At 38.0% G+C, this 57,671-nt stretch carries 49 protein-coding genes and 10 tRNA genes (2 of these 59 only partly in view); 13 read left to right on the top strand and 46 right to left on the bottom strand.

What is annotated here, in order from left to right:
• The 3 genes from M2919_RS08590 to M2919_RS08580 all read right to left on the bottom strand — a co-directional run.
• Nucleotides 1-110, bottom strand: the 5' end (the start) of a protein-coding gene (locus tag M2919_RS08590) for a class-II fumarase/aspartase family protein (RefSeq protein WP_023606835.1). The gene continues 1,267 nt to the left of window position 1, outside the view; 110 of the gene's 1,377 nt are visible here — the first part of the coding sequence; its start codon is at nucleotides 108-110; the stop codon falls past the left edge of the window.
• A gap of 27 nt (nucleotides 111-137) precedes the next feature.
• The gene (locus M2919_RS08585; RefSeq protein WP_248848650.1) at nucleotides 138-1,697 is read right to left on the bottom strand and encodes a PTS transporter subunit EIIC; all 1,560 of its coding nucleotides are present in this window, start codon (nucleotides 1,695-1,697) and stop codon (nucleotides 138-140) included.
• Between the two features lie 174 nt (nucleotides 1,698-1,871).
• Nucleotides 1,872-2,699 carry an aldo/keto reductase gene (locus tag M2919_RS08580; RefSeq protein ID WP_248848649.1) on the bottom strand — a complete coding sequence of 276 codons (828 nt, stop codon included), beginning with the start codon at nucleotides 2,697-2,699 and terminating at the stop codon, nucleotides 1,872-1,874.
• Nucleotides 2,700-2,879: 180 nt separating this feature from the next.
• Between M2919_RS08580 and add the strand changes: the two genes are divergently transcribed.
• The gene (gene add, locus M2919_RS08575) at nucleotides 2,880-3,908 is read left to right on the top strand and encodes an adenosine deaminase (protein ID WP_248848648.1); all 1,029 of its coding nucleotides are present in this window, start codon (nucleotides 2,880-2,882) and stop codon (nucleotides 3,906-3,908) included.
• Between the two features lie 27 nt (nucleotides 3,909-3,935).
• On the opposite strand, the gene M2919_RS08570 is transcribed toward add, so the two are convergent.
• The 8 genes from M2919_RS08570 to M2919_RS08535 form a co-directional block, all read right to left on the bottom strand.
• Nucleotides 3,936-5,600, bottom strand: coding sequence for an ABC transporter permease (locus M2919_RS08570; RefSeq protein WP_202585124.1), 1,665 nt, complete (start codon nucleotides 5,598-5,600; stop codon nucleotides 3,936-3,938).
• Nucleotide 5,601: 1 nt separating this feature from the next.
• Nucleotides 5,602-6,681 carry an ABC transporter ATP-binding protein gene (locus M2919_RS08565; protein ID WP_248848647.1) on the bottom strand — a complete coding sequence of 360 codons (1,080 nt, stop codon included), beginning with the start codon at nucleotides 6,679-6,681 and terminating at the stop codon, nucleotides 5,602-5,604.
• Between the two features lie 20 nt (nucleotides 6,682-6,701).
• A complete protein-coding gene (locus M2919_RS08560; RefSeq protein ID WP_168413649.1) occupies nucleotides 6,702-7,736 on the bottom strand; it encodes an extracellular solute-binding protein in 1,035 nt (344 codons plus the stop codon).
• Nucleotides 7,737-7,840: 104 nt separating this feature from the next.
• Nucleotides 7,841-8,599, bottom strand: a complete 759-nt coding sequence (locus M2919_RS08555) for a response regulator transcription factor (RefSeq protein WP_248848646.1) — start codon at nucleotides 8,597-8,599, stop codon at nucleotides 7,841-7,843.
• A complete protein-coding gene (locus M2919_RS08550) occupies nucleotides 8,592-10,238 on the bottom strand; it encodes a sensor histidine kinase (protein WP_222316821.1) in 1,647 nt (548 codons plus the stop codon). Before M2919_RS08550 ends, M2919_RS08555 begins: the two co-directional genes overlap by 8 nt.
• A gap of 204 nt (nucleotides 10,239-10,442) precedes the next feature.
• Nucleotides 10,443-12,071: a chaperonin GroEL gene (groL, locus tag M2919_RS08545; protein WP_248848645.1), complete on the bottom strand. Its 1,629-nt coding sequence runs from the start codon at nucleotides 12,069-12,071 to the stop codon at nucleotides 10,443-10,445.
• A gap of 20 nt (nucleotides 12,072-12,091) precedes the next feature.
• Nucleotides 12,092-12,376 carry a co-chaperone GroES gene (groES, locus tag M2919_RS08540; protein ID WP_126760895.1) on the bottom strand — a complete coding sequence of 95 codons (285 nt, stop codon included), beginning with the start codon at nucleotides 12,374-12,376 and terminating at the stop codon, nucleotides 12,092-12,094.
• A gap of 159 nt (nucleotides 12,377-12,535) precedes the next feature.
• Nucleotides 12,536-13,186 (bottom strand): redox-sensing transcriptional repressor Rex, encoded by a 651-nt coding sequence (locus M2919_RS08535; RefSeq protein ID WP_023606824.1) that lies wholly within the window; start codon nucleotides 13,184-13,186, stop codon nucleotides 12,536-12,538.
• A gap of 189 nt (nucleotides 13,187-13,375) precedes the next feature.
• Here M2919_RS08535 and M2919_RS08530 point away from each other — a divergent pair, with 189 nt between their 5' ends.
• Entirely contained in the window at nucleotides 13,376-15,322 is a 1,947-nt protein-coding gene (locus M2919_RS08530; RefSeq protein WP_168413646.1) for an ABC-F family ATP-binding cassette domain-containing protein, read from the top strand.
• Between the two features lie 41 nt (nucleotides 15,323-15,363).
• Here M2919_RS08530 and M2919_RS08525 read toward each other — a convergent pair whose 3' ends face one another.
• The 9 genes from M2919_RS08525 to M2919_RS08485 form a co-directional block, all read right to left on the bottom strand.
• Entirely contained in the window at nucleotides 15,364-16,332 is a 969-nt protein-coding gene (locus tag M2919_RS08525; RefSeq protein ID WP_248848644.1) for a LacI family DNA-binding transcriptional regulator, read from the bottom strand.
• 3 nt (nucleotides 16,333-16,335) lie between these two features.
• A complete protein-coding gene (locus M2919_RS08520; protein WP_248848643.1) occupies nucleotides 16,336-16,668 on the bottom strand; it encodes a hypothetical protein in 333 nt (110 codons plus the stop codon).
• A gap of 74 nt (nucleotides 16,669-16,742) precedes the next feature.
• Nucleotides 16,743-17,690 (bottom strand): DHH family phosphoesterase, encoded by a 948-nt coding sequence (locus M2919_RS08515; protein WP_248848642.1) that lies wholly within the window; start codon nucleotides 17,688-17,690, stop codon nucleotides 16,743-16,745.
• 15 nt (nucleotides 17,691-17,705) lie between these two features.
• Nucleotides 17,706-19,028 carry a DRTGG domain-containing protein gene (locus M2919_RS08510; protein WP_023606819.1) on the bottom strand — a complete coding sequence of 441 codons (1,323 nt, stop codon included), beginning with the start codon at nucleotides 19,026-19,028 and terminating at the stop codon, nucleotides 17,706-17,708.
• Nucleotides 19,029-19,145: 117 nt separating this feature from the next.
• Nucleotides 19,146-20,567 (bottom strand): MFS transporter, encoded by a 1,422-nt coding sequence (locus M2919_RS08505; RefSeq protein WP_248848641.1) that lies wholly within the window; start codon nucleotides 20,565-20,567, stop codon nucleotides 19,146-19,148.
• Nucleotides 20,568-20,653: 86 nt separating this feature from the next.
• A complete protein-coding gene (locus M2919_RS08500) occupies nucleotides 20,654-22,327 on the bottom strand; it encodes a ribonuclease J (protein WP_248848640.1) in 1,674 nt (557 codons plus the stop codon).
• A 306-nt stretch (nucleotides 22,328-22,633) separates the two neighbouring features.
• Nucleotides 22,634-24,355, bottom strand: coding sequence for an ABC transporter ATP-binding protein (locus M2919_RS08495; RefSeq protein ID WP_222316828.1), 1,722 nt, complete (start codon nucleotides 24,353-24,355; stop codon nucleotides 22,634-22,636).
• Nucleotides 24,356-24,440: 85 nt separating this feature from the next.
• Nucleotides 24,441-27,608: a DEAD/DEAH box helicase gene (locus tag M2919_RS08490; RefSeq protein WP_248848639.1), complete on the bottom strand. Its 3,168-nt coding sequence runs from the start codon at nucleotides 27,606-27,608 to the stop codon at nucleotides 24,441-24,443.
• Between the two features lie 76 nt (nucleotides 27,609-27,684).
• The gene (locus tag M2919_RS08485) at nucleotides 27,685-28,323 is read right to left on the bottom strand and encodes a lysophospholipid acyltransferase family protein (protein WP_248848638.1); all 639 of its coding nucleotides are present in this window, start codon (nucleotides 28,321-28,323) and stop codon (nucleotides 27,685-27,687) included.
• Between the two features lie 142 nt (nucleotides 28,324-28,465).
• On the opposite strand from M2919_RS08485, the gene M2919_RS08480 reads away from it, so the two are divergent.
• Genes M2919_RS08480 through M2919_RS08470 form a run of 3 tightly spaced genes read left to right on the top strand, consistent with a single transcriptional unit; the run spans nucleotide 28,466 to nucleotide 29,992 of the window.
• Nucleotides 28,466-29,212 (top strand): tRNA1(Val) (adenine(37)-N6)-methyltransferase, encoded by a 747-nt coding sequence (locus tag M2919_RS08480; protein WP_248848637.1) that lies wholly within the window; start codon nucleotides 28,466-28,468, stop codon nucleotides 29,210-29,212.
• Nucleotides 29,202-29,471, top strand: a complete 270-nt coding sequence (locus M2919_RS08475) for a GIY-YIG nuclease family protein (protein WP_023606812.1) — start codon at nucleotides 29,202-29,204, stop codon at nucleotides 29,469-29,471. Before M2919_RS08480 ends, M2919_RS08475 begins: the two co-directional genes overlap by 11 nt.
• A 14-nt stretch (nucleotides 29,472-29,485) precedes the next feature.
• Nucleotides 29,486-29,992 (top strand): hypothetical protein, encoded by a 507-nt coding sequence (locus tag M2919_RS08470; protein ID WP_248848636.1) that lies wholly within the window; start codon nucleotides 29,486-29,488, stop codon nucleotides 29,990-29,992.
• A gap of 36 nt (nucleotides 29,993-30,028) precedes the next feature.
• On the opposite strand, the gene yfcC is transcribed toward M2919_RS08470, so the two are convergent.
• The gene (gene yfcC / locus M2919_RS08465) at nucleotides 30,029-31,723 is read right to left on the bottom strand and encodes a putative basic amino acid antiporter YfcC (RefSeq protein ID WP_420857196.1); all 1,695 of its coding nucleotides are present in this window, start codon (nucleotides 31,721-31,723) and stop codon (nucleotides 30,029-30,031) included.
• Nucleotides 31,724-31,955: 232 nt separating this feature from the next.
• Between yfcC and dhaK the strand changes: the two genes are divergently transcribed.
• From dhaK to dhaQ, 5 genes are all read left to right on the top strand, one after another.
• The gene (gene dhaK / locus M2919_RS08460) at nucleotides 31,956-32,948 is read left to right on the top strand and encodes a dihydroxyacetone kinase subunit DhaK (RefSeq protein WP_202585139.1); all 993 of its coding nucleotides are present in this window, start codon (nucleotides 31,956-31,958) and stop codon (nucleotides 32,946-32,948) included.
• A gap of 19 nt (nucleotides 32,949-32,967) precedes the next feature.
• A complete protein-coding gene (dhaL, locus tag M2919_RS08455; RefSeq protein ID WP_248848634.1) occupies nucleotides 32,968-33,546 on the top strand; it encodes a dihydroxyacetone kinase subunit DhaL in 579 nt (192 codons plus the stop codon).
• Nucleotides 33,547-33,918 (top strand): dihydroxyacetone kinase phosphoryl donor subunit DhaM, encoded by a 372-nt coding sequence (gene dhaM, locus M2919_RS08450; RefSeq protein WP_248848633.1) that lies wholly within the window; start codon nucleotides 33,547-33,549, stop codon nucleotides 33,916-33,918.
• Between the two features lie 39 nt (nucleotides 33,919-33,957).
• Nucleotides 33,958-35,097: a glycerol dehydrogenase gene (locus M2919_RS08445; protein ID WP_126760930.1), complete on the top strand. Its 1,140-nt coding sequence runs from the start codon at nucleotides 33,958-33,960 to the stop codon at nucleotides 35,095-35,097.
• A gap of 139 nt (nucleotides 35,098-35,236) precedes the next feature.
• Nucleotides 35,237-36,226: a DhaKLM operon coactivator DhaQ gene (gene dhaQ / locus M2919_RS08440; RefSeq protein ID WP_248848632.1), complete on the top strand. Its 990-nt coding sequence runs from the start codon at nucleotides 35,237-35,239 to the stop codon at nucleotides 36,224-36,226.
• A 36-nt stretch (nucleotides 36,227-36,262) separates the two neighbouring features.
• On the opposite strand, the gene dhaS is transcribed toward dhaQ, so the two are convergent.
• The 12 genes from dhaS to M2919_RS08380 all read right to left on the bottom strand — a co-directional run bounded on the left by dhaS (nucleotide 36,263) and on the right by M2919_RS08380 (nucleotide 50,929).
• Entirely contained in the window at nucleotides 36,263-36,826 is a 564-nt protein-coding gene (gene dhaS / locus M2919_RS08435) for a dihydroxyacetone kinase transcriptional activator DhaS (RefSeq protein WP_023606800.1), read from the bottom strand.
• Between the two features lie 70 nt (nucleotides 36,827-36,896).
• Nucleotides 36,897-39,785 (bottom strand): DEAD/DEAH box helicase, encoded by a 2,889-nt coding sequence (locus M2919_RS08430; protein WP_248848631.1) that lies wholly within the window; start codon nucleotides 39,783-39,785, stop codon nucleotides 36,897-36,899.
• Nucleotides 39,769-40,182, bottom strand: a complete 414-nt coding sequence (locus M2919_RS08425) for a (deoxy)nucleoside triphosphate pyrophosphohydrolase (protein WP_126760936.1) — start codon at nucleotides 40,180-40,182, stop codon at nucleotides 39,769-39,771. The genes M2919_RS08430 and M2919_RS08425 overlap by 17 nt, the downstream gene beginning before the upstream one ends.
• Before the next feature lie 122 nt (nucleotides 40,183-40,304).
• Entirely contained in the window at nucleotides 40,305-41,072 is a 768-nt protein-coding gene (locus M2919_RS08420) for a TraX family protein (RefSeq protein WP_248848630.1), read from the bottom strand.
• 137 nt (nucleotides 41,073-41,209) lie between these two features.
• A complete protein-coding gene (gene deoC, locus M2919_RS08415) occupies nucleotides 41,210-41,878 on the bottom strand; it encodes a deoxyribose-phosphate aldolase (RefSeq protein WP_126760940.1) in 669 nt (222 codons plus the stop codon).
• 86 nt (nucleotides 41,879-41,964) lie between these two features.
• Nucleotides 41,965-42,897: a sugar-binding transcriptional regulator gene (locus M2919_RS08410; RefSeq protein WP_248848629.1), complete on the bottom strand. Its 933-nt coding sequence runs from the start codon at nucleotides 42,895-42,897 to the stop codon at nucleotides 41,965-41,967.
• A 100-nt stretch (nucleotides 42,898-42,997) separates the two neighbouring features.
• Nucleotides 42,998-44,533: an alkyl hydroperoxide reductase subunit F gene (gene ahpF / locus M2919_RS08405; RefSeq protein ID WP_202585146.1), complete on the bottom strand. Its 1,536-nt coding sequence runs from the start codon at nucleotides 44,531-44,533 to the stop codon at nucleotides 42,998-43,000.
• 12 nt (nucleotides 44,534-44,545) lie between these two features.
• Nucleotides 44,546-45,109 (bottom strand): alkyl hydroperoxide reductase subunit C, encoded by a 564-nt coding sequence (gene ahpC / locus M2919_RS08400; RefSeq protein WP_023606792.1) that lies wholly within the window; start codon nucleotides 45,107-45,109, stop codon nucleotides 44,546-44,548.
• A gap of 238 nt (nucleotides 45,110-45,347) precedes the next feature.
• Nucleotides 45,348-46,847 carry a glycerol kinase GlpK gene (gene glpK, locus M2919_RS08395; protein ID WP_248848628.1) on the bottom strand — a complete coding sequence of 500 codons (1,500 nt, stop codon included), beginning with the start codon at nucleotides 46,845-46,847 and terminating at the stop codon, nucleotides 45,348-45,350.
• Between the two features lie 44 nt (nucleotides 46,848-46,891).
• Nucleotides 46,892-47,683: an MIP/aquaporin family protein gene (locus M2919_RS08390; RefSeq protein WP_126760956.1), complete on the bottom strand. Its 792-nt coding sequence runs from the start codon at nucleotides 47,681-47,683 to the stop codon at nucleotides 46,892-46,894.
• 17 nt (nucleotides 47,684-47,700) lie between these two features.
• Nucleotides 47,701-49,341, bottom strand: a complete 1,641-nt coding sequence (locus tag M2919_RS08385) for a glycerol-3-phosphate dehydrogenase/oxidase (RefSeq protein ID WP_248849497.1) — start codon at nucleotides 49,339-49,341, stop codon at nucleotides 47,701-47,703.
• 373 nt (nucleotides 49,342-49,714) lie between these two features.
• Nucleotides 49,715-50,929, bottom strand: a complete 1,215-nt coding sequence (locus tag M2919_RS08380; protein WP_248848627.1) for an acetyl-CoA C-acetyltransferase — start codon at nucleotides 50,927-50,929, stop codon at nucleotides 49,715-49,717.
• Nucleotides 50,930-51,133: 204 nt separating this feature from the next.
• Here M2919_RS08380 and M2919_RS08375 point away from each other — a divergent pair, with 204 nt between their 5' ends.
• Nucleotides 51,134-51,907 (top strand): ABC transporter ATP-binding protein, encoded by a 774-nt coding sequence (locus M2919_RS08375; protein WP_126761001.1) that lies wholly within the window; start codon nucleotides 51,134-51,136, stop codon nucleotides 51,905-51,907.
• Nucleotides 51,879-53,993, top strand: a complete 2,115-nt coding sequence (locus tag M2919_RS08370) for an FtsX-like permease family protein (RefSeq protein WP_248848626.1) — start codon at nucleotides 51,879-51,881, stop codon at nucleotides 53,991-53,993. The genes M2919_RS08375 and M2919_RS08370 overlap by 29 nt, the downstream gene beginning before the upstream one ends.
• Nucleotides 53,994-54,026: 33 nt before the next feature.
• Here M2919_RS08370 and M2919_RS08365 read toward each other — a convergent pair whose 3' ends face one another.
• The gene (locus tag M2919_RS08365; protein WP_023606785.1) at nucleotides 54,027-54,347 is read right to left on the bottom strand and encodes a putative heavy metal-binding protein; all 321 of its coding nucleotides are present in this window, start codon (nucleotides 54,345-54,347) and stop codon (nucleotides 54,027-54,029) included.
• A 79-nt stretch (nucleotides 54,348-54,426) separates the two neighbouring features.
• Nucleotides 54,427-55,056 (bottom strand): MBL fold metallo-hydrolase, encoded by a 630-nt coding sequence (locus M2919_RS08360; protein WP_126760967.1) that lies wholly within the window; start codon nucleotides 55,054-55,056, stop codon nucleotides 54,427-54,429.
• A gap of 124 nt (nucleotides 55,057-55,180) precedes the next feature.
• Here M2919_RS08360 and M2919_RS08355 point away from each other — a divergent pair, with 124 nt between their 5' ends.
• The gene (locus tag M2919_RS08355) at nucleotides 55,181-55,630 is read left to right on the top strand and encodes a YueI family protein (protein WP_248848625.1); all 450 of its coding nucleotides are present in this window, start codon (nucleotides 55,181-55,183) and stop codon (nucleotides 55,628-55,630) included.
• An 18-nt stretch (nucleotides 55,631-55,648) separates the two neighbouring features.
• Here M2919_RS08355 and dinB read toward each other — a convergent pair whose 3' ends face one another.
• The 11 genes from dinB to M2919_RS08300 all read right to left on the bottom strand — a co-directional run.
• Nucleotides 55,649-56,770: a DNA polymerase IV gene (dinB, locus tag M2919_RS08350; RefSeq protein WP_126760971.1), complete on the bottom strand. Its 1,122-nt coding sequence runs from the start codon at nucleotides 56,768-56,770 to the stop codon at nucleotides 55,649-55,651.
• 111 nt (nucleotides 56,771-56,881) lie between these two features.
• Nucleotides 56,882-56,953: transfer RNA gene (locus M2919_RS08345), tRNA-Glu, on the bottom strand.
• A gap of 9 nt (nucleotides 56,954-56,962) precedes the next feature.
• Nucleotides 56,963-57,050: transfer RNA gene (locus M2919_RS08340), tRNA-Ser, on the bottom strand.
• 3 nt (nucleotides 57,051-57,053) lie between these two features.
• Nucleotides 57,054-57,127, bottom strand: a tRNA-Ile gene (locus M2919_RS08335).
• 27 nt (nucleotides 57,128-57,154) lie between these two features.
• A tRNA-Gly gene (locus M2919_RS08330) sits at nucleotides 57,155-57,225 on the bottom strand.
• Nucleotides 57,226-57,236: 11 nt separating this feature from the next.
• Nucleotides 57,237-57,309: transfer RNA gene (locus M2919_RS08325), tRNA-Phe, on the bottom strand.
• A gap of 4 nt (nucleotides 57,310-57,313) precedes the next feature.
• Nucleotides 57,314-57,386, bottom strand: a tRNA-Asp gene (locus M2919_RS08320).
• Nucleotides 57,387-57,388: 2 nt separating this feature from the next.
• Nucleotides 57,389-57,461 (bottom strand) — tRNA-Met (locus tag M2919_RS08315).
• An 11-nt stretch (nucleotides 57,462-57,472) separates the two neighbouring features.
• A tRNA-Ser gene (locus M2919_RS08310) sits at nucleotides 57,473-57,562 on the bottom strand.
• Between the two features lie 16 nt (nucleotides 57,563-57,578).
• Nucleotides 57,579-57,650 (bottom strand) — tRNA-Glu (locus tag M2919_RS08305).
• A gap of 10 nt (nucleotides 57,651-57,660) precedes the next feature.
• Nucleotides 57,661-57,671, bottom strand: a tRNA-Ile gene (locus tag M2919_RS08300); it runs 63 nt beyond the window's last position.

Below are 57,671 nucleotides of genomic sequence, written 5' to 3'. Positions count from 1 at the left end.
AAAGCTGCTTCAAACATTAACCACGTTTGATATTTGGCTTTGTCTGAAAACAGTTCTTTAATTCCTCTGTCATCCATCGTTTTACTTTTTGAATCATATAATGCTCTCATTAGAAAAAACCTCCTACTTCCTGCCTGTTATTTCCCTAGTTCTTCATCTACAGCATTTCGTACAAATTCTACTTGTGGGCCATATACAATATGTATATGTTTAGCTGCTGGGAAAAAGAATCCTGTACATCCCGATTGTTCTAATAATTTCTTATCTATCATACTTACATCATTAACATCTATTCTTAAACGTGTAATACAGTTCTCTACTGAAGCAATATTTTGTTTTCCTCCCAAAGCGTTTACCACAATTTTAGCGATTTCGTCATACCTTTTTTCTTTTAATAAGGTACTGTCTAGATTCTGTGATTCTTCACGTCCAGGTGTTTTAATGTCAAACTTAATAATTGCCCAATAAAAGATAAAGTAAGTAACAACAGCTAATAATAATCCTATCAATACTAAGAAAATCCAGTTAGTCTTTTCATACAAAAGTCCAAAAATTGCAAAGTCAAAAATTGTTCCTCTTATATAACCAATTGCTACATTCGCAAGCGATAACAAGACCGCTCCAATACCTACAATAGCGGCATATACAACAAAGAGTAAAGGTGCGATGAAAACAAATGTAAATTCTAATGGCTCAGTCACATTCCCTAGCATTGCTGTTAATACCATCGTAATTAACATAGATTTAACTTCGGGTTTATTCTCTGCTCTGGCTGTTTTATACATCGCAAAAGCAATTGCTGGAAAAAGGAAAAGAGTTACTAACATTTGCTGTTGCGCCATAAAACGTGTTAAATCTGGCATCATTGCCCAATATTCACTATTAGGACCTTGATTAAATAGAACTTCGTTCATCGCCGGTACTACCCCTACATAGGTCGTTCCGTCTATTACATAGGATCCCCCTGCTTCTGTAAATCTAAACAACGCATTCCATACATGATGCAGTCCAAACGGTATAAATAAGCGTTCCCCTGCGGCTGTAAAGAATGGTCCCATTACACTTAAAAACACTACTGATAATTTCATTAACACACCAACAAATAATTCCCAAATAAATGGTAATACTGCTCCAATCGCAATCATACATCCCATAGTGATAATAGGAACAGACTTCTTACCCGAAAAGAACGCAAACGCTGTGGGTAATTCCAAATTATAATACTTGTCCGTCGCCCAGGCTGCAATCAATCCCGTAATAATTCCGCCAGCAGCACTAATATTCATCGTTTGAATACCTAGAACTGTTATCTGACCTACTTGGGTCATGACATCTGGCTCTGCCATCTTGCCAGTCAAAGTTAACCAAACATTCATAGTAATAATTAAAGTTAAATAGCCTGTTACAGCAGCAAAAACAGAAATCCCTTTATCTTTTTTACTCATACCATATGCGACACCCATAGCAAATAATAAAGGTATATTATCAAAAACCACACTAGCAATAGATCGAATACTAATTAAAAGCGCATTTACATTCTCATTCCCTAAAAAACTAAATCTTTCTATCATATAAGGTTGAACAAATGCGCCACTAATACCTAATATCATTCCCACTGGTGCTAAAACACCAATTGGCAACAACAAGGTGCGTCCAAACTTTTGAATCGAATCACTGAATCTCCCTTTTTTTCCCATTTAGATATCTCCTTTTCATCTGATAACTGTATCATAACACCCGTATAACTAGACTAAAAGCGCTATCAATGTATATTAGATGACCTAAGTCACGAAAAATGATTTAGGTCATTTATAATGCTATCTATAAATAAAAAAGAGCCGCTAAACTAGCAGGCTCTTTGTATACTCATATTACTTTTCATCAAACTCATCCGGGTTCGTACCAAAACGTTCCCCAGTGTGCATATTATCAATAGCTTGTCTGTCTTCATCTGTCAGTTCAAAATCAAAAATATCCGCATTTTGAGCAATACGTTCTTGATTGACTGATTTTGGAATCGTCACAATATCATTTTCTAAATCCCAACGTAAAATAACTTGCGCTGGTGTTTTATGATATTTTTCGCCAATAGCTGCTAAACGCTCATCTTCTAACAGATGTCCTTGCCCTAGCGGTGACCATGCTTCAATCGCAATCTCATGTTTTGCACAATAATCACGTAACTCTTTCTGATTTAAAAGAGGGTGGAGTTCCACTTGATTGACCATCGGTTTAATTTCTGCATCCGTCATTAAATCATCTAAATGATGGGGATGAAAATTACACACGCCAATGGCTCTCACGCGTCCGTCTTTATATAATTTTTCTAACGCTCTCCAAGTATCTTTGTATTTACCCGCTACCGGCCAATGAATCAAATATAAATCTAAATAATCTAACTGTAATTTTTCTAAACTCTCTTCAAACGCTGCCAAGGTACTCTCATAGCCTTGTTCATCGTTCCATACTTTACTTGTTACAAAAAGTTCCTCGCGTTTAATACCAGACTCACGAATACCTTGCCCTACCCCGCGTTCATTTTTGTAAATTGCAGCTGTGTCAATAGAACGGTAACCTGTTTCAATTGCCCATTTGACGGCGTTAATAACTTCTTCATCATCTGCAGCTTTCCATACACCTAAACCTAATCGTGGCATTGTCACATCGTTTGCTAATATTTTTGTGCTAGAGATATCCATTTTGTTCCGTCCTTTCTATATAACCTATCTTAATTTTATACTTTATCTCATTATCTTGTAAAGTAAACGGACTTCTATGAACAAAATAACAAAATGAGAAGATTTTTACTGGTAATCTTCATTTATACACGGTACATTATAAGATAACTATTTCAAGACTGACAACTAGGAGGATATTATATGCAACGTGAGATTGTTCAAAATTTACCAAAAATCGAACTTCATTGTCATTTAGATGGTTCTGTTAGACCTGCTGTCCTAGAAAAAATCGCCCGAAAACAAAAACGCCCGTTACCTGCCACAGGTGACGCCTTAGCTGAGTTAATGAAAGTCCCAGACGAGGCTGAAAGCTTACTAGATTACTTAAAGTGTTTTGATGTCGTGCTTCCTTACTTACAACAAAAGGAAGCTCTAGAATTAATTGCTTATGATTTAGTTGCTCAAGTAGCAGAGGAAAATGTGACCTATTTAGAAGTACGATTTGCGCCCATGCTATTTACACACGAAGGTCTTAGCATTGAAACGATACTTGATGTTGTACTAAATGGATTAAAAAAAGGCGAGCAAGATTTTGGTGTTAAAACAAATGCACTACTTTGCGGTATGCGTCATCACACGCTTGAACAAAATCAACAAATTGTAACAGCAACGAAAAAATATCTTGGTAAGGGAGTTGCTGGTTTTGATTTAGCCGGCGATGAGGCGAACTATCCAATGTCTTTATTTGAAGAAGTCGTTTCCGAAGCACATACACAACAAATCCCTATTACGCTTCACGCAGGTGAATGTGGCTGCGCGCAAAATGTCGCTACTGCTGTAAAGTTGGGAGCAACACGTATCGGTCATGGGATTGCTTTGAAAGACGATTCGGCTATCTTAGAATCATGCATTCGTCACAACACTCTCATCGAAATGTGCCCTACTAGCAACTTCCAAACAAAAGCCGTATCATCTTTATCAGAGTATCCTTTCCAAATCTTCTTAGATGCTGGATTAAATATATGTATTAATACGGATAATCGTACGGTATCTAACACCACATTAACGGATGAGTTCTTAAAACTGCACGAATGGTATCAAATCGACTATGCCTTAATGAAAAAGTTAAATCAGAATGCCATTGAAGGAGCATTTATCTCCGATTCAGATAAACAACACTTGTCAGAGCAGCTAGATACAGCTTATTTACCTGTTCTTCACAGCCAATAAAAAAACCGAGCAATCAGCTCGGTTTTTTTACATTGTAATACTATCACTCTTAGTCACTTTCATAAATAACAATAGTGATGCGACGGTAATCGCAGTTAATATCGTCGACAAGGCTGCCGCAATCCCGTAATTTCCTCGAATAACTTCGGTATAAATCGCAACTGGCATCGTTTTAGTATTCACATTGTATAACAATATCGATGTAGATAATTCTGAAATCATGGTAATCCAACTTAGGATCGCACCTGACACAATACCTGATACCATCATCGGTACAGTAATACGAGCAAATGTGTTGAGCTTACTGCTTCCTAAACTAGAAGCTGCTTCTTCAATAGAGTCAGGAATCTGTCCTAAAGTAGCAACTGAAGAACGGATTGTATAAGGTAAACGTCTCACTGTCAATGAAATCACAATAATCAACGCCGTACCAGTAATAGCTAGAATACCACTATTGGCAATTCCTGTATTAAAGGCTGCTAAATATGAAATCCCTAAAACTGTCCCTGGAACAATATAAGGTATCATACTTAAAATATCAATAGTCGCAGTTAATGTGTTCTTCTTTTTCACTGTTAAATAGGAAATGAAAATAGAAAAAATCACTACAATAACGAGGGCCATTAATGGAATACGTATCGTATTAAAAATGGCTGACCCCATTCGATTAAATGCTTCACGATAACTATTTAATGAGTAACCAGGAACAAACACCATTCCTTGAGTATTCAAAAATGACGTGTAAATCAAATATAATTGCGGCAAGATTGCTAAAAATACAATTCCATAAGAGACGATATAAACGACCGCTTTTTTGACGCCTTTAATGGAACGCTGAGAGATAGGGTGCAAAGAGCTCATTGTAAATGTATTCTTATTCGCAATATACTTTTGAATAAGAAAAATGGTCAGCGCAATAATAATAGCTATTACGGCTAGTGAAGAAGCAAACGACGCATCTCCTCCTACTTCACTCATGAATTCTGTATAAATTAAAACAGGAAAAGTTCGATACCCTTCTCCGATTAACATAGGTGTCCCAAAATCAGAAAAAGCACGCATAAATACTAGTAAAGCTCCTGCTAAAATCGTGGGTAATAACAATGGCAAGATTACTTTGAAAAACCGTGAAATACCGCTACTTCCCATGCTTTCCGCTGCTTCTAATAACGAATTATCGATGCTCTTAAAAGCGCCACTCACATATAAAAATATTAAAGGAAACAGTTGTAACGTAAACACCAATGTAATGCCAGTAAATCCATAGATGTCAGGCATGGTAATATGAAAAACATTCGCTAAAAATGTCGTGATAATACCATTTCTTCCTAACAATAAAATCCATGAATAAGCGCCAATAAATGGTGCAGACATCGATGCGATGACAATAAGGATTTGTAAAACTTTCTTCCCTTTAAATTCATACATCGCAAATAAATAAGCTAACAGTATTCCAACGATTAAAGCACAGATTGTAGCCGTGATAGATACTTTAAAACTGTTGATTAGCGTTTCAGAATAATACGTCTTTGAAAAAAATGTAACGAAATTTTCTAAGGAAAGACTTCCTGATACCACAACCGCTTGTTTTAACAAACTACCTAGTGGGTAGACTAAAAACAACAAATAGGTGATTAGTATAAACAAACCCGATCCATTCCATATATCAAGTTTAAAGGATTTCTGTTTCATCTTACTCACCACCTAGCAAGTTTTGAGACCCATCATGGGTAAATACATTTATTTTTTGACGATTAATCTCTAAATAAATAGTGTCGCCTGGCATTAAATCCTCTTCAAACGTGGATTCTTCGGTCACTTGGACTTTTTGTCCATTTCCTAAACTAACATAATATTCTGTGTTCAGCCCTAGATAGACGCTATCTATCACGGTAGCTAGGATGCCGTGATCTCCCGTTCTAATAAACTCTTCTGGACGTATACTAATTTTGACCGATTGACTTTCCACATGATTTAATTCAGGAAAAGCTAAATGATAGCCCCCTTCAAACTCTAAGTAAGCTTCGCCTGCTTCATGTATCAACGTACCTTCTAAAATATTCGTTCTTCCGATAAAAGTCGAAACAAACACATTACTTGGACGATGATATAACTCTTTTGGACGTCCTACTTGTTGGATAATTCCATCTTTCATAACGGCAATCTGATCACTTATTGCCATTGCTTCCTCCTGGTCATGCGTTACATAGACAGTCGTAATTCCTACTTCTTTTTGAATTTCACGAATAGCTTGACGCATGTCTAATCGCAATTTCGCATCCAAGTTACTCAACGGTTCATCCATTAGTAAGACATCTGGACTGATTGCAATAGCACGTGCTAAAGCAACACGTTGTTGCTGCCCACCACTCAGTTGATCTGGCTTTCTATCTTGGTATTCAGCGATTTGCATTAATTCTAAATATTTATCTGTTTCTTTTTTAATTTTCTCTTTTGAAAGTTTTCGTTGTTTCAAGCCGAATTCAACATTTTGTCTAACTGTTAGGTTAGGGAAAATAGCGTAGTTTTGAAAGACCATTCCAATGTTTCGTTTGCTTGGCTCTTTATCGTTAATCCGTTCTTGATTAAAGTAAAAATCGCCCCCTTCAATTGAGTTAAATCCTGCAATCATTCTTAAAAGGGTTGTTTTACCACAACCAGAAGGTCCCAAAAGTGTAAAGAGGGACCCGTCTGGAATATCTACAGACAAGTTAGGAATAACTTCCACATCATGATAGATTTTTTTTGCATTTTTTATCGTAATTTTACTCATGTTTCACTACTCCCAACGACTTATTTCGATTGAATGTCTACATAAATATCGCTATAGCGTTTCACGATATCTTGTTTATGTTTAATAACATATTCTTGATCTTCTTCAATCGTTTTAATTTCTGATAAATCTTTCATATTTTCACTAGTCTTAGCATCTTTTCTAACTGGACGGTTAGTTGTTGTAGTTCCTAAAATATCTTGGACTTCTTGAGAAATAACATAGTCAACAAATTTCTTAGCATTTTCTTGATGTTTAGCATCTTTGATAATAGCAACACTTGCAGGTAAGAAGACAGTTCCTTCTTCTGGATAAATAATTTCAACATCCGCACCATCATTTAAAAGTTTCACACTTGGGTCTTCATACGTTAAACCAATAGTCATCTCACCATCGGCAACTGTTTTATACACATTACTTGAGCTTGATGATATTTTTCCATCCACTAATGAAAACACATCGTATACGTAGTCCCAAGCTGCATCCTTATCATAGCCGCCTTTTGCCAATAACATATTTGTTAATTGTGCGAAGGCACTTGAAGAGTTAGCTGGATCTGCTGTCGCAATTTTACCTTTAAAATCTTCGTCTAACAAATCAGCATAACCGTTTATTTTTTTATCTCCCAATAGTTTTTTATTCGCTAAAATAACACTTCCGTCAATGGTATACGGTGTGTAGAATCCTGTTTTATTTTGATATTCTTCTACCAATTGGTCATTTTCTTTTGGTACGTACTCTTCAAATAAATCTGTACTCTCAGCATATTGAGAATAAGCGCCACCCCATATAATATCTGCTACAGGTGCTTGCTTTTCTGTTTCTAACTTTTTAAACAACTCGCCTGTGCCTGCTTGAACTAATTCCACTTTAATACCGTATTTTTCTTCAAATCCTGGAATCACCGCGTCACTCAATCCTTCTGAGTTTGGTGAATAAATGACTACTTTCTTTTCATCTGAAGCGCCAGCCTCGTCTTTCTTATTACCTGTTGAACAACCTGCTAATAAAGCCATTGATGCTAATAAGCCTAATCCAACATACCATTTCTTCATTGTTCATTCTCCTCTACATATTTAATATACATAAATTGTAACCGTTACCAAACAAGAAAAACATCCAACTTTTATCGCGTTTAAGGAAAAAAAATCGCAATCGATTATAAAATCGCTGCGATTTCTTTTGGCGAAGACCCTATATACTTTTTAAAGACTTTACTATAGTATTTGTATTCACTGTACCCGCACATTACTGCTACTTCGTATACTTTATACCCTTGCTTGATAAATTCTAATGATTGTTGGATACGATACCGATTTAAATAATCATTAAACGTCATATTCATTGCTTTTTTAAATCGCTGCTGAATCACGGATTTACTATAATTGAGCTCTGTTTCTAAACGATCCAACGTGACTTTTTCATGATAGTTCTTTTCAATAAATAGTAAAATAGCGGAGACTAACTCATCTTTTTTTTGTAAAGGAGGCACGATATTTTTTTCTAACCATTTATCTTGCTGCTCATTTTGCTGCTCATATAGTTTTCTCATCGCAACGTCTTCGATTGCTTTATCTAAAGCAGCGTCTAGTTTATTCATGTCTAAAGGTTTTACTAAGAAATCTGTCACATCATATTGAATGGCTTGTTTAGCCGTCTCAAATTCATTAATACCTGAAATAATGATGGTGCTGTACATATAATCCCTTGTTTGTTCAAGCATGTAAAACGCATCTTGAATGGGCATATTTACATCTGTGATTACAATATCTGGCTCATGTTCTTTAATCTTTTGAACGCCTTCTAATCCATTAGCTGCTTCTGCAATAATGACGCAATTTTTTTGTTGATAATCAAATCCATAGCAAATACCCTTGCGTATAATTTTCTCATCTTCTACTACTATTATTTTATACAACCTCACTCACCTCTTTAACTGCGAAAACAATTTCAATAACTAACTCTTCTTTATTTTTATAAATGGTAAACGAAGAATTCGGATACATAAGCTCTACACGTCTTTTACAATTAATTAAACCATGATGATTCCCATATATACCCGGTTGATAAATATTCACTAATAACTCTTCAATATCCCGATCACTTAAAACATTCCCATTATCTGAATAAATCACACTATAAATTCCAGGTTCAAGCTCCCGTCCTTCAATCGCTATATGAAGCTCCGATTGATACTTAAAGCCATATTTCAAACTGTTCTCTATTAAAGGCAATAAGAAAAGTTTCGGAACACGCTCTTTTAAAAGATCGTTAGACATTTCAATTTCATAAGTTAAATCATCAAACCGTATGGTAGCAATTTCCAAATACTTTTCAATATACATAATATCTTGCGACATAGAGGTCACTGTTTGCGTGTTGTCGATGCTATAACGTAAAATATCATTCAGTAATAAAATAAGCTTATTAGCTAACTGTACGTCATAAAAACAACTACTTCTAATCACTTCAAGAGTATTATATAAAAAGTGAGGATTGAACTGCGCCTCTAATTTCTTACGTTCAAAGACGATATTTTCTTGTATCAAATATAAATTACGTTGATGCGAGTCATTTAACTGTTCTAACATACGATTTATTTCTCTAGCAATCAAAACAAATTCTTCTTCTCCTTTGGGCTCTAAACGATGCAAAGGATTGTACATGACCTGATTCATCTCATCCTTTAACCATTCGACTGAGCGTGCCGTATTCATCGATATTTTTTTACCTAGATAAAAAACCAAGCACACCATCCCGACAACAAACGGAAATATGTAGACTAGTGTACGAGAAAGAATTTGATAAAACGGCTCTTTTTCTGTGTAGGTTACTAAGCTTAATTGTTGATTTAGGTCTTGAGAGCGAGAAACAAAACTTTTTCGATTATAATTAAACGATGACTCGATAATATCTGTTTTCACTTTTAATAAACGCGGTTCTACAAATTGATCAGAAGAAGCACTAAGCACGTTATCAAACTGGTCATAGATTAAATAATTGGCATCCGTTCGATTCAGGTAATTCTCAATATCTTTGCGCTCAAAAACCTGAATGACGCTCCCGAAATTACCGATTTCTTTAATAACTAACAGATAACGATCACGATTCGCATCGGAAAACACTTTATAATTCAATGTTCCTTTTGACACACTAGAATCTAATACTAAAGATAAATAATAGCCAAACCGAGAATCTTCTTTGAATTTATTTGAGGTCGTTAAGATAATTTGTTTCTCTTTATCTACAATGATAAGATGTCTTTTAATTGGTTCCTGACTTTGAAATAAAGAGAATTGATAGTAAATAGCATTGGCGTCTATTTTACCATCTAAATAATCACGATAGCTTGCATACCCTTGATTATTTTCTTTGACAATATTATCAGATACTGTTTTAAAAGTCGTAACGATATCTGCTTCTTGTCTTTTTAAAATATTATCTGAGCTAGAACTACGGTAATAATAAAGACCTAACGTCAGAGCGATGGTGGCTAAAAAAATTAAAATAGCTCCATATAAAAACAGCTCTCTTTTCAATTGCTTTTCAAACGACATTCTATCACCTTCACCCTCATTTAAACCGTTTTCAATTACAAACACGCTAAGCTTATCAAATACACAGATTAGCTGTCAATATCTCTGTTGCTACTTATTCACTTCTTATCACACATAAAAATGCTCTTCATAAATAACACAACAAAAAAACCACATGAGAGAAAAACTCATGTGGTTTTGAATAGGGGACGATTAAGCTTTAGCTTACATCATACCGCCCATCATGCCTGGATCCATTCCTGGAGCTCCCATTTGCGCTTCTGGTTCTGGCTTGTCAGCAATAACTGCTTCTGTTGTTAAAATAAGTGAAGCTACACTTGCAGCATTTTGCAAAGCAGAGCGTGTGACTTTTGTAGGGTCTACAATACCTGCTTCAATCATATTAACCCATTCGTCAGTTGCTGCATTGTAACCAACACCCACTTCGGCACTCTTCAAGTGGTCAACTACTACAGAGCCTTCCATACCAGCGTTATCAGCAATTTGACGAACTGGTTCTTCTAAAGCACGTAATACAATGTTAATTCCTGTTAAGACATCGCCTGTTTCGTCCAATTCTGCTACTTTCCCGGCAACATTAACAAGGGCTGTACCACCACCTGAAACAATACCTTCTTCGACTGCTGCACGAGTTGCATTTAAGGCATCTTCAATTCTTAATTTTAATTCTTTTAATTCTGTTTCTGTTGCTGCACCAACTTTAACCACCGCAACACCACCAGAAAGTTTTGCTAAACGTTCTTGTAGTTTTTCACGGTCAAAATCAGAAGTTGTATCTGCTATTTGAGAGCGAATTAAGCTAACACGTTCTTGAATGGCATCTGTTGCTCCTGCCCCTTCAACGATAGTGGTATTATCTTTATCCACTACTACTTTTTTCGCACGACCAAGCGCTTCGATTGTCGTGTCTTTTAAATCCAATCCTAAATCTTCTGTAATAACAGTACCACCTGTTAAGATAGCAATATCTTCTAACATCGCTTTACGACGGTCACCAAATCCTGGTGCTTTAACTGCCGCTACGTTAAATGTTCCACGAATTTTATTTAACACTAGCGTTGGTAATGCTTCTCCATCAACGTCATCAGCGATGATTAATAATGGTTTACCTTGTTGTAAGATTTGTTCCAATAATGGTAAGATATCTTGAATATTTGAGATTTTCTTATCTGTAATTAAAATATATGGATCTTCTAAAACAGCTTCCATTTTATCGTTATCTGTCACCATATATTGTGATAGATAACCGCGGTCAAATTGCATTCCTTCTACCACATCTAATTCAGTTTCAATCCCTTTTGATTCTTCAATCGTGATAACGCCGTCGTTACCTACTTTTTCCATGGCTGCTGAAACTAAATCTCCCACTTTTTGTGAACCAGAAGATACTGCGGCAACTTGAGCAATCGCTTCTTTTGTTTCAACTGGACGAGAAATATCGTGAAGTCCTTCAACGGCTGCTTTCGTTGCTAGCTCGATACCACGACGAATACCTACTGGGTTAGCACCAGCTGTAACGTTTTTCAATCCTTCACGAACAATAGCACGTGTTAAAACTGTTGCTGTTGTTGTACCATCTCCAGCAATATCATTCGTTTTAGACGCTACTTCAGAAACTAATTGTGCTCCCATATTTTCAAAATGGTCTTCCAATTCGATTTCTTTTGCAATCGTTACCCCATCATTAGTAATAAGTGGCGAACCGTAACCTCTTTCTAAAACCACATTACGTCCTTTTGGTCCTAATGTTACTTTTACTACATCTGCTAATGTATCAACTCCGCGCACCATTGCTTCGCGTGCGTCACCTGAAAATTTAATATCTTTTGCCATTTCTATCACCTCTCGAATTTTTATTCTACTATTGCGATAATGTCTTTTTCATGTAAGATTAAATAATCTTTTCCTTCATGTGTCACTTCAGATCCCGCATATTTTTCAAATAAAACGCGGTCTTCTTTTTTAACTGATAATGGAAGTTTGTCTCCATTTTCTAAAGTGCGACCTTCACCAACAGCGATAACTGTTCCAATTTGAGGTCTTTCTTTGGAAGCAGATGTCAGGACTAATCCTCCTGCTGTTACTTCTTCTTGTTCTGCCACTTCCAGAATGACACGATCTCCTAATGGTTTTAACAATGTAAATCCCTCCATTTAGTTTTATCTTTTAGCACTTAATGATTAAGAGTGCTAATCCACTTATTATAATACCTATTCTTTTTCTTTTTGGCAAGTCTTTTGCTATGATCGATTTAACAAACAAAAAAAGTTACTACAAAATGTGTAGTAACTTTTAATTTAGTTAGTAGTGGACTGATCTTCGCCATAATGATTTAAGAAGTAAATTAAGGTTTGCAATTCATGTGTCAAGTTAACACTTTGCACTTGCACATGTTTTGGCGTTGTTAAACGAACTGGCGTAAAGTTCATAATCCCACGAACCCCTGCTTCGATTAATTGATTTGCCACATCTTGCGCTGCAGAAGAAGGAACCGTCATAATTGCAATTTCAATTTGTTGTTGTTTAATTTGCTCGACCATGTCTGACATTGGATAGACAGGAATTCCTTCGACAATACGGCCAACTAGATCTTCTTTCACATCGAACGCCGCACTAATACGGATATTATTCCCTTGGTGGAACCCGTAGTTTAATAACGCATTACCTAAGTTACCAACCCCGATAAGCGCCACATTTGTTAAGCGGTCTTCTGTTAAAATCTTACCAAAAAATTCTAATAAACTTTCTACGTCATAACCGTAGCCACGTTTACCAAGTTCTCCAAAGTAAGAAAAGTCACGACGAATTGTCGCACTGTCAACTTTCACTGCTTCACTTAATTCTGTAGAGGAAACTTTTGTTTTCCCTGAATCTAATAATACGCGTAAATAGCGATAATACAACGGCAACCTTTTGGCAGTTGCACGAGGAATTGTTTGTGTTTTCATAATGATTTTCTCCCTTTCCAGTATTGTTGTTTACCCATCGTTCTGGAATTCACATTACTATAATACCAGTAATTATACACATAATGCAATTTTGTTGTCTCAATTGTGAAAAAGTTCTTGCAGTCAACACTTTTTAGTTTTTTATCTTTTTCAATATGATATTATAAATAAAGGAAACGAGGTTATAAAATGATTCTATTACAAGCAAATCAAGTGGCGCGCCATTTTGGTGCAGATGTCCTTTTTGAACAACTTTATTTAGAAATACAAGATACGAGTCGCATTGCTTTAGTTGGACGAAATGGAGCAGGAAAGTCGACATTATTAAAAATAATCGCAGGTATCGAAACACCCGATCAAGGAAATATTTCCAAAATAAAAGACTTGACTATCGGCTATTTAGCACAGGATACTGGTTTTCAATCTGAAAAAACTGTCTGGGAAGAAATGTTAAGTGTTTTTGAATCCGTTATTCAAACAGAACAACAACTACGTACATTAGAACAAAAAATGGCCGATCCTACAATTTATGAAGATGAAGAAAACTATCGCCATCTTTTAAAAACGTACGATACCATTCAAGTAAAATTTCATGATATGAACGGATTTGGCTATGAAGCGGAAATTAAATCAGTGTTAAATGGTTTTCAGTTCGATGCTTCTTTTTATGACCGTCCAGTCAACGCTCTCTCTGGCGGACAAAAAACACGACTGGCTTTAGCTAAGTTACTTTTAGAACGGCCACAACTGTTAATCTTAGACGAGCCGACAAACCACTTGGATATTCAAACTCTGTCATGGTTAGAAGGCTATTTGCAAAACTATCGTGGCGCGTTACTTATGGTTTCACATGACCGTTACTTTTTAGACCAACTTGTCAATGAAGTTTATGAACTTAGTCGTCATAAGATGACACATTACAAAGGAAACTATACACGCTATTTGATATTAAAAGAAGAAAAAATGCGGTTAGAATGGCGTGCCTTTGAAAAACAACAAGACTCGATTAAAAAGATGGAAGAGTTTGTAGCAAAAAACATTGCGCGAGCAAGTACGACGAAACGTGCACAGAGTCGAAGAAAACAGTTGGAAAAGTTAGAGCGTATTGAACAGCCTCTAGGGGATGAGAAGTCTGCGAGTTTTCGTTTTCCAATTGAAAAAGCTTCAGGTAATATCGTCCTACAAGTCGAGGACGCGAGTATTGGGTTTGACGACCACGTATTAGCTGCTCCGATTAAATTAGACATTCGCAAGCAAGAAGCTGTCGCGTTGGTCGGTCCAAATGGGATTGGTAAATCGACGCTATTAAAAGCCATTATTGAAAAACAGCCCTTTCTAACCGGAGAAAAACGTACGGGTTCAAATGTTTCAATTGGTTATTATGATCAGGAACATCAACAACTGTCGTCAAATAAAACCGTACTTAAAGAGTTATGGGACGAACATCCTACTACGCCTGAAAAAGAAATTCGAACGATGTTAGGCAGTTTTCTATTTTCTGGAGAAGATGTTGAAAAAACGATTGGCCTTCTGAGTGGTGGAGAAAAAGCACGCGTGGCTTTGGCAAAACTAGCTATGCAAAAAAACAATTTTTTAGTACTCGATGAGCCGACCAACCATTTAGATATCGATAGTAAAGAAGTTTTAGAAGAAGCATTGATTCACTATGAAGGCACGATTTTATTTGTTTCTCATGACCGTTACTTTATCAATCGTATTGCCACAAAAGTAATCGAACTAGAAGCCGATGGTACTACGGAGTATCTAGGTGACTACGATTACTTTGTCGATAAAAAGGCTGAATTAGCCGAGCTGGCCGCACTTCAAGCCGAAGAAACATCGCCAGAAGTACCTAGCACGACGGCCTCTTCTAATAAGCAAGACTATCAAGCTTCAAAAGAATTACAACGGGAACAACGTCGCTTGGAACGCTTAATCGCTGAGAGTGAGCAAGCTATTGAACGCTTAGACCAAGAAATGCAACAACTCCAAGAAGAAATGGCACTTCCTGATAATTTACAAGACCATACTAAGCTCTTGTCTTTACAACAAACACTTGAAGAAAAAGAAATGGCACAGCTTGACTTATGGGAAACATGGGAAACAGCTTCTCATGAATTAGAAACGTTAACTTAAAAAAAGAGTGCGAGAAAAATTCTCGCACTCTTTTTTAATTTTCATTCTCGATAAATAAACTGAGAAGGAATTTCAAGTTGTTCGGGTTGGTTGTCACTGGTCACAATCCGAAAAGCTTCTTGGCCAATTCGATACGCATGATGATCGACTGTCGAAAATTTTAACAAGCGACTGCTCAATTGGTTTTCTTGTCCAACGATAAGTGGCGGTGTCTGTTTTTGTTCATCATAGTAACGCAAAACGCCACTGGCAATATCATCGCCGTTAGCAAAAACTGCTTGGATTTCATTTTGCTTAGCTAGCACATCTTTTGCTACTTGATATCCGTCCGTTTCATCCATCATTCCTGTGATGATTTGATGTGGCTTCGGTGGGCAACCATAAACATGCTCATACGCCTCTACTATTAACGCACTTGTCGCACTTCCATCGCTCTCCCTACTCATCAGTAACCCAATAGATTGACCGAAATGCTGTTTTAAATAATGAAAAACTTCCAAATAAGCTGGCAATCGGTCGCAATAAACAGCTGATAATAATGACGTATCGGGATTTTCACAACACACAACCGGTGCATACTGCGTATACCGGGTCAACTTCTCCAACGAGCTAGCACGCGAAATAAAAATAAGTCCATCAAATGCTTTGCGTTGAAGCTGATTCAAATATGTATCTTCCAACTGTTCGTCGTAAGATGACGGTAAAATGACAATGCGATACGGTGTTGAAAAAGCTGCGTTCACGACACCGTTTAATATTTCCGTAAAAAACGGATGAATCGTATTGGGGATGACCACGCCAATCTGACGAGTTTTCCCATGACTCAAATGTCTAGCTAACTCATTCGGCTGATAATCTAACTCGTCAATCACTTGTAAAATAGTTTGTCGTGCTGTTTCAGAAACATGATGTCGCTGATTAAGGACGCGCGAAACAGTCGAAACGGAATAGCCACTTTTCTTGGCTATATCGTGAATCGTTGTCATATTACCCGTCCTTTCTTTTACCATCGTCTAACTCATCATTAAAATTTCCATATTCTCTATTTCTAATGCTTGGATAAAATAAAGCAAGTCTAAATACAGCTTACGCGAATGAACATAAATTATAAGATAGTCACTAGTTTGAAGGGGCGGTAGCCCCCTTGAAAAAGAAGACGTATCCGTTAATACACACGCTTTTGACGATGTATCTGAAGCATCAATCGTTAATATTGGAAAGTAACGTGTCAGTATAAAAACAAGCTTTTCTTTCAGCGAAGTGTCGCATTTTTGCCAATTAAAGCATAATTCCTGTCCCTCTCTGATTGACCGTTGAATAGGATACGGATTTTGAGTTATCGCCATTTTTATACCTCCTAGATTATGATTACTTCTAGTATAATGGCTAAAACCCGTTTCAGGTCAACTACTAATTTGTTTTAACGTGGGATGGCTTCGCTAAGTTTTTGATAGATAACATTTACTTCTTCTAAATCTCGCGCCGTCGCTCCACTAGCTAGTGGATGCCCGCCCCCTTTATGTTCTTTCGCTATCATATTAATCACAGGTCCCTTCGAACGAATACGGACACGATAGTATCCTTCAGGCTGTTCGACAAATAGTGCCCATGTTTGAACACGGTCAATTTGACCCGGTAAGGGAATGAGTGAAGATGTTTCACTATCATCGACGTTATATTTTTCTAAGATATGATGCGGCAGAATAATACGGGCTGCACCATGCTCATCAATTTCTAAATGCTCTAACGCATAACCAGATAGCCGCGCCACATTTTCTGTTATTTCATCTAATTGTCGATTTAACAAAGTGGCATCAAAGTTAAAACGTCGTAAAGCTGCTGCTACTTCCATTGTTCTAGGTGTAGTACTTGGATACATAAAACGACCCGTATCCCCTACAATCCCACCGTATAACAACCGGGCTGCTTCATCTGTCATCACTAATTGTTCTGGGAAAGTCGCATAGAACTCGTAAATCATCTCGCTACAACTACTTGCGTTCGTATCAACCCAAACAATCTCTCCATAAGGTTCATCGTTAGGATGGTGATCAATTTTTATCACTTTTTCACCTAATGCATAGCGCTTATCACTAATTCGTGGTGCATTTGCGGTATCAGTAACAATCACTAACGCTTGCTCATAATCATCATCTGCGACCTCATCCATCGTTGTCAGATAATCTAAGTCGTTGACCGTTCCGCCTACTTTATAAATTGATTTTTCTGGAAAACTAGCTTGTAGTATTTCCGCTAATCCTGCTTGAGATCCAAGCGCATCCGGGTCAGGACGTTCGTGACGATGGATAATAATCGTTGAATAATGCTGAATCTCTTCTAATATTTCTGTTAATACTGCTTTTCTCATCTGCAGACTCCCCTTTTACGAAATTTCCATTAATTGACACACGACAATGGCTTTACCAACCACTGAATTATCTAAATATACTTCGACGTCTACTTTAGCAGACCGTCGTCCGATTTCTAAAATACGTGGTCGGATTTCAATCTCGCTTTCCAAAGGAATCATTCTAAAATAGTAAATTAAGATGTGTTCAATCACGATATTTCGTTTTTCTTGCTGTGACATGACACGTTCAACAGCGCTAGCAATGACTTCATTTAAAACACCGTACGACAAGACCCCCACGTTGCTTACCATTTGTGGCGACACATTAAACATAAAGCGCAAGTCGTGACTTCCTTCCATGCTTGGTAACGGTTCAATATCTTCTGAAATAATATCCGAAATTGTATTGGCTACTTGTGGTTGTCGTTGTGACATTTGCATTGCCTTCATGACGTCACGTCGGGAGATAATGCCTATTAAAGATAAATCATCTTCGACGACGGGCATCATTTCTAAACCGTCCCAAATCATTAAATGACCAATACTTGCTACACTCATGTGTCGCTTAGCGTGGTTAGGCGACTTTGTCATTACCTTTTCTAATGACTGTGTCAGCGGTTTTCCGATAACATCTTTCGCTGTTACGACCCCTAGCACCCGCATATTATGATTGACAATAGGGAACCGTGAATGGCCTGTTTCAGACGCTTTAGTTTCATACTGTGCAACGGTATCCGTTTGATATAAGTAGTCAGTATTTTCTAAGTTCGTATAGATATCGCCTACAAGCATAATATCTTTTTTGATTAATTGGTCACTAATCGCACGATTAATCAGACTGGCAACCGTAAAAGTATCATAGGTGGTACTTAAGATAGGCAGATTTTCACGATCAGCTAACGCGATTATCTCTTCGCTCGTAGTAAATCCTCCAGTAATTAAAACGGCTGCACCACTTTCAAGTGCTAAACGTTGAACACTTTCTCGATTACCTACAATCATTAAGGAGTGAGATGAGATGTAGCGTTCCATTGCATCTTCTGTCATCGCCCCAATGACAAACTTACTCAACGTGCGATCTAATCCACTCTCACCACCCAAGACGTCACCTTCGATAATTTTGACGACTTCATGGAAAGTCAAACGTTCTATCGTTGATTTCGTCTTGCGTTCAATACGAATCGTCCCCACACGTTCTATCGTTGAAACAAGACCATTCGTTTCCGCCGCCTTAATCGCACGATAAGCTGTTCCATCACTAACATTTAATGCTTTCGCAATACCACGTACAGAGATTCGCTCTCCTACTGGCAGTTCTTCAATATGTGCGAGTATTTGCTCATGTTTTGTTGCCATTTTTTCTCCTCTTCCTCCCAAAAACTAATACAGTTTTCATGGGACTGTTTCATTCCTTTATTATATACAACTTCTGAAGTAATGGGCAACTATTAAAATTAGCATCACGCTTTTGTATTAAGCCTTGGCACGACGTTGTGCTTTAAACCGCACTAACGTCATAAGAAAGGCTAGCAGACAAATCACAAATGACACCCAATAAACGACATGCATACCGTATAAAAAGATATCTGGTCGGTCTGCTAAGTAAGAAATGACTTTTGACCCCATACGATAAGACATCGCTTGATATAACACCGTTGTAGAAAGTGAAATTCCTATAACCATTCCCATATTACGTGCTAATGAATTTAAACTTCCCGCAATCCCTAAGTCTTCTTTTTCTACGCTACTCATCACAATCGTGTTGTTAGGCGATTGAAACATGGCGTTGCCTAAGCCCATCATACCTGGAATAACAGCAAATAAAGCAAGGGACGTCTGCCCATCTACTTGTGTATATAAAAATTGAGAGAGTGTCAGAAGCGCTAAACCGACTAGACAGAGGATGAGCGGCCCTATTTTGTCTGATAGCCAACCACTTAAAGGAGCTGCTACCACCATGACCATTGGAAAGACCATCATAATTAAACCCGCCTCTTTAGGTGATAAGGCTCTCAAACTTTGCAAATAAAACGGCAGTACCACGTTGGTAAAGAAGTTACTTACAAAAATCAATGATCCCGTTAACAAACTCATCGTAAACATTTTGTTTTCAAATAATTTAAAAGAGACAAGCGGGTAGGTCACTTTCTTTTCCACTCGTAAAAACAAATAAAAGCTGATAAACGCTAAAACAAAGAGCAATAAAACTCCTGGACGGTTAAATCCAAACTCTTGTCCTAAAAATACACCACCAAAAAACGTCATAATAAAAGTACCAAATGTTGCAAAACCAGCATAATCAATTTCACGATGCGATTGATAGGTATCTTTTGGTAAGTAACGTTGTCCGACTAAAATCGTGATAATCCCTACTGGAACATTAATTAAAAAAATAACCGGCCAGTCAAAATGAGCGAGAATAAAACCACCAACACCGGGTCCAGTAATCGACCCTAATGAAACAAAGGCTCCCATCATCCCTAACGCTCGTCCTCTTTCAGACATAGGAAATACTTCTGTAATAATCCCTGTTCCTGTCGCCATGGTCATACTCGCTCCAATAGCTTGAATCATACGAGCGATTAATAAAATCCAAAGTGAACCAGGGATACCACATAAAGCAGAACCAATGACAAAAATAACTGTTCCCCACTTAAAAACTTTTACTTTCCCTTTGCTATCTCCTAGCTTTCCAAAGAGTAATAAAAAGGCACAGACTGTCATAAGATAAATTGATACGACCCATTCGACTTGATTCATAGACACGCCTAATTCAGCTGAAATTGTTGGCATGGCAATGTTCACAATACTCCCATCCAGCGTAGACATAAAGGTAAAAAGTCCTACAGCCGCTAACACGTACCAGCGACGATGATTCATACTTGTTTGTTCCATCACGTTTTCCTCCTAAAACATACAAAAACCTCTTCTGCCTAAGCAGTCGAGGTTTTATCATGTTCATTATTTAATAGAAACCTTTATTATTTACGTCGTTGACTTGTTTCCATAATGACCGGTAAAATGACCGGACGACGTTTTGTTTGCTCAAATAGATAGCGACTTAATTGGTCGCGAATATCTTGTTTTAATTTACTCCATTCAAAGTCATTATCTACGAGATTTTTTTCAATAACTTCTTCTACAATACGAGCACTTTCATTTAATAAGTCACGGCTCTCACGTACATAGACAAATCCACGTGACGTAACTTGTGGTTTTGAGACAATTTTACGCGTACGACGGTTGATAGTCGCAACTGCGATAAAAACTCCGTCCTCAGATAAGATACGACGGTCGCGTAAGACGATGTTGCCAATATCACCGACTCCAATCCCGTCAACCATGATATTTTGTGCCTCAACACTTTTTGCCATATGCATGCGTTGACCGTCATACTCGAGGACATCACCACGGCCTGTGATAAAGATATTTTTATACGGAATTCCCACATCATTAGCTAAATCAGCATGAGCCGCTAACGTGCGGTACTCTCCTTGTACTGGAATAAAATAAGTTGGTTTTAACAAATTTAACATTAATTGTAAATCGTTAGGACCACCATGACCAGAAACAGCGACATTATCGGAGATTGTTTTAATCGTTCCACCAGCACGATACACCATATCTTCTGTTTTAGCCAACTCTGTTTCTAAAGCTGTTGACGGCGTCGTTGTAATGTAGACTAAGTCATCTTCGCCTATATTAATCAAGCGATTACGTCCTGTTGCCATTTTTTGTACTGATTTAATTGGTTCACCCATCCGACCTGTTTCTAACACAAGAAGTTGGTTAGGTGCTAATTTTTTAAATTGATGCGGTTTAATAAATAAGTCCTTATCAGGCAAATCAATTTTACCTAAACGGATAGCAATGTTAATGATTTCATTGACATCACGACCATTTAACAATACTTTTCTTTCCGTACGATGAGCTGCGTCTAGTATTTGCTGAATTCGTTGCAAATTACTTGCCACACCTGCGACTATAATACGTCCTTCCCAGTAACGAAGAGTGTCATACACATCTTCTGCGACTTCTTTTTCAGAAACGAGTAAGCGTGGATTTTCTGCATTAGAAGAATCACTTAGTAATGCTAACACATCGCCACGACCAATTTCTGCTAAACGAGCAAAATCTGTTCGATACATTGGAATCGCACTGTGGTCAAACTTAAAATCACCCGTATAAACGATTTTCCCTTCTGGCGTACTCACAACAATCCCAACAGAATCTGGTATAGTATGCGTCGTTCTAAAGAAACTAATCACATTTTTACCAAAGTCAATTTCACTAAACTCATCAATAATGTGAAAATCTTTAAATTTCTTAGATTCTGCATATTCAGATGTCGCTAACTTCGCTAACTCAATAGTCAACTCTGTTCCAAAAACAGGAACCGGTATTTCTTCTAATAAATAAGGCAAAGCGCCGATTGCGTCGGCATGCCCATGCGTCAGAAAGACTCCGACAACTTTCTCTTTATTTTCTACTAAATAAGAAAAATCAGGAATTACCGCGTCAATCCCTAGCAAATCATTTTCAGGGTACTGTAATCCACAATCTAACACATAAATCTCATCGTCGACTTCGACGACGTACATATTTTTTCCATTTTCGCGAACACCGCCAAATGGAATAATTTTGATTGAACTCAACTATTGTCACCTCTTTTTTTATTTTCGGTTTCTAGTAAAGGCACGAACCGCCTTTACTACGTCTTTAATTGACTTATTGGTCTAAATATAAAGCAGAATTGCTTGTTATCTTATCAAACACTTACCGATACTACTGTGTTTTTCACAGTCTCCACCTTATTTTAACATAGCTAGACAAAAAATTCTTGCTTGAATCACTGTGGAAGAGATTATTTTCATATTAAAAAGAGACTCAAGATTATTTTTTATACTCTTTTCTACATTTTTTATCACAACAAAAAACTACCGTTCTCACGGTAGTTTTAGTTAACTTCGAACGAATTGCGCTTCGTACAGTCGACGATAAGCACCTTCTGGTTGAGCCATTAATTCATCATGACTGCCTTCTTCCACTATGCCTTGCTCGTCTACCACGACAATCCGCGTCGCATGTTTAATCGTCGCTAATCGATGCGCGATAATGAGTGTTGTTCTGCCTTCAGCTAGTTGGAACAATGACTCTTGAATGACTTGCTCTGTTTCAGTATCCAGTGCCGATGTCGCTTCATCTAAAATCAAAATTGGCGGATTCTTTAAAAACATTCGTGCAATAGATACCCGCTGTTTTTGTCCTCCAGACAGCTTTACACCCCGTTCGCCAATCATCGTATCCAAACCTTCTGGCATCTGTTCCACAACACGCTCAAGATGCGCTAAACGGACAGCTTCTTGAATCTCGTCTTCAGTAGCATCTAATTTACCATAAGCAATATTCTCACGAATCGTCCCCGGAAAGAGATAGACGTCTTGTTGCACAATCCCAATATGATGACGTAGTGAATCGAGAGTGACGTGCTGAATATCTTGTTGGTCTATCGTGATTTTTCCGTCTGAAATCTCATAAAAACGTGGCAATAAATTACAAAGAGTTGTTTTACCGGCACCACTCGGTCCAACAAAAGCGACTGTTTCCCCTGCTTGCACGTTTAACGAAACGTTAGACAGAACAGGTGTGCCGTCAGAATAAGAGAACGTGACATTTTGATAGGCAATATCTCCTTTAACTTGCACTAAGTCTCGGGCTTGTGGATGATTTTGAATCGTAGATGGACGGTCGATTTCTTCAATAAAACGTTTAAAACCAGCAATCCCTTTTGGATAACTTTCAATCATCGTATTGACTTTTTCAATCGGACGAACGAAAACATTTGTTAATAAAATAAACCCTACAAAATCCCCATACGTTATTTCTCCACGAATGGTATATAACGCACCAAAGATTAATGCAAAAAGATTAATCAAGCGAATCAGAAAATAGTTATACGAAGAGCTGACAGCCATGACTTGATAAAACTTAATTTTTGCTTTTCGATAACCTTGATTAACTTTTTCAAATCGCACTTGTTCAAATGGTTCATTCGCAAAGGCTTGAACGACACGAATTCCACTGACAGCAGCTTCAATCCCCGCATTAAACTCACCTAACGACTGAAAAATTTCCGTATTGACCTTTGTCATTTTCTTATTAAAAAAGACTAAGGCTAACGTAAGAAATGGAATTAAAATAAACGTAGCTAAGGCTAACTTCAAATGAATACGGGCCATCAACACAAATGCCCCGATTACCGTCATCAATGTAATAAAGACATCTTCCGGACCATGATGTGCGACCTCTGAGATTTCAAACAAATCCGTTGTTAAACGACTCATCAACTTTCCTGTTTTTTGATTATCATAGTATTCAAATGGTTGTGTCTGTAAGTGATGATATAACTCGCGACGCATATCTGTTTCAATATTAACTCCTAATAAATGCCCAAAATAGACGACAATATATTGTAAAGCCGTATTAACTAAATAAAAGAATAATAAGGACAAACATGCTACGACAATTAATCGCATATCCTTTTGTGGCAAGATATCATCTATCACACGATTAACGACAATCGGAAAGGCCAATTCTAAAATGGCTGCGACAATGGCGCAGCTAAAGTCTAATATAAATAATCGTTTATAAGGACGATAATAACTAAAAAAACGTTTTAACATATATTTTCCTCCAATCTTGTTTGATTATACCCGAGTGTTCTTAAAAAAGAAAAACTATCTGTCTTGAAAAACAAGACAGATAGTACTACGTCTTCCATTGTAACAACTGACGAATATCTTCTTCACTGAGAGTCGTAGGGGCCACTTCGTCTGACGTCATGACAGACTGAAACAAATCTCGCTTTTCTTCTTGCAGCTGATAGATACGTTCTTCTATCGACCCACGAGCCATAAGTCGCCATACTTCGACGATTTTCTTTTGCCCCATACGATGAGCACGGCTGGAAGCTTGTTCTTCGACAGCAGGATTCCACCATAAGTCGTATAAGACTACAGTATCTGCGCCAGTCAAGTTCAATCCCGTTCCTCCTGCTTTCAATGAGATGAGAAAGACGTCACGTTCACCACTATTAAAAGCATTGACCATTTCTTGTCGTTGTTTCGCCGGCGTGCTACCTCTCAGATAAAAAGAGGCAATATCTAATTCAACCAACTCTGTTTCAATTAATGTTAACATTTTAGTAAACTGAGAAAAAATCAACAGACGACGACCGCTTGCTTTAGCAGATACGACTAAGTCTTTTAATTGATTGAGTTTTCCAGACTCGCCCGTATAATCCTCTACAAATAAACGTGGATCACAGCAAATTTGTCGTAGACGTGTTAAACCGGCAAGAATAGACCAACGATTCTTCTGGAAATCACTTCCAGACATTTGATTGAGTGTATCAGTCATTTGTTGAAGATAGGCGACATATAGCGTTTTTTGTTCTTCTGTTAAATCACTATATAGATTTGTTTCAATCTTTTCTGGTAATTCTTGAAGCACTTCTTGTTTCGTCCGCCGTAAAACAAACGGTTGAATCATCTTTTGAATCGACGTGACCGGTAACTTTTGAAACTGTCGTCTACTCGGTAAAAAGCCCGGCATAATTAAATGAAATATCGACCACAACTCATCAATATGATTTTCAATCGGTGTTCCACTTAATGCAAAACGCTGTGCAACTTTTAAAGACTGGATTGCACGGAATGTTTTGGTTTCACTATTTTTAACCATCTGCGCTTCATCTAAAATAAGCGTTTCAATCGTCACCCCATGGTACAGGTCGATATCCTGTCGTAAACTTGCATAAGACGTAATCAAACAATCCATTTGATTGGCAACAGCAGCTTTAATCGCTTGTTCACGCTGTTCTTTAGCTCCCATCACGATTTGCGTCCGTAATGTAGGAGCAAATTGCTGACACTCCTGTTGCCAATTGTAAACTAAGCTGGCTGGGGCTACGATAAGCGATAAACTTTCTTCATTACGATGTTTTAATAAATAAGCGATTGTTTGAATTGTCTTCCCCAGTCCCATGTCATCCGCTAATATTCCACCAAGTTGCCACTTACTTAACTGATCTAGCCAACGATAACCCGTTAATTGATACGGTCGCAACGTTGCATTTAGCTCATCAGGCGCTGTTTCAGTTAAACGGCGGGGATTGATTAACGACAACAACATCTCTTCAATTGTTTCAGACTCCTTAAACGGTTGCGCATCCGCTAGATTTGTCGACAACTGCAACGCTTGAAACGGCGTCAAACGCATATTGCCCTCTTTTAATTGCCATTTCCCTCGTAAATGCTGTAACCCATGACTGACTTCTTGATAATTATCTGACGTCAAATCTAAAATACTTCCATCACTCAATTGATGAAAAGCTTTCTTTTGTCGCAAACTCTTCCAGACCGCGTCAATTTCCTCTGGTTCAATCCCTGAAATATCAAATTTAAAGCTAAACCAAGAATCATTGTCTGTTACTTCGAGGTCTGGTTGATACTGTGCTCCTTCTAAATACGCCGCTTGAACTTCTTCTGACAGCACAACTTCTCCTAGTGAACGAAGAGCTGGCAACTGACTTTTAAAGAAATGATAAATAGTTTCTCCCTTGATAAACGGTAGTGCCAACTCTCCTTGTTCAAGTGCACATCCAAAAAGCGCTTCTGTCTGAAATGTGACACGTTTTTCTTCCATCTCATCATGAAGTAACGTGTCTGGACCTTTTTCATCAGGACGCAACCAATACTCACCATATTTAAAAAACAAAGAAACTTGTAAGGTGTCTTGAACACGCTCTAAAAAGAAACGCACGTCTAGTGGCTCATCAATCAACGCTTCTAAAATATCTGACGCTATTTCATACGTTCCCACTTGTTTTAATACTGGTAACAAGTGATTAAAAACTTCACTCTGCTGTTCTCGTGCAAAAGTAAAACGCGCATTATCCATTCGCTTTAATCGCTCATCTAAAAGTTGAAATAACCGATATACTTCCAGTGTAGGCACATACAATTGTCCATCGACTAAAAACCAACCTATGTAGCTAAGATGTTGTTGGTACACTCTGTCTAACGCTATCGTAAATCCTTTGTCACTTTGCGAGATACGACTATGGATTAAAGGTGCTGTTTGATTAATAAACGTCCATGTTAATACATTTTCCGATATTTTTATCGTAATCATCGTTTGATAGTCGGGCGTTTCTAACCACTTTCTCAGTGATAATGATGACGCCGTCATATACTTGCTTCCTAAATTTGTAACATGCTTATTCACCGTCGCTTGTTTAATATAAGCATATTCACTTGCTAGCTCGCTTAATAGCCCCCAAGTCGCCGTATCAAAATGAGCAGGTTGTAAATAATACACGGCTTGGTGAATCTCAATCGTTTTACTTTGACGCAACTGTTCAAAGAAATAACCCAAGTCACGCACGACATACGTTTTACCATGTGCCTGTCCTATTTTTAATGACAAAACTAATCCTGTCTGCTTAGCATAACCTTGAATAAACTCGTGTTCTTCTATCATAATCATTAATTGATAGGGCGCTATTTCAGGTGACCAAGGACGATACGTTTCTTGAAACGTCATCAACTCTTCTTTAAATTGTTGGCTAGCATTGGGCATTTTAGGAATATCAGATAAATCATCATTTTGCGCCATTACACGCTGATAACCTAACTCTCGTAAGTACAATTCAACCGCAACTGTATGGCGACAAAAACCACGAGTATTGTCAGGGCACTGACACTCATCCCACTCCTTTGCCGTTCCGTCTAAGTGTACACGATAACGTTTGTCATCTAGCACGTCTGCTTGCCAACGAACTTGGTCAGCATCTTGTTTTAACGACATCACACGTCCTTCATTTAATAACTCTCTCGCTTGGTCTACCACTTTTTCTGGAATCGTCCACTTCATGCTCCCACCTCCTCTTCAAGACTTTATCCTTTTATTGTACCAAACTTTAGCTAAGATACAAAAAAGCCAATGAGTTTTATGACTCATTGACCTTCTTACTTTTCGGAATATATTTAAAATTAGGATCGATTTCGTTATCGAGTTGCGCAAAGGCTCTAGACATACGTCGCTCGACTTCTTCAATCCCCTCTTGGTCTAACTTTTTAATATCACTGACGTCAATCGGATCACCAAAACGAACTGTAACCTTTTGACGTTTTAGTAAGCCTCCAAATGTTAGCGGCCCTTGATACACAGCTGGCACAATTGGAACACGTGCCATTTTGGCAATTAACGCAGCGCCTCCTTTTAACTCATCGGAGTGACGCGTCCCGCTAGGAAACATGATTAAACTCAAATCGGTATTACGTAGCGATTTGACTGGTGTCTTAATCACACTGGGACCAGGTTTTTCTCGATCAACAGGAAAAGCATGCGCGTGTTCTAAAATCCATCTTAAAATCGGATTTTTAAATAATTCTGCTTTCGCCATAAAAGAGAATTCTTTAGGCGACGCCGCTAAAGCAAAATAAATTGGATCCCACCACGTACGATGTGGCCCTACTAAGATGTAGTTCGTATCTGTTGGCAATTTTTCACGTTGTTCATAACTAGCACGGCCATTTATCACCCATACGATAAAACGGGCAACTTGTCGAATAAATCTAAAAAACATACTGAAACCTTCCTTTCAGACTCTTTGTGATAAGTATGCCGAAAAAAAGCCGAATCTGCAAGTTTTTTCTTTATATTACAGACTCGCTTACAAAAAACTTCATGTTATAATAAGGACTCAAACAAAAAAAGGAGACATCATCATGACTCACTCTTTACTACTAGAAAATGAACGCATCGACCAGTTTATCGCTGGCGATATTCAGATTATTCAAAGCCCTGAGGTTTTTTCTTTTTCACTCGACGCGGTTTTACTCGCACATTTTGCACGCATCCCTAAACGCGGGAAAATCGTCGATTTATGTGCTGGAAATGGAGCTATCGGCCTATTTATCAGCTCACGAACATCCGCAACGATTACAGGCGTTGAAATTCAAGCACGTTTAGCTGATATGGCTCAACGAAGTATTCAACTCAATCAATTAGAAACACAGTTAAACATACTAAATATTGATTTAAAAGAGACGACACAATATATAGACAAAGACAGTGTTGATGCTATCGTTTGTAATCCTCCCTATTTTAAAGAATTACCGACAAACACTAAAAATCCCAATCCACATTTAGCTATCGCTCGTCATGAAATCAGTGCGACTTTAGAAGATGTGATAGCTGTTTCAGCTAGCCTTTTAAAAATGAATGGGAAATTAACAATGGTACATCGTCCAGAACGATTGGTTGAAATTTTACAATTAATGCAGCAATACGGTATCGAGCCTAAGCGCATGCGCCTTGTCTATCCTAAACATGGCAAAGAAGCCAACACTCTCTTAATTGAAGGAATCAGACACGGTAAGCCTGGAGGCCTCGTTATTTTACCGCCCCTTTACGTATACGATGATACGAATCATTATTTACCTGAAGTGCAGGAGATGCTATATGGAAAATAATAAATCTCATTATTTCTACGTCTTATTATGCGCGGACAATACCTTTTATGGTGGCTATACGACAGACCCTGTCAGACGCCTAGCCGAACACAATGACGGAATTGGCGCTAAATACACGCGTATCCGAAGTCGCCGACCGATGAAAATGATTTATACCGAAGCTTTTACGACACGAAGTGAAGCCATGCGTGCAGAGTACGCCTTTAAACAACTCGCTCGCCATGAGAAAGAACGCTTTTTAAAAAACTATTTACCATAAGAAAGGAGCCCGTCTTGAATCAAACATTAATAGAAATCAAAGAATCAGACATGCGACGTTTCTACTCCGTTTACTTAGCACATCTCAATCGCTCTTTGTTAACACGTCTTAAATTAGCAGGTAGTGGCTTTTTGATTGTGAGTATCATGATTGCTCTCTTTTTGCCTACTTTTTTCCTCTTAGCTATTATCACGATTATTTTAAGTGCGATTTGTTTTTATTTTCAACAACGTATCGTCCCACACACATTGGAAAAACAACGTACTACTTTATTAGACAGCCTTTTTCTCGGTGTTTTTGATTTTAACATCCAAGACCAAACGCTTATATTCACCCATGCACGCTATCAACGGATATGGCGAGTAGATGATCTAGAAAAGTGTGTCGTAACACCCGAACATATCGCTCTCTTTCCAAAAGAAGATAAAATCATGTTAGTTTCTAAACTTCAATTAAACACAGAGGCACGTCATAACTTAACAAAAGTTTTAACAAACTGCCCTACCACTTCTTTAAACTAACAAAAACGACCTGAAAATTCAGGTCGTTTTTTAGATTTATTGTAAACCAATCATCATCGCAATCATAATCGCAATAGTTCCTAATATAAAGAAGAAACCTTGCATTTTAATTTGAAACTTCGCCCAAGTCGACCAATTCATACGCGCCACACCTAGCACCCCTATCAAGCTAGCAGATACTGGTGTAAACGTATCAACGAATCCAGCACCTAACTGATACGCTAAGACAGCCACTTGACGAGAAACACCTAGAATATCAGCCAGTGGAGCCATAATAGGCATTGTTAAAGCTGCCTGACCAGAATTAGACGTGACAACTAGATTAAACATACTTTGGAAAAGATACATTGCCCATGCCCCAATAAATGCTGGAACACCTGCTAAGACATTACCAATCCCATATAACATTGTATTTAAAGCAGACGGCATATTCGCATCCGCTCCCCCTAAAACTAACAAGATACCTTTAGCCATCCCGACAACAACTGCCGTCCCGGCTAAATCAGCTACCCCTGTTTGAAACGCAGACGCCACATCATTGATGCCCATATCATTTAAATTAAATATCACCGCAATAAAACCTGCCACAATGCCCATGACAAAAAATTGAGAGGCGATTTCAGGAATATAGTACCCTTTAACCGTCACACCCCATATAATCCAAATTAAAACAGCCAACATTTCTAACAAAATAAGTTTATGACCTAACTTAAACGCGACATCTTTTTCTTCAGTCGCACTTAAATGATCACGGAAATATTGGTCAGTCTTATAACTTAGGGACTTTTCAGGATGTTTCCGAATACGTTCACCGTAAATCATAATATAAGCTGCTGAAAGTGCCGTAATAACTACCCACATAATCAAACGGAAAGTCGCCCCTGATAAAATTGGCACACCGGCGATTCCTTGCGCGACTGCTACACTAAAAGGACTCATCCAAGAAGTTGCATTTCCGACTTGTGACGCAACATAGGTAACGGTCACCGCTACAATCGAATCATAACCAAGTGCGATAACAAACGGCACCATAATCATCGAAAAAGGAATGACTTCTTCAGCCATACCGAAAGTTGCCCCACCTAAAGAAAATAAGAAAAACAGAATCGGTAGTGCAAGTCTTTCTAGCCCTCGTGTTTTATTAATAAAACTATAAATCCCTGCATCAATCGCCCCTGTGGACATGATAATACCAAATGCACCACCGACAACGAGAATTAAAGCTACTATCCCTACAGCAGAACCATATTTATCACCAGAAACCAATCCCTCAAAAATATAATTTAAAAAGCCAAAACCGCCTACATCATCCGTTCCCCAGACACGTGCGGTTTTATGACGTTTCTTTTTTTGATCATAGATTTTGTCGCCATATAAATCGTACAACTCATCGTCATCTAACCCTATCTCTGCTAACTTCTCTTCAGTTAACTCGCTAGCAGTGTTTTCTTCCAACAACTGTTGCAAGTCTTTCTGATTGACCTCTGTTTCTTCCAATTTATCAGAATCCGTTAACAGACGCTCCAAAGATTCATAGACATACGTCTGATTCAATGGGTAATCGTAACGAAACGTTTCTGGTTTTAAAACCGTTCGTGTGCTTACGCCACCTTCGGCATTTTCATATTCCTTATCCTCCACACTAAACTTACCTGCTGGTACGAGAAACGTCAGTATCCAACAAAAAAGCACCACACCAAAAATAATGGCGTAGGTATGAGGGGTTTTCATTTGCGTTAAATCACGCTTTTTTCCCTTCATCTATATACCTCCCTATTTTTTCTTTATTTTTTTAAAAATCGTGCAAAAAATATTATAGCATATTTCTTTGCCATACGTCTTTTTTAGTGAAATAACACCTTTCACAAATGAAACCGGACACATTTTTAATTCTGTCCGTTCAAAAGGAAGCCTTTTCATTTTATAATAAAGACAAGTTAAAAAACGAAAGGAAGTCACGTAGATGAAAAAAATAATTAATCAACCAGAAAATGTTGTCGATGATATGTTAAATGGTTTAGCCTACGCTCATGAAGATTTAGTTAGACGCCTTCCCGATACAGGGGTAATTGTCCGTCAAAAAGAAGAAAAAGGGAAAGTCGCACTTGTTAGTGGTGGCGGAAGCGGTCACGAACCAGCTCATGCAGGGTTTGTTGGTAAAGGAATGTTAGCTGCAGCAGTCTGTGGACCTGTCTTTACATCCCCTACTCCCGACCAAGTACTCACAGCGATTCAAGAAGTGGATGCTGGCGCAGGTGTTTTCTTAATTATTAAAAACTACTCTGGCGACATTATGAACTTTGAAATGGCAAAAGATATGGCAGAAATGGACGACATCGCCGTTGACTTTGTTGTCGTCGATGATGACATTGCAGTTGAAGACAGTCTTTACACAGCAGGTAAACGTGGTGTCGCAGGTACCGTACTAGTCCATAAAATTTTAGGAGCTGCAGCAGATATGGGAGCTAACTTAGAAGAAATCAAAGCTCTCGCTGATAAAATCGTTCCTAATATCAAAACATTAGGAGTAGCACTATCCGGTGCAACTGTTCCAGAGGTTGGCCATCCAGGCTTTACTTTAGAAGAACAAGAAATTGAATTTGGTGTAGGAATTCACGGAGAACCAGGATACCGTAAAGCAGCTATTGCACCATCAAAAGAATTAGCAGCAGAAATTGTGGAAAAACTAAAAGGTCAGTTCGAGTGGAAAAAGGGCGATCGTTTTGCTTTATTAGTCAATGGATTAGGAAGCACACCATTAATGGAACAATATATCTTTATTAATGATGTGAAACAATTATTAGAAGCAGACGGTTTAGAGGTTGATTTTAAAAAGGTTGGCGACTACATGACTGCTATTGATATGGCAGGACTCTCATTAACAATGATGAAACTTGAAGAAGAAAACTGGTTAGACAAGTTAAACTATGCAACAGAAACAATTGCTTGGGTCTAACACGAAAGGACGTAACGAGATGAAACAAGAAAATATTCGAAAATGGTTAGATTTATTTACAGATAAAGTGAATGAAAATAAAAGTTATTTAAGCGATTTAGATGGCGCAATCGGTGATGGTGACCACGGAGCAAACTTAGCTCGTGGTACGGCTGAAATGAAAAAAGCACTGGAAGCAAAAAATCCAGAAACAGCCGCAGACATCTTTAAAATTGCAGGCATGACACTGGTTAGTAAAGTTGGTGGCGCTTCTGGTCCCCTTTACGGTTCTGCTTTTATGGGAATGGCTAAAGCAGCCAAAGATTCTGATGACCTCGTGACTATTTTAGAAGCAGGTCGAGATGGCATCCGTAAGATTGGTAAGAGTGATCGTGGGGAAAAAACTATGCTTGATATGTGGTTCCCTGTTATAGAAGCCTTAAAAGAAAACAAATTAACAGCTGAAGCTATTGCTTCATTTGCAGAAGAAACAAAAGAGATTAAAGCTACTAAAGGACGCGCCTCTTACCTTGGCGAGCGTTCGATTGGTCATCTTGATCCAGGTGCTGTTTCAAGTCAATATTTATTTGAAACAATGTTAGAAGCGGAGGTTATTTAAATGAGTCAATTAGGTGTGGTTTTAGTTTCACACGTTCCTGAATTAGTCACAGGTATTTCACGTCTTTTAAATGAAGTGGCAAAAGATGTTTCTATCACTATTGCCGGTGGTACAGATGATAACGAAGTCGGAACAAGTATGATGAAAATTGAAGAAACATTTGAAGCTAATGAAGCCGATACGATACTTGCTTTTTACGACTTAGGAAGTGCCAAAATGAACTTAGAAATGGCAATGGAAATGACCGATAAAGAGGTCACTCTTTACGATACCGCCTTTGTCGAAAGTAGTTACACGGCAGCGGCACTTATTCAAGCAGGTGCAACAAAAGAAATGATTGAAGAACAACTAGCACCACTTAAAGTTAAATAGGTAGTAATGATTTATCACATATATTAGGAGGAAAAAAACATGAGAAAAGCTTTTATCAGTCCAGCAAAATATGTACAAGGTGAAGATGAATTACTAAACTTAGGGTACTACATCAAAACATTTGGAGAGTCCGCGTTATTAATCGCTCACCAAGACGACATTGACCGTGTCCAAGCACAATTAGATGCCACTAAAGAAAAATTTGGTGTTAAGATTGTGGCAAGTCACTTTAACGGTGAATGTTCTCGTAAGGAAGTCGCTCGTCTACAAGAAGTGGCAAAAGAACAACACACTGACTGTGTTATCGGTCTAGGTGGCGGTAAAGCCATTGATACATCTAAATGTGTAGCAGAAGGTGAAAACTTAATTATTGTTCCAACTATCGCTGCTACAGACGCACCTACAAGTCACTCTGCTGTTTTATATACAGAAGATGGCGAGTTTGATGACTACGCATACTTCAAGCAAAGTCCAAGCGTTGTCCTAGTTGATACGACTATTATTGCAAATGCTCCGACTCGTTTCTTAGTTGCTGGTATGGGAGATGCCTTATCAACATTATTTGAAGCACGCGCAACTGCTCGTTCATTCTCAAATGTTAACGCTGGTCTACCAAACGGTTATTTAACAAAAGAAACAAAACCTGCTAAAAACACAATTGCTGCTTACACACTAGCTAAAGTATGTTATGAAACATTATTAGAAAATGGCTACCAAGCAAAAATTGCATGTGATAACAATGTCGTAACACCTGCTTTAGAAAACATTGTTGAAACAAACATTTTACTTTCTGGTTTAGGTTTTGAAAGTAGTGGTCTAGCAGCTATCCATGCTATTCACGATGGCTTAACTGCTTTAGAAGGAACACACCATTATTTCCACGGTGAAAAAGTTGCCTTCTCTACTATTTGTCAATTAGTCTTAGAAAATGCACCTAAAGAAGAATTACATGAAGTTTTAGACTTCTCACTATCAATCGGTTTACCAGTTTGTCTAGCAGACATTGGCGTAGAAAGCATTAGCTTTGAAGAAGCGATGGAAGTTGCTGAAAAAGCATGTATTCCAGAAGAATCTATTCACTCTATGCCATTCCCAATTGAAGTTGAAGCTGTTGCTTCTGCTATTATTGCCGCTGATAAAATTGGGGCAGACTACAAAAAGAAACACGCTAACGCTTAATTAAAAGCGCTATAGCACTAACTCATGTCAGAAGAGACTGTCGTGCCGCTAAGGTTTTAGACAGTCTCTTATTTTTATCTTGTTTAAAATATGGTACACTGTGTGAGTAAACATGTGAAAAGAATTAGAGGGAATTATCATGAAAAAAATAATCAATCGCCCCAGTGATGTTGTCACACAACTATTAAATGGGATTGCCTTCACGCATGATCATCTATTAGCCCGTGTACCACAAACTGGGATTCTGTATAGTAAACATCTCGCTGAAAAGACAGTTTCTATTATTAGTGGTGGTGGTACTGGGCATGAACCCGCTCACTCAGGCTATGTAGGAAAAAATATGTTAGCAGCGAGCGTCAACGGACCTGTTTTCATTCCACCAACTGCTGCAGAAATTTTCCAAGCCATCGAATTAGTCGATCAAGGTCAAGGTGTCTTGCTTATTATTAAAAACTTTGAAGCAGATGTCGCTTCATTTTTAGAAGCTGAACGACTAGCAATAGCAGCCGGTCACCAAGTGGGACATATTATAGTCAATGATGATTGTTCTATTGACAGTCACAATTTTAAAAAACGTCGTCGTGGTGTTGCGGGCACTGTCTTCGTCCATAAAATCATTACTGCTGCAGCACATGAAGGCATGGCTCTAGCCGATTTAATCTCTCTGGGAGAGCAAGTAGTCCTTGCCTTAAACACACTCGGAGTGGCATTAGCTCCGGCTTCAAAACCAGGTGCTCACGCTCCACATTTTGAACTAGGCGAACACGATATTTCCTTTGGCATCGGTATTCATGGTGAGGAAGGCTATCGTGAAGAACCGTTTGTTTCATCGGAAGTTTTAGCCAATGAACTGATTAATAAATTAAAATCACAATATCATTTGAAACCCGGCAGTCGTCTGGCCATTCTAGTCAATGGTTTAGGAAGTACACCACTTATGGAACTTTTTATTTTTACAAACGACGTCCGCCGACTTTTAGCTTTAGAAGGCTACGATGTGTGTTTTAAAAAAGTAGGCAACTACATGACCTCGTTAGATATGCAGGGAGTTTCACTCAGTTTCTTAGAAATTAAAGATGACAAATGGCTCGACTATTTAGAAATGCCTGTTGAAACATACAGTTGGTAAAAAAAAGACAATCAGTTGTAAACTGATTGTCTTTTTTTATGCATGTGAACGGTACATCCCTTTCATTGTTGTTTCTAGCACATCCGCAATATTTCGTGCCAAAATTTCAGGAGGTGTAGCACATTCATTAAATAGCCACTCTTTTGTCATTCCTACGATGCCATGTGCCGCAAAAGCTGACACAAAGGACATCGTCTCTTCCGTCAATTCTGCATGATTTTTACGCGCTAAATCAACCAATGCCGTCTGGAATAATTCTTTTGTATGTTCATAAAAGTAAGTATCGAATGAATTTTGTTCGCTAACTGCTAACGCATTGCGATAAAACACTTGATTCGCTTCAAAATAGCGTAGCATACGATACAATACTTTTTCCCACTCTTCATAGTCTAAGAAATCTCGAATATTTTCACTTATTTCTTGTTGATACGTCCAAGATAAAAGCTCATATTTGTCTTGAAAATAATCATAAAACGTCTGACGGCGAATTTCTGCAGTCTCCATAATTTGTCGAATAGACACCTTTTGAAATGGCGTCTCTTGCATAATTTTTTTTAAGGAATACGCAATAATTTTTTTGGTAATGAGAGATTCATGCATACACTTCGCCTCCTCTCATCATTATACCTTATTTCAAGTCTGTCTGAAAAGGAATAGTGTGACCGGCTGTTTAATCAGTAGGATAGGAAAGATACTGATAAATATCAGGTGACACTTTTTTGTCGAGTAGCATATGCATACTAACGACTGGTACCTTCCCTTTAGGACTGGACATGTACGTCTGCTCAACAGTATCTTCATCTGGTCGTATTGGTCCTAGATAATAAAAATCTGAACCCTCATCGTCATCTTTTTTTACAAAGAGGTACATCTCTGTCTGATATTTACTGGCATGAATAATCGGCTGAATCTCTTTTGAATCTAATTTCCTTTGACTTCTTGTAAACCACTTGAACATGTTCGTTGATAAAAATTCATCTTGATAGGCAACGGTACTTTCAACTTCTTCATGTTTATGGTAAGTAACAAAAATAGGACATTGATTATTTCGAACACGATAACCATATATCGTACTACTTATATCTTTCTCCCACCCCAACAATCGACAAACGTCTTTGCGTGTATACTGTTTGTTTACTGTTAAACATTCCTGCCAGTTGTATTCCTTTGATTTTTTTAGCCCAGCTTCTATAATATCAATGATATGGTTTTTAATAAATGGCTCAGAAAGTGCCTTACTTAATACTTGAGACTTCTTGAAAAAATTACCGTCATGTATAATAACAGCTTGATTTCCATATTTCTTTTTATCACTTTTACTATAAAAGCTTAAATCAAAGATATTTTTTAACGAATCCACGATAGCCTCAGAAACATGAATGTTTTTTCGTTTCAAGTCCCTTACAAACGTCTCTTCTGAAATTTCATCCATCATTATTACCTTTTTTAATAACAGCAACTCATGCGGACGTTTACCGTTTATTAATTCAAGTGTTAAAAACATTAATAATGCTTCTATTTCACCATCTATAGCAGGGACTTCTTCTTTTACAACTTCTTTTAAAAAATTTAAATAATGCCCTCTACGACTTGCTATAAGTTCTGGATCGAGAGAGTGCCATTTAATAAAGTCTACTAATTTAGGTATTCTACCAAGTTTATTTTTTAAATTGAAATAACCCTCTTTTAGTATTTTTAAGGTCGTAATATTAGTCGTTGCAATGGATTGATATATCTTCTGACGTGCAATCTCTTCAAAATTAATCACGGATAAACCACTAAGGCTATTGATATTAATAAATTGTTCTTTTATATCATTTTTATTCATAGATGTATTTCCAGTAAGCGCAATTGGTATTAAATAATTGTTTTTATAGTTACCGATAAAATCGATAATCGTTACATAATCTTTATTATTACTTTTTCGAAGTCCTCTACCCAATTGTTGAATAAAAATGATGCTCGATTGTGTTTGTCTCATCATCACCACTTGGTTAATACAGGGAATGTCAATTCCCTCATTAAAAATATCAACAGTTAAGATATACTCCAACATCCCCTGTTCAAGCATTTTAACGTATTTCTCACGTGTATTCATATCATCGTCACCTGTCAATGCAACCGTACGGTAACCCCTTTTGTTTAATGCTTGAGACAAAGCCATTGCCTCATCTTTTCTACTACAAAAAATCAACCCATGGCAAGTTTCACCACTATAACCGTAGTAATGAATCTTTTCAAGCAAAAATTCTACACGTTCATCTGATACTAAGTGAGTAAGTTTTTCCACTTCATCATAAGCTACTCCATCTAATTCATAATCTGTTACGCCAAAATAATGGAATGGACAAAGCATCTCTTCTTCCATCGCTTCTTGCAACCGTATTTCATATGCTAAATTATAATCAAATAAACCAAAAATATTAAAATCATCCGTTCGTTCAGGTGTCGCTGTCATACCTAATAAAAATTTTGGATGAAAATAGTCTAATACTTTTTGGTAAGAAGCTGCACCAGCTTTATGCACCTCATCTATCAAGATATAATCAAATGTTCCTGGATCAAAATGTTTTAAATGATCTTCTTTTGCTATTGATTGAATCGTCGCAAAGGTATATTTTTTATCATATTCCGCCTTACTACCTGTGATTTTGCCAAAAGAAGAAACACTTTCCCCCAGTATTTTTTGAAAATCCTGCATCGCTTTATTCAATATTTGCTCTCTATGAACAATGAACAAAAATTTTTTCGGTTGATATTTAAGGACATCAAAAGCCGATAAATACGTCTTTCCTGTTCCAGTAGCAGAAATAACTAGAGCCTTTTTCTCGCCGCTCTCTCTAATTTCTCTTATACCTTTTAATGCTTCTTTTTGCATTTTATTCGGCTTAATCGTCGTCACTTCATACGTTAAGCCTTCTTCTTCTAACAAACTCGGTTCACTTATAGCGGTTAGTTTTTGCTGTTTAAGATAAACACTCTCATAATTTTCTATCCATTTTTCTGTTAAATCTTCTGCATTTTTCCATAAAAGTTCGAACTGCTCGATAACTTGAGAGATTAGCTCGCCATTTTCATTAGAGGTTAACTTAACATTCCATTCATAATTCATCTTTAGCGCATTTAATGTCAGGTTAGAACTACCTACAATAAAACTTACGTGATCATGTGTTTTGAAAAGATAACCTTTCGCATGAAAATTGGAAACATTCGTTATTTTAACAGTAACATTTTCTATTTTTAAAAGTTCTCTAAATATTTTTGGATGATTAAAGTAAAGATAATCAGACGTAACTATTCTGCCCTCAATACCTTTTTTATGTAAATCTAATAAAACTGATTTTAACGCAGATAGGCCACTTTCTGTTATAAAAGCAACAGAAAAAAAGAAAGTCGCTGATTTTTTCAATTCTTCCTGTATATATGTTAAGACTGGAGGAGAAGACTGGTAGCGATTAAGTAAAAGCTGCGAGCGATAGTCCTGATTTGAAATAATATCTTTATTAATAAAACTTGTCTTTAAGGATTTTTTTAATTCTTTATTATTTATCATAGCCATTTCTCACATCATCAATAGTCATTAATTTTTTTACAATAGGAATATCGGCCGGCGCCCAGTCTACGGTATCTAATTTATGATAGGGCAGCCACTTAGCGTCTAAGTGCTCGGTTAAAACTGGTTCTCCTGTTACAATCTCACATATAAAAGTTGAAAGATTCACTTTACCAAAATCATAAACATAACTCGTTCGTTCAAAGAAATTCAAATTTTGAATTTCACATTCTAACTCCTCAACTATTTCTCTATATAGTGCTTCTTCTTCTGTTTCATTTTTCTCGATTTTACCTCCCGGAAATTCCCATAGTCCTCCTAGAGTTTTATCCAAAGGTCTCTGACAACAAAATACTTCGTTATTTTTTATCATAATTGCACCTACGACATTGATTTCTTTCATGTTCTTTTTCCTCCACAACTCTCTTCATTATCTCTATTCTATAACATATCTATATTAATACAAACTTCTATCAATAAAAAAAGAAGTAAGGAAAGATACTTCCTTACTTCTCTACTTACTTTCTAAAAGAAAAACCATGTGGCGACTAAATATATCACAGCAATATGTGCGGGATAGAAAATATAAAAGAACCATTTCATTTTCTTACCTTCTGCTCCATTATAAAGAGCGATAGGTAAAGCTGCAAATCCCATAGCCGCTTGAATCCAGTTCCCGCGCAGTCCGACGATTAAAGCCAATGCTATTAACAAGCTTACTTGTACCCATCTTTTTTCTCTAAAAATATAAAATAATAAACCTAGAAAGATAAAGACAATCCCACCTTCTACTGTAATGGCATTAGGTAGAAACAACAACATTTGTAGGACAATCATCGGTAGCGACATGCCTAATAAGGCAATGACAATGAACGGCGTGATTAAAATAAACGCCCAACCGAGTAAACTTTTCCAAAAGTAAGACCGATCTGTTTTCCATGAGAGTAAACCATCCCACGACCACATAGCTAAGACACTTAAAAAGAGCGTACCTAGCATAGAATTTATCAAAACAATCTGATTATTTGGCCATACACTTGAAATCGTCATGGTCACAAGATTTGTCAGCCAGAAAAACAACAATAAATTACGCATATATTTCCACTTCGAATGTGTATAATAAAAACCTTCTGCACTTAAAAATAAAAAAATCGGCGCGACAGTTCTGCCTAATAATGTCATCCACAATGGCGCGCCAAAACTAACAAACGCATCATAGCTATGGTCGAACACCATAAAAATAATGCCAATTATCTTTAAATCAAATCCTGACAATCCTCTTCTTTTTTCCAATTTATCTCTCTCCATATTCACTTTATTACTCTGTTAGAGTTAGTTATGTATTATAAAAGAAAGAAATTATTTCTGCAAATTTCAGAAAACATCTTAAAAAAAACTAAAAAAAAAGCAGCTACTATAGCTGCTTTTTTTTAATAACCAGTGCTTTCTTTCGCTGCTCCCGTCACGATGGCGATACCTGCACTTGCCCCAATACGAGTGGCACCTGCTTCCACCATTGCATCAACATCTGCTTTGGAATGAATACCACCAGATGCTTTAACTTCTGCTTTATCTCCCACTGTTTCTTTCATTAATTTCACATCCTCAGGTTTTGCTCCTGCTGTTGAAAACCCAGTAGATGTTTTAACAAAATCTGCCCCTGCTTCGACAGCTAATTGACATGCTTTAACTTTTTCCTCATCTGTTAATAACGCTGTTTCAATAATCACTTTGACAAGTGTTTTACCAGCTGCTGCATCCACTACTGCTTTAATATCTTCCAGAACTGTTTGTTCATCGCCACTCTTCAAAGCGCCTACGTTAATAACCATATCCACTTCATTAGCGCCATCTTCAATCGCTTGTTTCGTTTCCGCCGCTTTAACAGCTGAACTATTAGCGCCTAAAGGGAAACCAATAACGGTACATACTTTAACATCAGATTCTGCTAATTCTTTCGCTGCTAAAGATACCCAGTATGGGTTAATACACACTGAGAAAAAGCCGTATTCTTTCGCTTCCTCGATTAATTTTAAAATATCCTCTTTTGTTGTGTTTGCTTTAAGTGCCGTATGGTCAATTAGTTTTGCTACGTTCATTTTACAACATCCTCTCTATTTGTTCTGTTGTCTTTAGTATACGCTATCAAAGAACATTTGTAAAACTCTATATGAAATTAATTTCATTAAATCAATGAAGCGGCAGTCGTATGGTCGATAATTAATACATTACAGTATCGACCACATAAGGCACCTAGTATCGCTTCTCGTTTTTTTATTCCGCCAGCAATCAAAACTGACTGTGAGGTATCTCGTAAAGCATCTAATGATATGCCGATCGTGCGTTCATTTAATTCTGGATTTGCAATACTTCCAGATTCATTAAAAAATCGTGAACAAATATCCCCCACTGCATGTGTTTGTAGTCCTTTTTTTTCCGAGTCTGTCAAATAATTTAGTCGAAAAAGGAGAGCCTCATCGCGTACCGTTCCAACTGTATAAAGTGCTACGTCCGCTTTTTTTCCCATTTGAATTGTTTCTTTTATAAAACGGTCTTCTTCAACTAATTGTTTAACTTCTTTTTTTTCAAATATAACTGGAAGTGGCAATGGAATTCCTTCTGTGTGAAATGCTTTGCTAAACAAATGTAACGTTTCATGAGCATGCGTTTCCACTTGATGATGACTCGCTCCGCCTTTCAACTGTACGACTTTAACATTTTTTACAGTTTGAGGGGGCAATTGTTGAGCAATTTCATACATCGTCTTACCCCAGCTTACGCCAATAGTTTGATTATCGTGAACATTTTTCGTTAACCACTCAGCCGTTGCTTCACTTAATTGGTGACGAATCACATCATCTCGCTGACTAATCGCTGGGACAATCACAACTTCTCTTAAACTATAACGTTCTTTCAACGCGTGGCTCAATAGTTGAGCGTCATTAAATGGATCTGCAATCGTAATTTTAACAAACCCTCTATCTTTAGCATGCTGTAACAAACGTGAAACGGTCGGTCGTGAAAGAGCTAGGGCAGTTGCGATTTCTTGTTGACTTTGTTCTAATTGGTAATATCGCTTGGCTACTTCAACACTCAAGCGGTCTCTTTCTATATCCATCACGTTCCCCTTTCTTTCTTCATAATCGTATTATCTCAAATATCAAGGTTCACGACAAGCATACAAAAAAGACTATCTTTTTCAAGATAGTCTTTCAGCACTATATATCACGAATCATATAATCAAAGGCGCCTAATGCGGCTGTGGCACCTGCTCCCATTGAAATGATAATTTGTTTATAAATACTGTCGGTACAGTCGCCACCGGCAAATACGCCAGGAATACTTGTTGCACCACGTGAATCAACGATAATCTCACCGCGGTCGGTTAAATCAAGTGTCCCCTTTAACCACTCGGTATTTGGCATTAAGCCTATTAAAATAAAGACACCTTCAACATCCAGTGTGACTTCCTCCGCTGTTTCACGATGAATATACGTTAAACCTTCAACTTTTTGATTCCCCGTAATTTCTTTCGTTTGTGCGTTTGTTACAACAGTCACGTTCGGTAAAGAATACAAACGTTTTTGTAAGACCTCATCGGCTTTTAGTTCTGGTAAAAATTCTAATACTGTCACATGTTTGACAACCCCAGCCAAGTCAATCGCTGCTTCAATACCTGAGTTACCGCCACCTATAACGGCTATTTCTTTGCCAGCAAATAGTGGACCATCACAATGAGGACAGTAGGCAATTCCTTTGTTTTTAAACTCTTTTTCACCCGGAACTCCAATACTGCGCCAACGTGCACCCGTGCTAATGATTGCTGTTTTACTCTTTAAAACAGCGCCATTTTCTAACGTCACTTCTACTAACTCATTTTTTTCAAGTTTCGTCGCGCGCTGTGTTTTCATAATGTCTACTGGGTATTCACGAATATGGGATTCGACTTGAGCCATTAATTTCGGTCCTTCTGTATACGGTGTACCGATAAAGTTTTCAATCCCTAATGTTTCTAGGACTTGTCCTCCAATATTTTCTGCGACAATCCCTGTTTTTATCCCTTTACGTGCCGCATAAATCGCTGCACTAGCACCTGCTGGTCCACCACCCACAACAAGAACATCAAACGGTTCTTTATCCGCAAAGTCTTCAGCCGTTGGAGCGCTGCCTAATTTGGCCAGTAAATCTTCCATTGTCATTCGCCCACTAGCAAATTCTTCCCCATTTAAGAAAACGGTAGGTACGGCCATCACTTGTTTAGCTTCCACTTCAGACTGATACATACCGCCTTCAATCATCGTATGGGTAATATTAGGGTTTAGAACACTCATCGTATTGAGTGCTTGCACGACATCCGGACAGTTGTGACAACTCAAACTCACATAAGTTTCAAAAGCAAGTGGGCCTTCTAATTCCTTAATTTGAGCAATAACCGCTTCTTCCAGTTTAGGAGCGCGTCCACTCACTTGTAAAAGAGCTAAGACAAATGAAGAAAATTCATGTCCTAGTGGTAACCCGGCAAAGACAACACCTGAAGCAGGCTGTTCTTTAGACGAGATTTCAAAACTAGGCGTACGAGCTAACGTTGCTTTTTCAAGTGAAAGACGTGAACTCATCGCGACAATTTCTTCTAAAAAGTCTAATACTTTCTTTGAATCTTCTGTCTCATCGAGACTTACTGTAAAAACTAAGTCACTTTCTAATAATGCTAAATATTGATTGAGTTGTTGCTTGATAGTTGCATCTAACGCCATGGTGACGCCTCCTTATATTTTACCTACTAAATCTAAGCTTGGTGTTAGTGTTTCTTCGCCTTCTTTCCATTTAGCTGGGCAGACTTCACCTGGATTTTTACGGATATATTTCGCTGCTTTTAATTTATCGACTAAAATACTAGCGTCACGTCCGATACCATCTGAGTTAATCTCTACTGTTTGAACGACACCATCTGGATCGATAATAAACGTACCACGTTGAGCCAATCCTTGTTCTTCATCTAACACATCAAATTGACGTGAAATAGTATGAGATGGGTCTCCAATCATAATATATTCAATATTTTTAATTGCATCTGAATGATCATGCCATGCTTTATGAACAAAATGTGTGTCAGTTGAAACAGAGTAAACTTCTGCCCCTAATTCTTTTAATGTAGCATATTGATCTTGTAAGTCATTTAACTCTGTTGGGCAAACAAATGAAAAGTCTGCTGGATAAAAACAAACCACACTCCATTGACCTTTAAAATCTTCTGACGATACATCTATAAACTCACCATTTTGAAACGCTTTTGCTTCAAATGCTTCTATTTCTTTTCCAATTAATGACATCTGACATTCCTCCTAAAATAATTTAAGAAATTAAACGCGTAATTTCTTTTACGTCTTTTAGTATGCCTTAAGGGAAAAAAGATGTCAAGCTTAATTATAATAATTATAAAGTGAAAACAATGATAAAGACCTATATATCAATAAGTAAAACTGTTTAAATTATTTTTTTCTCACTTATGTTTAAAAATCTAATTTAATTGATGCCACAAAAAAAGCTCTCTGACGAGAGCTTCTTTGTTTATTTGAATGTGCGTGTAGCTGCGACAGCTTTTTTCCAGCCGTCATACAAAGCGTCACGTTCTTCGACTGACATATGTGGATCGTATTCTTTATCCAGTTGCCAGTTTTCACGGATTTCGTCGATACTTTCCCAATAACCTGTTGCTAATCCAGCTAAGTAAGCCGCACCTAGTGCTGTTGTTTCGCTTACTTTCGGACGTTTAATATTTAAGTCTAAAATATCACTTTGGAACTGCATTAAGAAATTATTATTAGCTGCACCGCCGTCTACTCGCATGCTTGTAATCGGCATACCTGAATCTTGACGCATGGTTTCCATAACGTCTTTTGTTTGATAGGCAATGGATTCTAGTGTCGCACGGATAAAGATTTCTTTCGACGTACCACGTGTCAAACCAAAGATTGCCCCTCGAGCATCCGTATCCCAATGAGGTGCTCCTAAACCAACAAAGGCAGGAACAACATAAACATTGTCAGAAGATTTCGCATCTACGGCATATTTTTCTGTTTGAGAAGCTTTTTCCACCATGCGTAAGCCGTCACGTAACCATTGAACAGCTGACCCTGCTACGAAGACACTTCCTTCAAGCGCATATTGAACTTGGTCATCATCGACACTTGCTGCAATCGTGGTAACTAAACCGTTAGCAGAATCGACTGGTTTATTTCCAGTATTCATCAAGATGAAACAGCCTGTTCCATATGTGTTTTTAATATTCCCTGCTTCAAAACAATTTTGACCGAAGAGGGCCGCTTGTTGGTCCCCTGCTACGCCTGCAATAGGAACTTCTTGTCCAAACATATGATAAGACACTGTCTTACCGTAAATTTCAGAAGAAGGACGTACTTCTGGCAACATTTCTTTAGGAATATCGAGTAATTCTAGTAATTCTTCATCCCATTTCAATTCATGGATATTATAAATCATCGTACGAGATGCGTTAGTATAGTCCGTCACGTGCACTTCGCCACCAGTTAATTTCCAAATAAGCCAAGTGTCAATCGTACCAAAGAGTAGTTCTCCATTTTTAGCTCGTTCACGTGACCCTTCTACTTGATCTAAAATCCATTTAATTTTAGTTCCAGAGAAGTACGCATCGACGATTAAACCTGTTTTTTGACGAATCATTTCCTTATGACCGTCTTCAATCAATTGGTCGGCGATTTCACTCGTTTGACGTGATTGCCAGACTAATGCATGATAAATCGGTAAGCCAGTCTTTTTGTCCCAAATGACTGTTGTTTCACGTTGATTGGTAATACCAATTGAGTCAATCTGTTCTGGACGTGTATCTGATTCAATCAAGACCGTGGCAATAACTGCTTGTACTGTCACCCAAATTTCATTAGCATCATGTTCAACCCAGCCTGGATGTGGAAAATGTTGGGTAAATTCTTTTTGAGCGGTATGTACGACTTCGCCTTGTTTATTAAATAAAATCGCACGTGTGCTAGTAGTTCCTTGATCTATCGCCATTACATATTTTTCTTTTCTCATGAGTTTCCCTCCGCTATCTCTTTAGTGATTATTTTCTAGTATATTTAAGCTGCTTGGTCACTGCTTTTTGTCACAAAGACTAATGCTCCTACGATAACTATAAAGACGATTAATCCGACAACAGAATGAGAGGCATAAACACTGTCATAGAAGTAAGCCCCTGCAATTCCTCCAACGATTGGCCCGACAACTGGAATCCAAGCGTATCCCCAGTCAGAATCTCCTTTACCGGCAATCGGTAAAATCGCATGAGCAATACGAGGTCCTAAGTCACGAGCTGGATTAATGGCATATCCTGTTGGTCCACCTAGAGATAAACCAATTGCTAAAATCAATAACCCAACGACAATCGGATTAAAGCCTGAAGAAAGTTCATTCGCACCGATAGAAAGAAGACCAAATGTTAACATAAATGTTCCAATAATTTCTGTAATAAAGTTAGCCGTATAATTGCGGTCTGCTGGTCCTGTTGCAAATATGCCTAATTTATCTCCTTGACTTTCTGTTAATTTCCAGTGGTTACTATAAACTAAGTAGACAAGTACTGCACCTAACATAGCACCAATCATCTGACCAGCGATATAAGCAGGTACCTCTGCCCATGGAAATGCCCCAATCATAGCAAATGCCAATGTCACTGCCGGGTTCAAGTGTGCATCACTCGCTCCTGCTACGACATAAACACCTAAAGTAACACCTAGTGCCCAAGCGATGGTAATGCCAACCCATCCCATATTAAACGACTTACTCTTAATTAAGAGATTTCCCGCTACCACACCACTACCAAACACAATCAAAACCATTGTTCCAATCAATTCTGCATAAAATCCTGTCATTACTGCTCGCCCCTTTTCTATGTAAAGTTTATGTGTTGCTTAATTTCTGTTTCTGTTTCTTCAATCATCTGTTCTTGATATTCTTCTGACCAATCATAGTAAGTCGCCATTTCATTAATGACATCTTGATAAATTTCTTCACAACGTGCCATATTAAAGAGCATATAACTACTACGACGTAGCAAGAAGTCAATCGGGTGAATCGTCATCTCATGTTCCAAACCATATTGCAACATAGCGGCTTCAATACGTGGTAACCGTGTTTCTTGATTTTGATCGAGATAATTATAAACAGCCGTCACATTACTACCATAACGTTGAACGAGTTTGTCCGCTTCTTCTGCAGTTAACCCATATTCACTAACTCCCAGCTCAATATGACGTGCTTTAAATTCTGCAAAACCGTCACCACCTGATAACGTAAGATGTTTAGTCGCACATGGTACATACGTGTAACCTTCATTTTGAGATAGGTCTTTTAATACTTTATCGACAATTTCTTCAGCCATTTTACGATAACCAGTCAATTTCCCCCCTGCGATAGAGTAAAGGCCAGTTTCTGAATGGAATATTTCATCTTTACGTGAGATTTCAGATGGGCTTTTTCCTTCTTCATGTATCAATGGTCTTACACCGGACCAAGAAGATTCGATATCAGCTAGCGTCAACGGTTCAATATCAAAAACTTGATTGACAGCATTTAAAATATAAGTGACATCTTCCATCGTCACACCTGGTTCACGCTGATCTTTATCATAGAAAGTATCGGTCGTCCCAACGTAAACTTTTTCTTCACGTGGAATAGCAAACATCATCCGTTTATCTTTAAACGGTGTATCAAAATACATGGCATTTTTTAGAGGGAAGCGCTTTCCGTCAAACACTAAGTGAACGCCTTTCGTTAAATGTAAGTATTTCCCTTTTTTAGAGTTATCCATTTCACGAATATTATCTACCCATGGACCTGCTGCATTGACCACACGTTTGGCGTAAATCGGGTATTCAACTTTATTCACTAAATCTAATGCTCTGACACCAATTACTTGACCTGTTTCATGACTGTATAATAATTTCGTTACTTTTGTATAGTTTGCAACGTGTGCTCCTAATTCTGAAGCTTTCTTAATTGTTTCGAGTGTTAAGCGACTATCATCCGTACGATATTCGACGTACACACCCGTTCCTTTTAAGCCCTCTGCTCGAATAAGCGGTTCACGTTTCAATGATTCTTCTTTGTTTAGCATAAATTTTCTTTCAGAACGTTTGACACGTGCTAGAAAGTCATACATATCTAACCCAATAGCGGTTGTTAACGGACCAAATGTACCGCCTTTATAAAAAGGAAGAACCATTTTTAAAGGTGTTGTAATTTGTGGGGCATTTTCATAAACTACCGCACGTTCCTGTCCGACTTCCGCAACCGTTTTCACTTCAAACTGTTGTAAATAACGTAAGCCACCGTGTACTAGTTTCGTCGAACGACTTGATGTTCCAGAACCGAAATCACGCATCTCAACCATTCCCATATCCAAGCCGCGCGTGACACCATCCAGAACTATACCAGCTCCTGTAATACCACCACCAATCACTAAAATATCTAACTCTTTTTCTGACATTTTTTTCAAGTTATTCACTCGAGTTTCTTCAGAAAATATCATACGACTCACCTCTCTAAATCATTCTTTTTTACCTTTCAATTAGATACATTTATTATCCATAATTAAAAGATAATTTTATTATACCCCTATTTAATAGGTTTGTACAGTAAAACATCACAAAGAATTAAACCGATTAAAAATCGTGAATTAACAAACTTGTAAGCGATATCCTTACAATAGATTGTGAAAAAACAACCAATCCTTTTACACTCTTCATTTATCCTCTTTTAAAAGAAAACATTATTTTATTTCATCACTTTTTTATCATATTTTTTATAAGGTGTTTAATAAAAGATAACAAAAAAGAAGAAGCACACAAGCTGAGCTTCTTCTTTTTATATACTTTAAACAAATGACTATACCATTTTACTGTTTAGTCAGAAAATTCCGTATTTTTTACTACCATAGCAATTCCCATACCCCCACCGATACAAAGAGAAGCAACGCCATATTTCGCATTCTTTTCTCTTAGAATATGGATCAATGTCACTAAAATACGACTACCCGATGCCCCAATTGGATGCCCAAGTGCAATAGCCCCACCTTTGATATTCGTTTTTTTCAGCAAACTTTCTTCTGATACCGCATGTTGTGCGCTTAATTCTTTTAACACCGCAATGCTTTGTGAAGAAAAAGCTTCATTTATTTCTAAATAATCAATATCTGACAGTGAGAGTTTCGCCATTGCAAGAGCTGACTCAATCGCTTTGACCGGTCCTAGTCCCATACGTAGCGGATCGACACCACTTTGACCAATTCCGATGATTTCTACTAATGGTGTAAGTTGCTCTTGCTCTACCACACCATCAGATGCTAAAACGACTGCGCTTGCACCGTCATTAATCCCAGAAGCATTTCCAGCTGTCACATTTCCATCGTTTTTAAATGCCGGTCGAAGGCGTGCTAGCTTTTCTAAAGAGGTTTTTCGATTGGGATACTCGTCTTCTGAAAACCATTCTTCTTTTCCTCTAACGGATACTCTTACTGGAGCAATTTCGCGAACAAAAGCCTCGTCATCCACAGCAGCAATCGCTTTTTGCTGCGAATCAAACGCATAGTTATCCTGTTCTTCACGACTTATAACAAACTCTTCACCTAATTGTTCTGCAGTAAGCCCCATGTGATAATGGTAGTGACTATCAGTTAAGCCATCGATAATAAGACTATCAATCAAGCTGCGCTCGCCCATTTTCAAGCCACTGCGTGTTTCTTTAGGCAATAAGTAAGGGGCCTGACTCATCGACTCCATTCCCCCTGCCACGATAATCTTTGCTAATCCCGCTTGTATCTGCGCATAGCCATTTATCATCGCCTTCATGCCACTGCCACACACCATATTGACACTATGTGCCACTACTGAATCTGGAAGTCCTGCACCTAGACTAGCTTGTCTGGCTGGCCCTTGTCCCTGACCTGCACTTAAAACATGTCCCATTATCACTTCATCGACTTGATGAGCCGTAACTTTAGCACTTTCAAGCGCCGCTTGAATAGCCACACTTCCTAACTCACTGGCTGATTTATTTTTTAAACTTCCCATAAAAGAACCTATGGGTGTTCTCTTTGCCCCAACTATATAAACTTTCATCGTCGTTTCATCCTTTCGCGTTCGGATTCGATAATCGTTTATATTTTAACTGAAAAAACAACAGAATACTATTCTGTCACACACAATTAAAGAGTTATTTAACAATTATCTGACAAGATTGTAAGGATAAATCGACATTCTCTCCCTCAGTTACGACTTAAAATAATGTATACTGAACATATGAATCATGAAAAAGGAGCGAGTATGATGCTATTAGAATTAAAAGATGTCTCAAAAGTCTATCACGGTGCCGTTCCTGTGGAGGCTCTAAAAAAAATTGACTTGCGCGTCGATAGTGGCGAATTTGTCAGTATTATGGGGCCTTCTGGAAGCGGAAAGACAACCTTATTAAACTTAATTGCCACATTAGATACCCCTTCAAGAGGAGAACTATTAATAGCCAATCAACAACCTCATCGTTTATCAAAAGATAAGCTTGCAGCCTTTAGACGCCAAGAATTAGGCATCGTTTTTCAGCAATTTAACTTATTAAAAACACTGACCGTTATTGAAAATATCATGTTACCACTCACATTAGATGGTATTGCTCCTACCGAGTGTCTAACACAAGCCCATAAAATCATGATTGAACTCGACATCAGTCACTTGGCAAATAAACGTATTTATGAAATATCTGGCGGAGAAGCGCAACGCGTAGCAATCGGACGGGCGCTGATTCATCAGCCACAGTTACTGCTCGCTGATGAACCGACCGGGAATTTAGATTCAAAAGCGGCGATGCACGTCATGCAATTATTTGAAAAACTTAATCAAGAAAAACAAATTACCACCTTGATGGTGACGCATGATCCTGTTTCAGCTAGTTATTCCAAACGCGTCATTTTTATTAAAGACGGACAATTTTATAATGAACTTTATTGCGGTGACAACCGTGAGGCTTTTTATCAGAAAATACTAGATGTATTGAGTCATCTGGGGGGGAAACATCATGACATTCAGACAACTCATTTTTCGTAATGTCTTTCGCAACGGCCGGTCATTTGCCTCTTATTACTTTAGCAGTACGTTTTCCATTATGATATTTTTTCTCGTTTCCACCATTGCTCATCATCCGATGTTAAAAAAAGAAATCGATACACTTAGTTATGATCCCATCTCATTACTAACTGCCGCAGCTTTTGGTGTGGCTCAAGTTGTCATTATTTTAATGTCGATTATCTTCTTAGGTTACGCCTTCAATATTTTTATCAAAAGTCGAGAACAAGATTTGGCAACCTATCTCATTTTAGGTATGTCGCCTTATAAATTAAAAATCATGCTCATCGCAGAAAATATGATAATCGCCTGCGCTAGTTTCATAAGTGGTATTAGTATCGGCTTACTCTTTACGAAATTTCTTTTTCTTATCGCTCAAACAGTATTGCTACTAGAGCAACCATTAACGATGTATTGGCCACAAGCCTCTTTTAACAGGACGCTAAAGGTTTATGGAACGCTTTTTTTCATCATTACGATTGTCACCTTAATTCGACTGAAATCAAAAAAATTAAATCTCATTCTTCAAACACAGGGAGCAATGGCGCCACCTCCAAAACATTCTTGGTTGCTAGGCATAACCAGCTTACTATGTATAGGCGTCGGTTATCGACTCGTGTGGGAATTTGTCAATCAAGATTATTATGCTTACCCACTCTTATTACTTATGGGCGTGTTAATAACGATTTTAGGAACCTACCTTTTTTTCAAACAATTTACTATTCTCGTTTTATCACGCATTAAAAAACATCCATCTATTTATCGTGGACGCTATCTATTAGTTACGAATCAATTACTTTATCGTATTAAAGATAATGCCAATATGTATTTTTTAATTGCTACTTTCGCTGCTATTGCTTTTGTCGCAACGGGAACGACACTTTCCTTAAACGGCTCTGAATTTGCTGGCCAAACAGAACTCTCATTTGCTTATACTTATCAGTATCAGCAAGATAAGACACGACCAGACGTTTCAAAACTCCATGAGCAAAATATTGACATTATCGAACAAGAAATAAAAAAAGCTGGCTATGATTATATCAAGCAAACACCTGATACACGAATCATCGTAACTTTTACCGATGACTCAACAGATACTCCTACGTCTATGCCTTATCAGGTACTCTCTTTATCGACTTACAATGAAATGGCGCGTTTCAAAAAAGAAGAAACGCTATCTTTGAAATCTGATAATGATCTTTATCTCATGACTGGAACTGCTTTCGAACACGATGAAACCTCAAAAATCGTCCCTTTGAATCACGTTTCCCATCAAACCATTTATTACCAAGGAAGCTCTCAAAAAATGACCGTACACCCTAGAAATCATGACTATCGTTTTGAATGGGTCAACCCCACTGTGATAGTCACCGATAAAATGTACGAAGAAATCTCACAACATTACCTAGCTTCGACAGACAAGCAAACAGAAACGCTATCAGCGCTGACAGAACATCTCACGCTGATACATTTTAATGAATGGCAACAAGCGGCAAACGTTTATCACGCAGTAGAAAAAAAATTAGGAACAAAATCTAGAGAAATCAATCAAAAACTCGACCTACTTTATAACAAAACACAAGGACATCAAATATTGACATCAAAAGAATCACAACAACTACAACAGCTTGAGCAACAATCGTTTAGCCTCTCTTCTTTATATTTCACTTGGCTGACACTCAAGCAAACAAACGGATTGATTCTTATCGTGAGCTTTTTACTCGGTGCCGTCTTTTTTGTTTTTGCTGCAAGTATTAGTTACTTCAGACTATTTGGTGGCTTAAAAGAAGAGGCTGACTACTACCAAACTTTGTATTTCATTGGCGTCGGGCCTACTGAACAAAAAAGAATCGTGTCTATTGAACTATTTTTAATGTTCTTTTTACCGTTAATTATTGCGACGTCCCATTTCACTATGGCCACTTTCGCCTTAAAAAGATTACTTGGTACCACCACACTGGTAAAACCCTGGCTTCAAGTAATCATGTGGTACTTCTTTTTCCAATCACTCTTCTTTTTCTTTTCACGACGTCGTTACTTATTTCATTTAAAAACTTATGCAAAATAAAAGACGTTTCTAGCTAAGCTAGAAACGTCTTTTTTATTTAAGCCTAACTGCCGTACCGCTACACGTCACCATTAACATGCCATTATCTGAGCCAAGCACTTCATAATCCATTTTAGAACCAATCACTGCATCAGCACCTAGGTAAGCAGCACGCTCCCCCATTTCCGCCAAGGCTTCTTCTCTGGCTTGTAATAATTCTTTCTCATACCCTTTAGAGCGTCCACCAAACATGTTACGGAGTCCTGCCCCCATATCTTTAAACATATTGATTCCGGTAATAACTTCTCCAAAAACAATGCCTTCATACCCTACAATTTCTTTTCCCTTAATTTCGTTTGTTGTGGTAATAATCACTCAATCTCCTCCTAAGATTCTATTTACAGTTATTATAGCAAAGAGAGATGATTGAAACATCCGACTTGAGAACCATTTATTAAGAACGGAAGAAAGGATTTGTTTCGATTTCCTTACCAATCGTCGAAGCACCGCGATGCCCTGGATAGACAGCATAGTCTTTTGGCAACGTGAACAGTTCAGATTTGATTACTTCTAACAACTGTTTTCCGTCACCAAATGGTAAATCAGAGCGCCCCACACTCCCAGCGAATAATGCGTCACCACTAACCACAAAGCGAGCTTCTGGGAAAATAAAACTCACACTTCCTGGAGAGTGTCCTGGCGTATGAACCACTTTAAACGTCATGCCACCTAACGTATAATCTTTAAGTTCAAATTCATGCTCTGCAGGTGCCACTACGATATCTTTCATACCCGGGTGTCTTCCTGAAAGATTTAACGTCGGATTGCCTAACCATTCTTGTTCGATTGGATGAACATATACTGGAATATCATAGGTATGACGAATCGTTTCCACTGCGCCGATGTGGTCATAATGCGTATGCGTTAATAATATCGCAACCGGCTTTCGCCCTAGCTCTTCTACTATACGCTTAATTTCTACCTCATCCTCACCTGGATCCACTATCAACATCGATTCGTCATTGTAAATAAAATAACAGTTTTCTTCAACTGGTCCTGTTACTAATTGTTTAATTTCAATCATTTTTATCGACTCCTTTTCTACTCCTTCAGTATAACTAATCTACACAATTCTTGCCAATCATTTTATTCTCCTTAAAGGATATGCTATGATAAATAGAGTATTCACAAGAAAGGAAGAGGGTTTCATGGGTAAAGATATTCAAGATTATTTAGACAAGGGCATTAAAGGTGCGCCTGAGTTGAAACCGCATGAAAAAAAACGCTATTTAGGAGAATTTGAAGAGCGTATTCTACTAGCTATTCAAAACAAAGAAATGACCTCTACTGCAGCACAAAAACATGCCGAAGAAGTCATTTTGGCACAGCCCGGACATGCTTTAAAAATAAACAGCAGTGCGCCAACTAAGGCTCGGATGGCTTTTATAAAAATTGCACAGAAACATGAAGTCCCATTTACGATCATTCAAACAGACCAAAATGAGTTAGATGCTATTGGTGTCGTTTACGTAGCAGATATCGCCGTCAACTATCCAGATTTTTTATATCAACCATCTAAAACGACCACCACTTCATATCTCAACCAAAAAGAAAATCACACAACCAAGACGACTAGCTTCTTTGAACGCTTCAAATAAAGACATCAACGTATGTCTTTATTTTTTTTGCGGATATAGTGGCAAAGTCATCACATCATACTCGTGAGGGGCTAGCCCCGTCATGGTAATCCCTAATAAGCGAATAGCTAATGATTGCGTCTCAATTGTCATACTTTCCCAAATCTCTTTAGCTAGATAGAACAAATCTTCTTCTCGATGAATAAAATACGGTAAACTGCGCCGTTTTGTCACCGTTTCAAACTCACTATTTCTCACTTTTAAAACGATAATTTGACCATGTAACCTATTTTTACTTAAATGTTGTGCGAGTAAATAAGCAATTTCACGTAATTTCACCATAACCTCTTCCTCCGTTCTTAACGGCGGATTAAATGTCCGTTCACGACCTAAAGATTTACGCTCACGATTAGGATTAACAGGCCGATTATCAACGCCTCTAACCCGGCGATATAAATGATAGCCCATCTTACCAAACTCTTGAATCAACCTCATTTCTTCCCATTGATATAAATCTTCTCCAGTGAAAATCCCCCGCTCATGCATGCGAGGTAGCGTCTTTCTTCCGACTCCTTGGAACTTATCAATCGGTAATCCACGTAAAAAAGAAACTGCTTCATCTGGCAAGACCACCGTTTGACCGCGTGGTTTCTGATAATCCGAAGCTAACTTAGCAATAAATTTATTATAACTAACACCAGCTGAACAGGTTAAGTGTAATTCTCGCCAAATATCTCGTTGAATCAACGTCGCAATTTTAATCGCACTAGTACTCCCTATTTTGTTTTCAGTAACATCTAGATATGCTTCATCAAGCGATAGTGGTTCAATCATATCCGTATAGCGATGAAAAATAGCATGAATCTTCGCAGAAACTTCACGATAATAATTTAAATCTCCTTTTACAAAATTAGCATGCGGACAGAGTTCATACGCTTTTTGTGCGCTCATAGCAGAATGTATCCCATACTGTCGTGCTTCATAATTCGCCGTGGTAACGACACCACGACCATTGGTTTCTTTTGGATGACGAGCAATAACAAGCGGTTTCCCTCTTAACTCTGGACGATCTCGTTCTTCAATCGACGCATAAAAAGCATCCATATCGATATGAATAATTTTACGAGTAGTATCATTTTTTAAAGGAATTCGTATTTCCACCGTCGCTGCCCTCCTCACTATATCTTAGATTGTAACTCTTTCCTCTATTATACCACGAACATTCGTTCTTATAAAATCAAAAAAAAGACACTAACCATTGTTAGTGTCTTATGACCCGTACGGGACTCGAACCCGTGTTACCGCCGTGAAAGGGCGGTGTCTTAACCGCTTGACCAACGGGCCTTAAAAAAACGGAGAAGGAGGGATTTGAACCCTCGCGCCGGTTTCCCGACCTACACCCTTAGCAGGGGCGCCTCTTCAGCCTCTTGAGTACTTCCCCAAATGGGCCTAAATGGACTCGAACCATCGACCTCACGCTTATCAGGCGTGCGCTCTAACCAGCTGAGCTATAGGCCCCAAGAAAATTTATTGTGATTACAATAAAGCGGGTGACGAGAATCGAACTCGCGACAACAGCTTGGAAGGCTGTAGTTTTACCACTAAACTACACCCGCACCTTACCAAATGGCTCGGGACAGAATCGAACTGCCGACACACGGAGCTTCAATCCGTTGCTCTACCAACTGAGCTACCGAGCCGAGACGGTTCCGACGGGAATCGAACCCGCGATCTCCTGCGTGACAGGCAGGCATGTTAACCCCTACACCACGGAACCAATTGCGGGAGTAGGACTTGAACCTACGACCTTCGGGTTATGAGCCCGACGAGCTGCCAACTGCTCCATCCCGCGATATTTTTAAAAGGAGGATGAGGGATTCGAACCCCCGCACGCTTTTACACGCCTGACGGTTTTCAAGACCGTTCCCTTCAGCCAGACTTGGGTAATCCTCCATATTATAATTATAAATGACCCGTACGGGACTCGAACCCGTGTTACCGCCGTGAAAGGGCGGTGTCTTAACCGCTTGACCAACGGGCCTTATTTATTATGGGCCTAAAT

Source organism: Vagococcus lutrae (assembly GCF_023299185.1).
GTDB lineage: Bacteria > Bacillota > Bacilli > Lactobacillales > Vagococcaceae > Vagococcus_A > Vagococcus_A lutrae.
This window is presented reverse-complemented; position numbering and strand designations above follow the sequence as displayed.

Bases quoted from the DNA above. Each gene is read 5' to 3' on its own strand.
- glpK (WP_248848628.1), bottom strand. From the start codon at position 46,847: ATGAGAAAAGAAAAATATGTAATGGCGATAGATCAAGGAACTACTAGC.
- M2919_RS08585 (WP_248848650.1), bottom strand. From the start codon at position 1,697: ATGGGAAAAAAAGGGAGATTCAGTGATTCGATTCAAAAGTTTGGACGC.
- M2919_RS08430 (WP_248848631.1), bottom strand. From the start codon at position 39,785: ATGGCTATGATAAATAATAAAGAATTAAAAAAATCCTTAAAGACAAGT.
- dhaQ (WP_248848632.1), top strand. From the start codon at position 35,237: ATGAAAAAAATAATCAATCGCCCCAGTGATGTTGTCACACAACTATTA.
- deoC (WP_126760940.1), bottom strand. From the start codon at position 41,878: ATGAACGTAGCAAAACTAATTGACCATACGGCACTTAAAGCAAACACA.
- M2919_RS08535 (WP_023606824.1), bottom strand. From the start codon at position 13,186: ATGAAAACACAAACAATTCCTCGTGCAACTGCCAAAAGGTTGCCGTTG.
- M2919_RS08355 (WP_248848625.1), top strand. From the start codon at position 55,181: ATGGGTAAAGATATTCAAGATTATTTAGACAAGGGCATTAAAGGTGCG.
- M2919_RS08380 (WP_248848627.1), bottom strand. From the start codon at position 50,929: ATGAAAGTTTATATAGTTGGGGCAAAGAGAACACCCATAGGTTCTTTT.
- M2919_RS08360 (WP_126760967.1), bottom strand. From the start codon at position 55,056: ATGATTGAAATTAAACAATTAGTAACAGGACCAGTTGAAGAAAACTGT.
- M2919_RS08385 (WP_248849497.1), bottom strand. From the start codon at position 49,341: ATGATATTTTCTGAAGAAACTCGAGTGAATAACTTGAAAAAAATGTCA.
- M2919_RS08515 (WP_248848642.1), bottom strand. From the start codon at position 17,690: ATGAGAAAAGCAGTATTAACAGAAATATTAGAAGAGATTCAGCATTAT.
- M2919_RS08505 (WP_248848641.1), bottom strand. From the start codon at position 20,567: ATGGAACAAACAAGTATGAATCATCGTCGCTGGTACGTGTTAGCGGCT.
- dhaM (WP_248848633.1), top strand. From the start codon at position 33,547: ATGAGTCAATTAGGTGTGGTTTTAGTTTCACACGTTCCTGAATTAGTC.
- M2919_RS08370 (WP_248848626.1), top strand. From the start codon at position 51,879: ATGACATTCAGACAACTCATTTTTCGTAATGTCTTTCGCAACGGCCGG.
- M2919_RS08550 (WP_222316821.1), bottom strand. From the start codon at position 10,238: ATGTCGTTTGAAAAGCAATTGAAAAGAGAGCTGTTTTTATATGGAGCT.
- M2919_RS08560 (WP_168413649.1), bottom strand. From the start codon at position 7,736: ATGAAGAAATGGTATGTTGGATTAGGCTTATTAGCATCAATGGCTTTA.
- M2919_RS08565 (WP_248848647.1), bottom strand. From the start codon at position 6,681: ATGAGTAAAATTACGATAAAAAATGCAAAAAAAATCTATCATGATGTG.
- M2919_RS08490 (WP_248848639.1), bottom strand. From the start codon at position 27,608: ATGAAGTGGACGATTCCAGAAAAAGTGGTAGACCAAGCGAGAGAGTTA.
- M2919_RS08520 (WP_248848643.1), bottom strand. From the start codon at position 16,668: ATGGCGATAACTCAAAATCCGTATCCTATTCAACGGTCAATCAGAGAG.
- M2919_RS08475 (WP_023606812.1), top strand. From the start codon at position 29,202: ATGGAAAATAATAAATCTCATTATTTCTACGTCTTATTATGCGCGGAC.
- M2919_RS08580 (WP_248848649.1), bottom strand. From the start codon at position 2,699: ATGGATATCTCTAGCACAAAAATATTAGCAAACGATGTGACAATGCCA.
- ahpC (WP_023606792.1), bottom strand. From the start codon at position 45,109: ATGTCATTAATTGGAAAAGAAATAGAAGCATTTGAAGCAAAAGCGTTT.
- M2919_RS08445 (WP_126760930.1), top strand. From the start codon at position 33,958: ATGAGAAAAGCTTTTATCAGTCCAGCAAAATATGTACAAGGTGAAGAT.
- M2919_RS08495 (WP_222316828.1), bottom strand. From the start codon at position 24,355: ATGTTAAAACGTTTTTTTAGTTATTATCGTCCTTATAAACGATTATTT.
- M2919_RS08510 (WP_023606819.1), bottom strand. From the start codon at position 19,028: ATGGCAACAAAACATGAGCAAATACTCGCACATATTGAAGAACTGCCA.
- ahpF (WP_202585146.1), bottom strand. From the start codon at position 44,533: ATGGCGTTAGATGCAACTATCAAGCAACAACTCAATCAATATTTAGCA.
- M2919_RS08525 (WP_248848644.1), bottom strand. From the start codon at position 16,332: ATGGTAAAAGAAAGGACGGGTAATATGACAACGATTCACGATATAGCC.
- dhaL (WP_248848634.1), top strand. From the start codon at position 32,968: ATGAAACAAGAAAATATTCGAAAATGGTTAGATTTATTTACAGATAAA.
- yfcC (WP_420857196.1), bottom strand. From the start codon at position 31,723: ATGAAAACCCCTCATACCTACGCCATTATTTTTGGTGTGGTGCTTTTT.
- add (WP_248848648.1), top strand. From the start codon at position 2,880: ATGCAACGTGAGATTGTTCAAAATTTACCAAAAATCGAACTTCATTGT.
- M2919_RS08530 (WP_168413646.1), top strand. From the start codon at position 13,376: ATGATTCTATTACAAGCAAATCAAGTGGCGCGCCATTTTGGTGCAGAT.
- dhaK (WP_202585139.1), top strand. From the start codon at position 31,956: ATGAAAAAAATAATTAATCAACCAGAAAATGTTGTCGATGATATGTTA.
- groL (WP_248848645.1), bottom strand. From the start codon at position 12,071: ATGGCAAAAGATATTAAATTTTCAGGTGACGCACGCGAAGCAATGGTG.
- M2919_RS08480 (WP_248848637.1), top strand. From the start codon at position 28,466: ATGACTCACTCTTTACTACTAGAAAATGAACGCATCGACCAGTTTATC.
- dhaS (WP_023606800.1), bottom strand. From the start codon at position 36,826: ATGCATGAATCTCTCATTACCAAAAAAATTATTGCGTATTCCTTAAAA.
- M2919_RS08485 (WP_248848638.1), bottom strand. From the start codon at position 28,323: ATGTTTTTTAGATTTATTCGACAAGTTGCCCGTTTTATCGTATGGGTG.
- M2919_RS08570 (WP_202585124.1), bottom strand. From the start codon at position 5,600: ATGAAACAGAAATCCTTTAAACTTGATATATGGAATGGATCGGGTTTG.
- M2919_RS08425 (WP_126760936.1), bottom strand. From the start codon at position 40,182: ATGAAAGAAATCAATGTCGTAGGTGCAATTATGATAAAAAATAACGAA.
- M2919_RS08410 (WP_248848629.1), bottom strand. From the start codon at position 42,897: ATGGATATAGAAAGAGACCGCTTGAGTGTTGAAGTAGCCAAGCGATAT.
- M2919_RS08375 (WP_126761001.1), top strand. From the start codon at position 51,134: ATGATGCTATTAGAATTAAAAGATGTCTCAAAAGTCTATCACGGTGCC.
- M2919_RS08390 (WP_126760956.1), bottom strand. From the start codon at position 47,683: ATGACAGGATTTTATGCAGAATTGATTGGAACAATGGTTTTGATTGTG.